Origin of the sequence: Photobacterium piscicola (assembly GCF_900166965.1) — a bacterium.
Taxonomy (GTDB): Bacteria; Pseudomonadota; Gammaproteobacteria; order Enterobacterales; family Vibrionaceae; genus Photobacterium; species Photobacterium piscicola.
In genome coordinates this window covers 1-57,671 of the sequence record NZ_FUZI01000005.1, presented here as the reverse complement: position 1 = coordinate 57,671, position 57,671 = coordinate 1, and the positions used below count along the sequence as shown (strand labels likewise).

General features: G+C 41.3%; 47 protein-coding genes, 10 tRNA genes and 1 rRNA gene (1 of these 58 running past the window's edge). 50 read left to right on the top strand and 8 right to left on the bottom strand.

Going from position 1 to position 57,671, the window contains the following annotated elements:
* The 4 genes in view from era to acpS are tightly spaced (at most 8 nt apart) and all read left to right on the top strand, a layout consistent with a single transcriptional unit that may run on beyond the window.
* Nucleotides 1-68 carry the 3' portion of a GTPase Era gene (gene era, locus CZ809_RS14000; protein ID WP_080158218.1) on the top strand. 838 nt of this gene lie to the left of the window's left edge, so the window shows 68 of its 906 coding nt (coding positions 839-906); the start codon falls outside the window, past its left edge; its stop codon occupies nt 66-68.
* An 8-nt stretch (nt 69-76) separates the two neighbouring features.
* Nucleotides 77-787 carry a DNA repair protein RecO gene (recO, locus tag CZ809_RS13995; RefSeq protein WP_080158217.1) on the top strand — a complete coding sequence of 237 codons (711 nt, stop codon included), beginning with the start codon at nt 77-79 and terminating at the stop codon, nt 785-787.
* Nucleotides 784-1,515, top strand: a complete 732-nt coding sequence (gene pdxJ, locus CZ809_RS13990; RefSeq protein WP_080158216.1) for a pyridoxine 5'-phosphate synthase — start codon at nt 784-786, stop codon at nt 1,513-1,515. The genes recO and pdxJ overlap by 4 nt, the downstream gene beginning before the upstream one ends.
* A complete protein-coding gene (gene acpS / locus CZ809_RS13985; RefSeq protein WP_080158215.1) occupies nt 1,515-1,895 on the top strand; it encodes a holo-ACP synthase in 381 nt (126 codons plus the stop codon). The genes pdxJ and acpS overlap by 1 nt, the downstream gene beginning before the upstream one ends.
* A gap of 105 nt (nt 1,896-2,000) precedes the next feature.
* On the opposite strand, the gene barA is transcribed toward acpS, so the two are convergent.
* The gene (gene barA, locus CZ809_RS13980) at nt 2,001-4,787 is read right to left on the bottom strand and encodes a two-component sensor histidine kinase BarA (RefSeq protein WP_080158214.1); all 2,787 of its coding nucleotides are present in this window, start codon (nt 4,785-4,787) and stop codon (nt 2,001-2,003) included.
* A gap of 120 nt (nt 4,788-4,907) precedes the next feature.
* Here barA and rlmD point away from each other — a divergent pair, with 120 nt between their 5' ends.
* From rlmD to rpoS, 14 genes are all read left to right on the top strand, one after another.
* Nucleotides 4,908-6,248 (top strand): 23S rRNA (uracil(1939)-C(5))-methyltransferase RlmD, encoded by a 1,341-nt coding sequence (gene rlmD, locus CZ809_RS13975; RefSeq protein WP_080158213.1) that lies wholly within the window; start codon nt 4,908-4,910, stop codon nt 6,246-6,248.
* 48 nt (nt 6,249-6,296) lie between these two features.
* Nucleotides 6,297-8,534, top strand: a complete 2,238-nt coding sequence (gene relA / locus CZ809_RS13970; protein WP_080158212.1) for a GTP diphosphokinase — start codon at nt 6,297-6,299, stop codon at nt 8,532-8,534.
* A gap of 1,020 nt (nt 8,535-9,554) precedes the next feature.
* Nucleotides 9,555-9,938: a hypothetical protein gene (locus CZ809_RS13960; RefSeq protein ID WP_080158210.1), complete on the top strand. Its 384-nt coding sequence runs from the start codon at nt 9,555-9,557 to the stop codon at nt 9,936-9,938.
* Nucleotides 9,939-10,038: 100 nt separating this feature from the next.
* Nucleotides 10,039-10,848 carry a nucleoside triphosphate pyrophosphohydrolase gene (gene mazG, locus CZ809_RS13955; protein WP_080158209.1) on the top strand — a complete coding sequence of 270 codons (810 nt, stop codon included), beginning with the start codon at nt 10,039-10,041 and terminating at the stop codon, nt 10,846-10,848.
* Nucleotides 10,849-11,071: 223 nt separating this feature from the next.
* On the top strand, nt 11,072-12,712 hold the full coding sequence (gene pyrG / locus CZ809_RS13950) for a CTP synthase (RefSeq protein ID WP_080158208.1): 1,641 nt from the start codon (nt 11,072-11,074) through the stop codon (nt 12,710-12,712).
* A gap of 80 nt (nt 12,713-12,792) precedes the next feature.
* Complete coding sequence (gene eno, locus CZ809_RS13945) at nt 12,793-14,097, top strand: phosphopyruvate hydratase (RefSeq protein ID WP_080158207.1); 1,305 nt, start codon at nt 12,793-12,795, stop codon at nt 14,095-14,097.
* A gap of 308 nt (nt 14,098-14,405) precedes the next feature.
* Nucleotides 14,406-14,684 (top strand): cell division protein FtsB, encoded by a 279-nt coding sequence (ftsB, locus tag CZ809_RS13940; RefSeq protein ID WP_080158206.1) that lies wholly within the window; start codon nt 14,406-14,408, stop codon nt 14,682-14,684.
* Nucleotides 14,685-14,718: 34 nt separating this feature from the next.
* Nucleotides 14,719-15,426 (top strand): 2-C-methyl-D-erythritol 4-phosphate cytidylyltransferase, encoded by a 708-nt coding sequence (gene ispD / locus CZ809_RS13935; protein ID WP_080158390.1) that lies wholly within the window; start codon nt 14,719-14,721, stop codon nt 15,424-15,426.
* Nucleotides 15,426-15,899, top strand: a complete 474-nt coding sequence (ispF, locus tag CZ809_RS13930) for a 2-C-methyl-D-erythritol 2,4-cyclodiphosphate synthase (RefSeq protein WP_080158205.1) — start codon at nt 15,426-15,428, stop codon at nt 15,897-15,899. The genes ispD and ispF overlap by 1 nt, the downstream gene beginning before the upstream one ends.
* 37 nt (nt 15,900-15,936) lie before the next feature.
* Nucleotides 15,937-16,992, top strand: a complete 1,056-nt coding sequence (gene truD, locus CZ809_RS13925) for a tRNA pseudouridine(13) synthase TruD (RefSeq protein WP_080158389.1) — start codon at nt 15,937-15,939, stop codon at nt 16,990-16,992.
* Entirely contained in the window at nt 16,970-17,722 is a 753-nt protein-coding gene (gene surE, locus CZ809_RS13920; protein ID WP_080158204.1) for a 5'/3'-nucleotidase SurE, read from the top strand. The genes truD and surE overlap by 23 nt, the downstream gene beginning before the upstream one ends.
* Nucleotides 17,723-17,724: 2 nt before the next feature.
* Entirely contained in the window at nt 17,725-18,354 is a 630-nt protein-coding gene (locus CZ809_RS13915) for a protein-L-isoaspartate(D-aspartate) O-methyltransferase (RefSeq protein WP_080158203.1), read from the top strand.
* 21 nt (nt 18,355-18,375) lie between these two features.
* Entirely contained in the window at nt 18,376-19,299 is a 924-nt protein-coding gene (locus CZ809_RS13910) for a peptidoglycan DD-metalloendopeptidase family protein (protein WP_080158388.1), read from the top strand.
* Nucleotides 19,300-19,388: 89 nt separating this feature from the next.
* Complete coding sequence (gene rpoS, locus CZ809_RS13905; protein ID WP_080158202.1) at nt 19,389-20,381, top strand: RNA polymerase sigma factor RpoS; 993 nt, start codon at nt 19,389-19,391, stop codon at nt 20,379-20,381.
* 199 nt (nt 20,382-20,580) lie between these two features.
* Here the strand turns inward: rpoS and mutS are convergent, their stop codons facing one another.
* Nucleotides 20,581-23,163 carry a DNA mismatch repair protein MutS gene (gene mutS, locus CZ809_RS13900; protein ID WP_080158387.1) on the bottom strand — a complete coding sequence of 861 codons (2,583 nt, stop codon included), beginning with the start codon at nt 23,161-23,163 and terminating at the stop codon, nt 20,581-20,583.
* 213 nt (nt 23,164-23,376) lie between these two features.
* Between mutS and pncC the strand changes: the two genes are divergently transcribed.
* From pncC to luxS, 21 genes are all read left to right on the top strand, one after another.
* Nucleotides 23,377-23,874, top strand: coding sequence for a nicotinamide-nucleotide amidase (gene pncC, locus CZ809_RS13895; RefSeq protein ID WP_080158201.1), 498 nt, complete (start codon nt 23,377-23,379; stop codon nt 23,872-23,874).
* A 127-nt stretch (nt 23,875-24,001) separates the two neighbouring features.
* A complete protein-coding gene (gene recA / locus CZ809_RS13890) occupies nt 24,002-25,054 on the top strand; it encodes a recombinase RecA (RefSeq protein ID WP_080158200.1) in 1,053 nt (350 codons plus the stop codon).
* A gap of 225 nt (nt 25,055-25,279) precedes the next feature.
* On the top strand, nt 25,280-26,509 hold the full coding sequence (gene kch, locus CZ809_RS13885; protein ID WP_080158199.1) for a voltage-gated potassium channel protein: 1,230 nt from the start codon (nt 25,280-25,282) through the stop codon (nt 26,507-26,509).
* 354 nt (nt 26,510-26,863) lie between these two features.
* Nucleotides 26,864-29,485 (top strand): alanine--tRNA ligase, encoded by a 2,622-nt coding sequence (alaS, locus tag CZ809_RS13880; protein ID WP_080158198.1) that lies wholly within the window; start codon nt 26,864-26,866, stop codon nt 29,483-29,485.
* Nucleotides 29,486-29,501: 16 nt separating this feature from the next.
* Nucleotides 29,502-30,686 (top strand): aspartate kinase, encoded by a 1,185-nt coding sequence (locus CZ809_RS13875; RefSeq protein WP_080158197.1) that lies wholly within the window; start codon nt 29,502-29,504, stop codon nt 30,684-30,686.
* Nucleotides 30,687-30,770: 84 nt separating this feature from the next.
* Entirely contained in the window at nt 30,771-30,968 is a 198-nt protein-coding gene (csrA, locus tag CZ809_RS13870) for a carbon storage regulator CsrA (RefSeq protein WP_036793345.1), read from the top strand.
* A 271-nt stretch (nt 30,969-31,239) separates the two neighbouring features.
* Nucleotides 31,240-31,331 (top strand) — tRNA-Ser (locus CZ809_RS13865).
* 84 nt (nt 31,332-31,415) lie between these two features.
* Nucleotides 31,416-31,492: transfer RNA gene (locus tag CZ809_RS13860), tRNA-Arg, on the top strand.
* Between the two features lie 67 nt (nt 31,493-31,559).
* Nucleotides 31,560-31,651, top strand: a tRNA-Ser gene (locus CZ809_RS13855).
* 64 nt (nt 31,652-31,715) lie between these two features.
* Nucleotides 31,716-31,792, top strand: a tRNA-Arg gene (locus CZ809_RS13850).
* Nucleotides 31,793-31,849: 57 nt separating this feature from the next.
* Nucleotides 31,850-31,941 (top strand) — tRNA-Ser (locus tag CZ809_RS13845).
* Between the two features lie 112 nt (nt 31,942-32,053).
* Nucleotides 32,054-32,130 (top strand) — tRNA-Arg (locus CZ809_RS13840).
* A gap of 49 nt (nt 32,131-32,179) precedes the next feature.
* Nucleotides 32,180-32,256 (top strand) — tRNA-Arg (locus CZ809_RS13835).
* Nucleotides 32,257-32,305: 49 nt separating this feature from the next.
* Nucleotides 32,306-32,382 (top strand) — tRNA-Arg (locus CZ809_RS13830).
* Between the two features lie 49 nt (nt 32,383-32,431).
* Nucleotides 32,432-32,508: transfer RNA gene (locus CZ809_RS13825), tRNA-Arg, on the top strand.
* A gap of 49 nt (nt 32,509-32,557) precedes the next feature.
* Nucleotides 32,558-32,634 (top strand) — tRNA-Arg (locus CZ809_RS13820).
* A 271-nt stretch (nt 32,635-32,905) separates the two neighbouring features.
* Nucleotides 32,906-33,352 (top strand): YqaA family protein, encoded by a 447-nt coding sequence (locus CZ809_RS13815; RefSeq protein WP_080158196.1) that lies wholly within the window; start codon nt 32,906-32,908, stop codon nt 33,350-33,352.
* A 13-nt stretch (nt 33,353-33,365) separates the two neighbouring features.
* Nucleotides 33,366-36,218: a M16 family metallopeptidase gene (locus CZ809_RS13810; protein ID WP_080158195.1), complete on the top strand. Its 2,853-nt coding sequence runs from the start codon at nt 33,366-33,368 to the stop codon at nt 36,216-36,218.
* 151 nt (nt 36,219-36,369) lie between these two features.
* Nucleotides 36,370-37,959, top strand: a complete 1,590-nt coding sequence (gene gshA, locus CZ809_RS13805; RefSeq protein WP_080158194.1) for a glutamate--cysteine ligase — start codon at nt 36,370-36,372, stop codon at nt 37,957-37,959.
* 79 nt (nt 37,960-38,038) lie between these two features.
* Nucleotides 38,039-38,644 carry a transglycosylase SLT domain-containing protein gene (locus CZ809_RS13800; protein WP_080158193.1) on the top strand — a complete coding sequence of 202 codons (606 nt, stop codon included), beginning with the start codon at nt 38,039-38,041 and terminating at the stop codon, nt 38,642-38,644.
* 68 nt (nt 38,645-38,712) lie between these two features.
* On the top strand, nt 38,713-39,231 hold the full coding sequence (gene luxS, locus CZ809_RS13795) for an S-ribosylhomocysteine lyase (protein ID WP_080158192.1): 519 nt from the start codon (nt 38,713-38,715) through the stop codon (nt 39,229-39,231).
* A gap of 104 nt (nt 39,232-39,335) precedes the next feature.
* Here luxS and CZ809_RS13790 read toward each other — a convergent pair whose 3' ends face one another.
* Nucleotides 39,336-40,646, bottom strand: a complete 1,311-nt coding sequence (locus CZ809_RS13790; protein WP_080158191.1) for an HlyC/CorC family transporter — start codon at nt 40,644-40,646, stop codon at nt 39,336-39,338.
* A 123-nt stretch (nt 40,647-40,769) separates the two neighbouring features.
* The gene (locus CZ809_RS13785) at nt 40,770-41,567 is read right to left on the bottom strand and encodes a cytochrome C assembly family protein (RefSeq protein WP_080158190.1); all 798 of its coding nucleotides are present in this window, start codon (nt 41,565-41,567) and stop codon (nt 40,770-40,772) included.
* Nucleotides 41,568-41,774: 207 nt separating this feature from the next.
* Between CZ809_RS13785 and ffh the strand changes: the two genes are divergently transcribed.
* The 5 genes from ffh (at nt 41,775) to rplS (ending at nt 45,289) form a co-directional block, all read left to right on the top strand.
* Entirely contained in the window at nt 41,775-43,142 is a 1,368-nt protein-coding gene (ffh, locus tag CZ809_RS13780) for a signal recognition particle protein (RefSeq protein WP_080158189.1), read from the top strand.
* A gap of 170 nt (nt 43,143-43,312) precedes the next feature.
* Complete coding sequence (gene rpsP, locus CZ809_RS13775) at nt 43,313-43,564, top strand: 30S ribosomal protein S16 (protein WP_080158188.1); 252 nt, start codon at nt 43,313-43,315, stop codon at nt 43,562-43,564.
* 27 nt (nt 43,565-43,591) lie between these two features.
* A complete protein-coding gene (gene rimM / locus CZ809_RS13770; protein WP_080158187.1) occupies nt 43,592-44,125 on the top strand; it encodes a ribosome maturation factor RimM in 534 nt (177 codons plus the stop codon).
* Between the two features lie 26 nt (nt 44,126-44,151).
* On the top strand, nt 44,152-44,898 hold the full coding sequence (gene trmD / locus CZ809_RS13765; RefSeq protein WP_080158186.1) for a tRNA (guanosine(37)-N1)-methyltransferase TrmD: 747 nt from the start codon (nt 44,152-44,154) through the stop codon (nt 44,896-44,898).
* Nucleotides 44,899-44,935: 37 nt separating this feature from the next.
* Nucleotides 44,936-45,289, top strand: coding sequence for a 50S ribosomal protein L19 (rplS, locus tag CZ809_RS13760; RefSeq protein WP_080158185.1), 354 nt, complete (start codon nt 44,936-44,938; stop codon nt 45,287-45,289).
* 126 nt (nt 45,290-45,415) lie between these two features.
* Here the strand turns inward: rplS and CZ809_RS13755 are convergent, their stop codons facing one another.
* Entirely contained in the window at nt 45,416-46,903 is a 1,488-nt protein-coding gene (locus CZ809_RS13755; RefSeq protein WP_080158184.1) for a carbon starvation CstA family protein, read from the bottom strand.
* Between the two features lie 371 nt (nt 46,904-47,274).
* On the opposite strand from CZ809_RS13755, the gene CZ809_RS13750 reads away from it, so the two are divergent.
* Both CZ809_RS13750 and tyrA read left to right on the top strand, forming a co-directional pair.
* On the top strand, nt 47,275-48,345 hold the full coding sequence (locus CZ809_RS13750; protein ID WP_080158183.1) for a 3-deoxy-7-phosphoheptulonate synthase: 1,071 nt from the start codon (nt 47,275-47,277) through the stop codon (nt 48,343-48,345).
* A gap of 47 nt (nt 48,346-48,392) precedes the next feature.
* On the top strand, nt 48,393-49,520 hold the full coding sequence (gene tyrA / locus CZ809_RS13745) for a bifunctional chorismate mutase/prephenate dehydrogenase (RefSeq protein WP_080158386.1): 1,128 nt from the start codon (nt 48,393-48,395) through the stop codon (nt 49,518-49,520).
* Nucleotides 49,521-49,618: 98 nt separating this feature from the next.
* On the opposite strand, the gene pheA is transcribed toward tyrA, so the two are convergent.
* From pheA to bamD, 3 genes are all read right to left on the bottom strand, one after another.
* Nucleotides 49,619-50,797 carry a prephenate dehydratase gene (gene pheA, locus CZ809_RS13740; RefSeq protein WP_080158182.1) on the bottom strand — a complete coding sequence of 393 codons (1,179 nt, stop codon included), beginning with the start codon at nt 50,795-50,797 and terminating at the stop codon, nt 49,619-49,621.
* Nucleotides 50,798-50,955: 158 nt separating this feature from the next.
* Nucleotides 50,956-51,324 carry a ribosome hibernation-promoting factor, HPF/YfiA family gene (gene hpf / locus CZ809_RS13735; RefSeq protein WP_080158181.1) on the bottom strand — a complete coding sequence of 123 codons (369 nt, stop codon included), beginning with the start codon at nt 51,322-51,324 and terminating at the stop codon, nt 50,956-50,958.
* A gap of 390 nt (nt 51,325-51,714) precedes the next feature.
* Entirely contained in the window at nt 51,715-52,443 is a 729-nt protein-coding gene (gene bamD / locus CZ809_RS13730) for an outer membrane protein assembly factor BamD (RefSeq protein ID WP_080158180.1), read from the bottom strand.
* A 172-nt stretch (nt 52,444-52,615) separates the two neighbouring features.
* On the opposite strand from bamD, the gene rluD reads away from it, so the two are divergent.
* From rluD to CZ809_RS13710, 4 genes are all read left to right on the top strand, one after another.
* Entirely contained in the window at nt 52,616-53,590 is a 975-nt protein-coding gene (gene rluD, locus CZ809_RS13725; RefSeq protein ID WP_080158179.1) for a 23S rRNA pseudouridine(1911/1915/1917) synthase RluD, read from the top strand.
* Nucleotides 53,590-54,318 carry a peptidoglycan editing factor PgeF gene (pgeF, locus tag CZ809_RS13720; RefSeq protein WP_080158178.1) on the top strand — a complete coding sequence of 243 codons (729 nt, stop codon included), beginning with the start codon at nt 53,590-53,592 and terminating at the stop codon, nt 54,316-54,318. Before rluD ends, pgeF begins: the two co-directional genes overlap by 1 nt.
* A 156-nt stretch (nt 54,319-54,474) precedes the next feature.
* Nucleotides 54,475-57,054: an ATP-dependent chaperone ClpB gene (clpB, locus tag CZ809_RS13715; RefSeq protein ID WP_080158177.1), complete on the top strand. Its 2,580-nt coding sequence runs from the start codon at nt 54,475-54,477 to the stop codon at nt 57,052-57,054.
* A 502-nt stretch (nt 57,055-57,556) separates the two neighbouring features.
* Nucleotides 57,557-57,671, top strand: a 16S ribosomal RNA gene (locus CZ809_RS13710); the annotation flags it as partial.

The window sequence follows — 57,671 nt, the reverse complement described above, 5'->3', positions numbered from 1 at the left end:
AAGTGAAATCAGGTTGGGCAGATGACGAACGTGCATTGCGCAGCTTAGGTTACATTGACGATCTATAAGGATAGTAATGGAGGGCTTACAGCGTTGTTTTGTCCTTCATTATCGTCATTATAGTGAGACGAGCCTGATCCTCGATGTATTTAGCGAGGATTATGGCCGTCTTACCCTACTTGCTAAAGGCGCGCGTCGTAAGCGTTCTAATCTTAAAGGTACATTACAACCTTTCACGCCATTGTTTATGAAATGGAGTGGTAAAGGAAGTATGCCTGTCCTTACCCATGCTGAGCCTATCAGTATCGGCTTGCCACTGCGCAGCTATATTTTATATTCCGCGATGTACGTTAATGAAGTTCTTGCGCGAGTATTAGAAAATCACACCCCTTATCCGGTGTTGTTTCTTGATTATTTGAATGTGTTACGTGAGCTTGCACAAGCGGATAATCCAGAACCAGCATTGCGGCGTTTTGAACTCGCTTTATTGCATCACCTTGGCTACGGTATCGATTTTCTACATTGTGCAGGAAGTGGATTAGCCGTTGATGATCTGATGACATACAACTACCGCGAACAACGTGGTTTTATTGCCTCAATGAAAATAACCCAATTGACTTTTCGAGGTAATGAATTAAAAGCACTTGCTGCGAGATGTTTTGAAACCCCTGAACAACTTCGTGCGGCGAAGCGCTTTACACGCATAGCACTAAAGCCGTATCTTGGTTCAAAGCCATTAAAAAGTCGGGAATTGTTTCTCCCTCGAACAAGGAGTATCGGAAAATGAACAACATTCTACTGGGTGTTAATATCGATCATATTGCAACGTTACGTAATGCTCGTGGTACACGTTACCCTGATCCTGTTCATGCTGCCGAAGTGGCAGAGCGCGCGGGTGCTGATGGTATTACGGTGCATCTGCGTGAAGATCGTCGCCATATTAATGATCGTGATGTTCGAATTTTACGAGAAACATTACAAACACGGATGAACTTAGAAATGGCGGTCACTGATGAAATGGTGGCGATTGCAATTGAAACTCAACCTGAATACGTGTGTTTAGTACCTGAAAAACGTGCGGAACTTACCACTGAAGGCGGTTTAGATGTTGCGGGGCAATGTGAGAAAATCACAGCAGCAACAGCCAAACTTGCGGCGGTTGGTATTAAAGTGTCGTTATTTATTGATGCTGATAAACGGCAGATTGATGCTGCGTTAGCGACAGGTGCGCCATTTATTGAATTACATACTGGTCATTATGCCGATGCGACCACTGAAGAAATTCAAGCCGCGGAGCTTGAAAAAATTGCAGTGGCAGCAACCTATGCTGCGAGTCTAGGAATTAAAGTCAATGCCGGGCACGGTTTAACTTATCATAACGTTAAAGCTATCGCCGCGTTACCTGAGCTGTATGAACTTAATATTGGTCATTCTATTATGGGACGTGCAATGTTTGATGGCCTTGAAAAAGCGGTCACAGATATGCGTTCATTAATGCAGGAAGCGCGTGGTTAATGGCTATTTTAGGTTTAGGGACTGATATCGTTGAAATTGAACGGATTGAAAAAGTGCTCACTCGCACTGGCGATGGGTTTGCTGAGCGGGTGTTATCAGCCTCTGAACTTGAACAATACTATCGATTAAAGCTACGCGCTCGGTTTGTAGCAAAGCGGTTTGCGGTTAAAGAAGCGGCCTCTAAAGCATTAGGAACTGGGATTGCGTGTGGCGTATCTTTTCAAGATTTTAGCGTGACTAACGATGAGCGTGGTAAGCCATTGGTTACTTTCTCAGGTCAGGCATTATTATTACTGACCGCAATGGGAGGACAACACGTGCATCTGACTATTGCCGATGAGCGTCGTTATGCAGTAGCAACCGTGATCATTGAAAGTTGATCTCATCGTAATGATAGCTGATAAAAAAGCGCTAGCCTTATCAGCTAGCGCTTTTTTGTTATCATCTTATTGATGATCATATAATGGTATCAGATAAGCGTAGTATTAATGCCGATATTGCTTAGAAGCTTTAACCACATTGTCCATTTCATCAATAAGCTCTAATAGTTCTGGCTCAATATCTACCATGGCTGCATTTGCTTTTAGCTCGGTCTCAATAGTATGGCAGAGGTATTTTAAGCGTGGTACGCCACTGTAAGCACAGCTACCGTGAAGTTTATGGATTGAAGGCCATAACTCGACTTGTTTACCATCCAGCGCTTCATTGACTAATAATTCCACCTCAGGCATATAATCCAATAGCATTTGCAGCATGTCACGAGCTAAATCTTCTTTGCCTGCCGCTTGTTTAAGTGCCAGTGACCAATCAAAACTAATACTATTATCAATGGTTAATGGTGTATCTTGCTGCGCTTGAATAATATCAATGGTGGTATTGGAGGAGGATATTGATGCCACACCTTGATGATCACTTGGTGAGATCCACTTCGCCAAAATTTGCTGCAAAATATGCTCTTCAATAGGCTTGGTAAGATAATCATCCATTCCCGCATTGATTAATCGCTCTCGTTCACCAGCCATTGCATGGGCTGTGACGGCAATAATCGGCGTATTGTGGTTGAGGTTAGTTTTATGTATTTCTTGGCAAGCGGTCACGCCGTCCATTTCTGGCATTTGAATATCCATAAAGATCAGATCAAATGTTTTTTGGTGAGCATATTCAACCGCTTTTTTACCGCCAGTGGCAGTGATCACGGTTTCGACACGTTCACCTAACAGGGCTGAAATTAACTTTAAGTTGGCAGGGTTATCATCAACCGCCATGACCGTTAATGCTTGAATTGGCGCCGGTGGCGTAGTTAATGCAGGGAGCTCTGGTTCATTATGTTCGTCGTTGTTATCGCATAATGCTTCAAACAGCTTACGTGAAGCAATTGGCTTACCAAGGCAAATCTCAACCCCGGTATTAGTTAGTTTTTCTGATAGTGCGAGCTCAGTTGTCGGTAAGCAAACCAGAACTTTGTCGGCAATCTGCTCGGCTTTAAAGACATGATTAAATAAGACTGCTGTCGGTGGTTGTTCACATGGCGATAAACACAATAATGCAAAATCATGGTGTTCAATATCTTCCGGCATGGTTGAGCGATAAGTCACATGAACCCCAGCATTAATTAGCCGCTGCTGGACCACCGAGGCGGCTTGCATATTGGGCTCGATAAGCAGTAATTTTTTACCCATTAATGATGTTGTATCAATAAGTTGTGATACGGGTAAATCTGTTTTGTGCATGCGAATGCTAAACCAGAATGTCGAACCTTGGTGAAGACGACTCGTCAAGCTGACTTGGCCCCCCATTTGGCTGACCAGTTTCTGGGTGATCACTAGCCCTAAACCGGTGCCGCCATAACGACGAGAGATACTCGCATCAGCTTGGCTAAAGGCTTGGAAGAGCTGGGCTTGTTGACGTTCTGAAATACCGATACCAGTATCACGCACCATAAATTGCAGTTCGATATTATTATCATGCTCAGATTTGAGCTCGACAGATACATCAATATTGCCTGTTTCAGTAAACTTAACCGCGTTACCGATTAAGTTAGTGACCACTTGCTGGATACGCAATGGATCACCAATTAAGCTTGGTGGTATACGAGTGTCAATTTTAAGGGTTAATTCTAAGCCTTTCTCATGGGCACTTGGTGCAAGTAGACGCATCACATCATCAAGTGCATCAGTGAAATCAAACGGTATATTTTCTAATAATAATTTACCTGCTTCTAGTTTTGAGAAGTCTAAAATATCATTGATGATGGTGAGCAGGTTGTTGGCCGAGTTTTCAATCGTCAGTAGATAATCTTGTTGGTTGGTGTTGAGCTTGGTTTTTAACATTTGACGAGTAAAACCAATCACACCATTAAGTGGGGTACGTAATTCGTGTGACATGTTGGCTAAGAATTCAGACTTAACCCGTGCCGCTTCTTGAGCCCGTTTTTTGGCAATATCTAACTCAACGTTTTGAATTTCAAGTTGTTCAAGAGTTTCACGTAAATCGGAAGTGGCCTGATCAATACTTTGTTGCATTTCAATATGATATTCAGACAGTGAAATTGCCATCGCATTGATACCGTTTTTAAGGGTATCAAGTTCACCAAGGAGCTGACCTTCGATTCGAACATCAAGGTGTCCACGTCGAATTCTATCAACGACACTGATCATATGAGAAATGGGACGGGTCACATCTTGCATTAACCGATAAGCAAACAAAGACGATAGGCTAAGTCCAAGCAGTAATACCATTAGAGCGGTAAACACTTCTTGATATTGTTGTAATCGTAATGAACTGAGATCAAGTTCAATGGCGATATAACCCAATGGTTTCCCTAGTGAGCTAGCACTCGTATTTGAACCAAATTGGCCTTCAGTTAAAATAGGGGTACGTAAAATAAGGGTATTATCGTTGAGCTGAGTATCAAGCAAACGTGGAATTGGCTTATCGTCTGGATACATAAAAGAAGCAAAATTACGGTGAAAGTTAGAGGTCGCAAAAATTTTATTGTGATCCGTAAAAACAGCAATGCTTCGAATAATGTCGGAATGTTTACGATGGGTGTAACCGATCAGGCGTCGAATAGCCTCCCGATTCTTTTCGGTCATGCCATATTCAGCCGAAATTGCTAACGGCTCAATAATACTGGTACCTGTTGAAATCAATTGATGTTCAAGATCTTGATAGCGGCTCATGGTAAAAAAAGCGCTCAATAACAGGCCGATTATCAGTGTTGGTGCTAATGTCAGGGTAAAGACCCTGGCACGAAGTCCATATTTGGTCATGGTTCTCTTAATTACAAGCAAGCGATTCTGTGGGAGAATTAGCACCCATCTATATTCCTAGTTTAAATAAACTAGGGCTATGCAACAAATACTCAATGTCTGAACAGTGAGCAAAACACTATGGCACGCTTTTTTAAGCCTCAAAAACGTACAACTGACACCAAACATAAAGAAATCACGATTAGCCGCTTAGATCACCTCGGTGCTGGTATTGGTCATCTACAGGGCAAATCTGTCTTTGTTGATGGCTTACTTCCCACTGAAACGGCGGTAGTACAGTTAACGGAAGATAAAAAAAATTATGCTCGTGCTAAAGTGATTAAGCGCCTTTCAGACAGTAATGCCCGTATTAAACCCCATTGTGCGATCTATGACCAGTGTGGCGGTTGTAATTTGCAGCATTTATCGCATCAAGGCCAAGTGACAGCTAAACAGCAAGCGCTGAGTGAACTGATGGAAAAGTTTGCTGTTATTGATCAAGCTGATTGTATTCAGCAGCCACCAATTATCAGTGAGCCGTTGCATTATCGTCGTTGTGCTCGTTTTGCCGTGCGTGTTGAAAATAACGGTCAGTTACAATTTGGTTTCCGCAAAAAGCAAAGTAATGACATTGTTAATGTTAATCTGTGTCCAGTATTAGCTCAGCCGTTGAATGATTTATTACCGTCATTACGCGAGTTATTACAAAATCTAAAAGGCCGCCGTTTTGTTGGTCATATTGAATTGACCCATGCTGATAATGGTTGTGTGGTGTTAATTCGCCATCTTGCGCCTTTTAATGCTGACGATAGTGCACTTATTGATGCATTTGCTATCCAACACAATGTGATGTTGTTTTTAGCGCCAGAAACCGATCAACTTATTCAATCTCATGGTGAACAACCTTACTATGAAATTGATGATCTTAAACTGACGTTTTCACCTAAAGATTTTATTCAAGTCAATCGTGATGTGAACATTAAAATGGTAGCACAAGCGATTAAATGGCTTGATGTTCAGCCACAAGATAGAGTGTTAGATTTATTCTGTGGTCTAGGTAACTTTAGCCTGCCATTAGCAAAATATGCTAAAGCGGTGGTTGGGGTTGAAGGCATTGATGATATGGTTTTACGCGCGACAGACAATGCTCAAGCTAATGCGCAATATAATGCCACTTTTTATCAAGCGAATTTAGAACAAGATGTGACTAAATTGGTGTGGGCACAAGAGCAATTTGATAAAATTTTACTCGATCCTGCGCGTGCAGGTGCTGCTGGAGTGATGGATCATGTGGTTAAGCTAGCACCGAATAAAGTGGTTTATGTATCATGTAATCCCGCAACATTGGCTCGTGATAGCCAAGTGTTATTGCAAAAAGGTTATCAATTAGAGCGCCTTGGTATGTTGGATATGTTCCCACACACTGGGCATTTAGAATCTATGGCATTGTTTGTAAAGGCTCAAAAAAAGCAGAAAAAATAGTTATAGCAATTACTGCTATTGCCATTAAATAGAAAACAGGACAGAGACATGGTCGCAGTACGTGGAGCACATCTAAAACAAAACACGATATTTGAGCTCGCCTCATGGGTCGAAAGTTTACGTTTAGATGCAAAAACGTTTGGACGTTTAGAAGGAACTTATCTACGTTGTCAGGAACTGGTTATCGATCACGATAATGGTCCGTTGCTGTTATGGCGCGGTCGTGAAATGGTTGAGATTCTGGTGACGTTAAGCATGGATGCCGATACGCTAATATCGGCAATGCTATATCCATTAGTTGAAGCGGGTTGTTATAGCCATGAGCAAGTAAAAGAAGATTACAACGGCACTATTCTGCATTTAGTAGAAGGTGTTGAACAAATGTGTGCTATTAGCCAACTTAAATCGACGGCAGAAGAAGCGGCCCAATCAGCACAAGTTGATAGTATTCGTCGAATGCTGTTATCGATGGTTGATGATTTCCGTTGTGTCGTTATTAAGCTAGCGGAGCGTATTTGTAATCTTCGTGAAGTGAAAAATGAACCTGATGCGGTGCGTCGTATCGCGGCACAAGAGTGTGCCAATATTTATGCACCGTTAGCAAATAGATTGGGTATCGGGCAATTAAAATGGGAAATTGAAGATTACGCTTTCCGTTATCAACATCCCGAAGTTTATAAGCAAATTGCCAAACAGCTTTCCGAACGTCGTATTGATCGTGAAGGCTACATCATGCATTTTGTTGATGATTTGTCGGACGCAATGCGTGCCTCAAATATTCGTGCAGAAGTGCAAGGTCGACCTAAACATATCTACAGCATTTGGCGCAAAATGCAGAAGAAAAGCTTAGAGTTTGATGAGCTGTTTGATGTGCGTGCCGTACGCATTGTCGCTGAAGAATTGCAAGATTGTTATGCCGCGTTAGGGGTTGTGCATACCAAATATCGTCATTTACCTAAAGAATTTGATGATTATGTCGCTAATCCTAAACCTAACGGCTACCAATCTATTCATACGGTTGTATTGGGCCCTGAAGGTAAAACAATTGAGATTCAGATTCGTACTAAGCAAATGCATGAAGAATCTGAGTTAGGGGTTGCTGCGCATTGGAAATACAAGGAAGGCCCTGCAGCTTCTGGTGGTGCTCAGTCTGCTTATGATGAAAAAATAAATTGGTTACGTAAGTTACTGGTATGGCAAGAAGAAATGTCAGATTCTGGCGAAATGCTGGATGAGCTTCGAAGCCAAGTGTTTGATGATCGTGTTTATGCCTTTACCCCAAAAGGGGACGTGGTTGATTTGCCATCAAATGCAACGCCGTTAGATTTTGCGTATCATATTCACTCTGAAGTGGGGCACCGTTGTATTGGTGCAAAAGTAGAAGGTCGAATTGTACCGTTTACTTACCATTTACAGATGGGGGATCAGGTTGAAATTATCACGCAAAAAGAACCTAACCCTTCTCGTGATTGGTTAAACCCTAATCAAGGCTTTGTGACCTCTAGTCGTGCGCGAGCCAAGGTTCATGCTTGGTTCCGTAAGCAAGATCGTGATAAAAATATTATTGCCGGTAAAGAAATTCTTGAAGCGGAGCTGAGTAAGATCCATGCAACGCTAAAAGATGCACACTCTTACGCCAGTAAACGCTTTAATGTTAATTCGCCAGAAGAGCTGTATGCTGGTATTGGTAGTGGTGATCTGCGGATCAATCAAATTATCAATCATATTAATGCGCTAATTAACAAACCTACAGCGGAAGAAGAAGATCAACAACTGCTTGATAAACTATCTGAAGCCAGTGAAAAAGCGTCACATACAACCAAAAAGCCACGCCGTGATTCAGTCGTTGTTGAAGGGGTTGATAATTTAATGACTCACTTAGCGCGTTGTTGTCAGCCAATTCCTGGTGATGATATTCAAGGCTTTGTGACGCAAGGACGAGGTATTTCTGTTCACCGTCATGACTGTGAGCAGTTAGAAGAACTACGTCACCATGCACCAGAGCGTATTATTGATACGGTGTGGGGCGGTGGTTTTATTGGTAATTATACTATTACTGTTCGCGTGACTGCTTCTGAGCGTAATGGTCTGCTTAAAGAGCTGACCAATACCTTGATGAATGAAAAAGTTAAAGTGGCGGGCATGAAGAGCCGGGTTGATTATAAAAAGCAAATGTCGATCATGGACTTTGAACTTGAATTAACAGATTTAGACGTTTTAGGACGGGTGTTAAATCGAATTGAACAAGTAAAAGATGTTGCCCAAGCTAAACGTTTATATGGTTAACTGTATAATATAGATATTAAAAATGGGTAGCATTAGCTGCCCATTTTTATATTTAAATAAAGCAAAACAAGAGCATGATAGTTTGTTTGAAATAGATATTGTTTTTATATAACTGTGTGTTGGTATTTTATAATTCGATAAATATAGATATTATTATAAAAAATGAAAATTATTAAAAATATTGACTCATATAAGGTGACAGGATAATATTTAATCATCTTACTTATGATGATGTGTTATGTATTTTTTGAAATTACATAAATTGGTGTTTATTTTATTTACCACTCTGCTTTTTTTAAGCAGTAGTGTGAATGCTGCATTTATAAATCAAACCCCACATATCATAACTGAATTATCATCTAGTGCCTCAATACAGAATAAAGATACATCTTCAACTTCTGCGGCGAATAATAACTGCTGTTTGAATTGTAAAGACTGTTCTCATTGCCAGTGCTGCCAAATAGTCACGCATACTAATATTAGTAGTGTGTTACATATTATACCTGCTTTGCCTTTGAAAATAGCGAGTGTGAGTCAATTAGCACCGATTGAAGCTATTCAAGATGAAATGATAATTACAATAGCACCATCAATATATCGACCTCCTATTGCCTAATAGTTTGTTACTTACTGTATGTTCGAATAAATATTATATTATTTTTCGATTCAGTAATGCTATTTACATTAATATCATCAATCTAACTTATAGATATAGGTGATATTGTTGAAGTGATATTTATAGTTCTATTTATATAGCGCTATTGGAGAGTTGTAATGAAAAAAACGATATTCAATGTAATAACACAGAAAAGTATATTAAATATAATCTTACTCTGTGCATTATTTATTATCCCTGATAATGATTTTATGAATGTTCCGACAGAAGCCATTAAACAATTGATGTTTTTTATTTTATGTATTCAGTGCATTAAAGGATTTGAAAATAAAATAGTGCTAGGTTGTTCTTAATTGAACAGTCTTTGAACATTACAAAATAATATACATTTATTAGGATAAATTATGAACTTATATACGTTTGATAATATTGTTAAAACTCATGCTGTAAAAATGGTATTCGTGGCTGTTAGTCTCTTATTTTCAACGTCGGTATTTGCTGAGTCAGTGGCTGATCACGATTGTAATGACGGCCGTTGTTCTCAATATGTTGTAAGCAATGATAATGCTCATCAGCATGATCGCAACTGTCAGCATCATGATAATAACGACTATAACCACCACCATAATGGTGATTGTAATCATCACAATAACGATGACTATAATCATCATAATGGCGATTGTAATCACTATGACAATGAAGACAGTAATTACCGTCATAACAGTGAGTGTCGTCATCATGACAGTGATGGCGGAAACCATCATGGAAACTGTCACCATAATCAATAATCGTGACTATGAATCATTGAATTAGTTTTCTACTATTAACTATCAATGTTATGGCGCTGTTAGTGTGATCTAATGGCGCCATTTATAAAGAGTAGATAATATGGATGATAAAATTCGCCCTCAGATAGAACAGCTATTAAGCATTATGAGTCAATTACGCGATCCTCAAACGGGGTGTCCGTGGGATTTAAAACAAGACTTTGATTCAATCGTGCCTCATACCATTGAAGAAGCATATGAAGTAGCTGATGCGATAGAGCAAAAAAATTGGACTGATGTAAAAGAAGAGTTGGGCGATTTATTGTTTCAAGTGGTTTTTTATAGTCAGCTTGCCAAGGAACAGGGTTTGTTTGACTTTAATGATGTGGTTACGGGGATCAGTGACAAGTTAATCCGTCGCCATCCGCATGTCTTTAGTGATAAGCAATTTGATAATGAAGCGGCGGTTAAACAAAATTGGGAAGCTGAAAAAGCCAAAGAACGAGCACAAAAATTACAAGATGAAAGTTTGCTCGCTAATATCCCTTTAGCATTACCGGCATTGACTCGTGCAGATAAAATTCAGCAACGCTGTGCAAGCCAAGGTTTTGATTGGGATAGCCTAGGGCCTGTGGTAGATAAAGTGACGGAAGAGTTGGATGAAGTGATGGCAGAGGTCATTCAAACGCCACAAGATCAACATAAGATAGCTGAAGAGATGGGAGATTTACTTTTTTCAGTGGTTAATTTAAGCCGCCATCTCGAGGTAAAACCTGAACATGCACTCCAACAAGCAAATAAAAAATTTGAGCGACGTTTTCGCCAAGTTGAAAAAAATGTGCTAGAACAAGGTAAGTCACTAGAGCAATGCTCATTAACTGAGCTAGATCTTGAGTGGGATAAAGTAAAACAACACGAATGCAATAAATAACTATTCCCATTTGGGATGTATATGCTATAACGGTATAGTGATTTAGTGGCTAAAAGTATCGAAATGGGGTGAAAATAACGCGCATATCACTTCCTTGATTTGAGACAAAAAAAATCTTAGGGGTGTGTGATAGTTTTTCACGTTGTGGCGATAAATGGTGTCTGGTATACTAATTTCCCGTCCAGATACACTTTATCCTCTACACCAATCTTCCAGGTTTAACATGACAACGAATTATATTTTTGTTACGGGCGGAGTAGTATCCTCTCTAGGTAAAGGCATTGCTGCAGCATCTTTGGCAGCTATTCTAGAAGCACGTGGTCTTAATGTGACCATGATGAAATTAGACCCTTACATTAACGTTGATCCAGGCACAATGAGCCCTACTCAGCATGGTGAAGTATTCGTTACGGAAGACGGTGCAGAGACTGATCTTGATTTAGGTCACTACGAGCGTTTCATTCGTACCAAAATGACTAAGCGTAATAACTTTACTGCTGGTCGTGTGTACGCTGATGTATTACGTAAAGAACGTCGTGGTGATTACCTAGGTGCAACGATTCAGGTTATTCCACATATCACAAACGAAATTAAAGAGCGTGTGATTGCTGGTGCTGCGGGTCATGATATAGCGATTGTTGAAGTCGGTGGCACAGTTGGTGATATTGAATCACTACCATTTATGGAAGCTATTCGTCAGCTTGCAGTACAACACGGCCGTGAAAACACCATGTTTATGCACTTGACATTAGTGCCTTACCTTGCTGCTGCTGGTGAAGTGAAAACTAAGCCAACTCAACACTCAGTAAAAGAATTACTTTCTATCGGTATTCAACCAGATATTTTGGTTTGCCGTAGTGATCGTATTATTCCTGCAAACGAGCGTGCAAAAATTGCTCTGTTCTGTAATGTGCAGGAAAAAGCGGTTATCTCAATGAAAGACGTAGATTCAATCTACAAAATCCCACAACTTATTAAAGCTCAAGGTCTTGATGACTTGGTATGTAAGCGTTTTGGTATTACTGCGCCAGAAGCTGATCTATCTGAGTGGGAACAAGTTATTTATGAAGAAGCTAACCCGACAGCAGAAGTAACTATTGGTCTGGTTGGTAAATATACTGAACTACCTGATGCATACAAATCAGTTAACGAAGCGCTTAAGCACGCGGGTCTGAAAAACCGTATCTCAGTGAAGATCAAATATATTGATTCTCAAGATGTTGAGTCTAAAGGCACCGAAGTGCTTGCTAACCTAGATGCAATCTTAGTACCGGGTGGCTTTGGTCATCGTGGTATCGAAGGTAAAATTCTGACGGCTCAATATGCACGTGAAAACAAAATTCCATACCTAGGTATTTGTTTAGGTATGCAAGTAGCGTTGATCGAGTTTGCTCGTAATGTAGCGAACATGGCTGATGCGCACTCAACTGAATTTAACACTGAAACTAAACACCCAGTTGTTGGTCTTATCACTGAGTGGGTTGATAGTGAAGGTAATGTAGAAGAGCGTACTGAAAAATCTGATCTAGGCGGCACAATGCGTCTTGGTTCTCAGTTATGTCATCTTCAAGACGGTTCAAAAGCACGTGAATTGTACGCTCAAGCGTCAATCCATGAGCGTCACCGTCACCGTTACGAAGTTAATAACAACTTGCTACCAAAGCTAGAGAAGGCTGGTCTGAAAGTATCAGGTCTATCTGCTGATAAGAAGCTCGTTGAGATTATTGAAATTCCGAACCACCCATGGTTCGTTGCTGCACAGTTCCACCCAGAATTCACATCAACACCTCGTGATGGTCACCCATTATTTGAAGGTTTTGTTAAAGCTGCTGGTGTATACCACCGCGGTGATTCTGATAAGTAAGGATTACTGATGGCTGCAACAACTACCGTTGCAGCTATTTTATTTAGCTTTTAATTTGAAGATAAAGCAGAGGAAACACAATGTCTAAGATCGTTAAAGTTCTAGCTCGTGAAATCATTGACTCACGTGGCAACCCAACAATTGAAGCTGAAGTTCACCTAGAAGGTGGTTTCGTTGGTATGGCTGCTGCGCCGTCTGGTGCTTCTACGGGTTCTCGTGAGGCTCTTGAGCTTCGTGATGGCGATAAATCTCGTTTCCTTGGTAAAGGTGTTCTTAAGGCAGTTGCTGCTGCTAACGGTCCAATCGCTGAAGTACTAATGGGTAAAGACGCGACTGATCAAGCTGCAATCGACCAACTTATGATCGACCTTGATGGTACTGAAAACAAGTCTAACTTTGGTGCTAACGCAATCCTAGCTGTTTCTCTTGCTAACGCAAAAGCAGCTGCTGCATCTAAAGGCATGCCTTTATACGAGCACATTGCTGAGCTAAACGGTACTGCTGGTCAGTTCTCTATGCCTCTACCAATGATGAACATCATCAATGGTGGTGAGCACGCAGATAACACTGTTGATATTCAAGAGTTCATGATTCAGCCAGTAGGTGCTAAGACACTTCGTGAAGCTGTACGTATGGGTTCTGAAGTATTCCACAGCCTAGCTAAAGTTCTTAAGTCTAAGGGTATGAGCACAGCTGTAGGTGACGAAGGTGGTTTCGCTCCAAACCTTGAGTCAAACGAAGCTGCTCTTAAAGCAATTCAAGAAGCTGTTGAAGCTGCAGGTTACGAGCTAGGTACAGATATTACTCTAGCTATGGACTGTGCTGCTTCTGAGTTCTACAACAAAGAACAAGGCATCTACGACCTTAAAGGTGAAGGTAAGCAATTCACTTCAGAAGAGTTTAACTACTTCCTGAAAGATCTTACTGAGAAGTTCCCAGCTATCGTTTCTATCGAAGATGGTCTAGACGAATCAGATTGGGCTGGCTTCAAGCACCAAACTGAACTACTAGGTGACAAGATTCAACTAGTAGGTGACGATCTATTCGTTACAAACACTAAGATCTTCGCTGAAGGTATTGAGAAAGGCATCACTAACTCAATCCTAATCAAGCTTAACCAAATCGGTTCTCTAACTGAAACTTTAGCTGCAATTAAGATGGCTAAAGATGCTGGTTACACTGCTGTTATCTCTCACCGTTCAGGCGAGACAGAAGACGCAACTATCGCTGATCTAGCGGTAGGTACAGCTGCAGGTCAAATCAAAACTGGTTCTATGAGCCGTTCTGACCGTGTTGCTAAGTACAACCAACTTATCCGTATCGAAGAAGCACTAGGCGAGCGCGCTGCTTTCAACGGTCTGAAAGAAGTTAAAGGCCAAGCTTAATTCTTTTAAGCCTATAATTGAGCTTGCTCAATTAGCCTAAATCGAACCGTCTCTTAGGAGGCGGTTTTTTTTTACTAAAAAGTGATGCTGCTATAAATATCGCTTAAAAAATGTTTTTTGTTTGATTTAACAGCAAATTTGACACTCAACTAGCACTACATCAACTCTATAACCATAATAGTGGTCACCATAAGCCGATTATGGGATTATTACGTTTTCGCAGTCTGCATTCCAATAACTCGTCACGAGCGGTTTATTGGAATGTATTTCGGTGGCATTGACATCTACGCTAATTTTGAAGGGGAACCATGCGTCTGTTTATCATTATCCTGCTAGTGCTTTTAGCTTGGCTGCAGTACGACTTTTGGGATGGTAAAAACGGTATGAATGAATATACCGCAGTAAAAGAAAGCGTTGCTTTACAGCAAGCAGCGAATACTGAATTACAACAACGAAATCAACAAATGTACGCAGAAATTAAAGATCTTCACGGTGGCAAAGAAGCAGTGGAAGAACGTGCGCGTAATGATTTAGGCTTAATTAAGCCCGGCGAAACCTTTATTCGCGTGCTTGGCGATAATAACTAAAGACTGCATTTTTTTGTTGTGAGTGAAGTTGATGATGACTGAAGAATTTATTGCCGTAGTACCTGCGGCTGGGGTCGGTAGTCGAATGGCGGCCGATCGCCCAAAGCAATATCTTCATATTGAAGGTAAAACGATTTTAGAACATACCGTTGATCGATTATTGGATTTACCTGAAATTACGCGAGTAGTGATTGCTATAAGCGCTGATGATCCTTATTTTCCACAGCTAGCATTAGCTACAGATCCTCGCATTACAGTGGTGAATGGTGGTGCTGAACGGGCTGATTCAGTGTTTGCTGGTTTAGCTGCCATTAACAATGATAATGCATGGGTATTAGTGCATGATGCTGCGCGACCATGTGTTCGTCGAGCAGATTTACGCGCTTTAATAACCTCCGCTGTGAATAGTGACAGTGGCGCAATTTTAGCAGCACCTGTACGTGATACCATGAAACGCGGTCATCAACAGTCAGCTCAGGCTCATATTTCTCATACTGTTGAACGTGATAATTTATGGCATGCACTCACACCACAGATGTTTCGTGCTGGGCAATTACGCCAATCGTTAACAACGGCTTTAGCACAAGGCGCAACCATTACTGACGAAGCGTCAGCGCTTGAATTTTGTGGTTATACGCCACTGCTTGTTGCGGGTCGCAGTGATAATTTTAAAGTGACTCAGCCAGAGGATTTGGCGTTGGCTGCGTTCTATCTTCAACTTTTATTAAAGGAACAACATTAATGCGTATTGGTCATGGGTTTGATGTGCATAAATTTGGTGGCGCAGGTCCAGTTATTATTGGTGGCGTTGCCGTTCCTTATGAACAAGGTTTAATTGCACATTCTGATGGTGATGTAGCTTTGCATGCTGTTTGTGATGCGTTATTAGGAGCCATTGGTGCGGGTGATATTGGCCGTCACTTTCCTGATACCGATGCAGAATGGGCGGGTGCAGATAGTCGATTTTTACTGCGTGATGTCTACAACAAGGTTAAGGCAATGGGCTATTGTCTTGGTAACCTGGACGTCACAATTATTGCCCAAGCACCTAAAATGGCACCACACATCATTGCGATGTGCCAAGCTATTGCCGATGATCTGGAAACAGATATCACCAATATTAATGTTAAGGCAACCACTTCTGAACGTTTAGGTTTTACTGGACGTAAAGAAGGCATTGCTTGTGAAGCAGTTGTTTTAATTAAAAAGGTATAATCACATCATGTCGACAAATAACACCTCTGCAAACGTAATGGATTGTTTTAAGTGGCTGCATGAACAGCCAACTTGCCAAGGAAATATTAAGGCAAACCCACAAGATTTTATCGTTAACGAGCAGTTAGGTTTTACCTTCAGTGGTACTGGCGAGCACTTAATGGTTAAAATTCGCAAAACGGGCGAAAATACCAAATATGTAGTAAACGAATTAGCCAAAGCCTGTGGTGTGAAATCGCGTGATGTGAGCTGGGCCGGTCTTAAAGATCGCCATGCAGTGACTGAGCAATGGATTAGTGTTCATTTGCCAGGTAAAGCCGATCCTGATTTAACCCAGTTTGAAGCTGAGCATCCCGGTATTGAAGTGCTTGAAACCACTCGTCATGATAAAAAATTACGTCCAGGAGACCTTCAAGGTAACTGGTTCCAATTACGTCTAACTGATTTAGATCAGCCACAAGCATTGGCTGAGCGTTTAGAACTGGTTAAACAACAAGGCGTTGCTAACTATTTTGGTCAACAACGTTTTGGCTATGGTGGCAATAATGTCATTAAAGCACGCGCTTGGGGTAATAATGAATTCCGCGTTCGTGATAAGAGCAAACGCAGTTTTTACTTATCTGCTGCTCGTTCTTGGATGTTTAACCAAGTATTATCAGCGCGTATTGAGCAAAATCTTACTCGTGAAATCATGCTGGGTGATTGCTTGCAAGCCGCGGGTGATGATCGTACTTTTATTGCAGAAACCATTACTCCTGAATTACAGCAACAAGTAATTAACGGTGAGCTGGCAATTACAGGGCCATTATTGGGTGATAATGCATTACCTACAACAGCAGATGCACAAGCATTTGAATTAGCGATTGTTGAACAAGAGCCAGCTCTGGTAGCATTGGTTCGTGATAATCGCATGCGTCATGATCGTCGTCCATTGTTATTATTGCCTCAGGATATGCAATGGCAGTTTGATGATAATGGTGTGATTCTTTCTTTTGCTTTACCTGCTGGTAGTTTTGCGACGTCGGTCGTGCGTGAGTTAATCATGCCACTAGAATCAGAAGGTATGAATGATGAGAATACTGATCAGCAATGATGACGGTATTTTTGCTGAAGGTATAAATACGTTAGCCAAGGTCCTTAGTGATCTTGGTGAAGTAACGGTGGTAGCTCCTGATCGTAATCGATCAGGAGCCTCTAATTCGTTAACCATTGATTACCCATTACGTATTCGTCAGCAAAGTGATAATAAGGTTGCAGTGCAGGGGACGCCAGTTGACTGTGTCCATTTTGCACTTACTGAATGGTTAGATGTACGCCCTGACATTGTGGTCACAGGCATTAATCACGGTGCAAATTTAGGTGATGATGTGCTGTATTCGGGCACCGTTGCCGCGGCAACTGAGGGCTATTTTTTAGGTGTGCCTGCGATTGCGGTATCATTAGTGGGTGAGACCCATTTTGAAACTGCCGCTCAAGTTGTTAAAATCCTGATTGAAAAGATGGTTATGCACCCCTTAGTTGGAGCGCATAAAATTATTAATGTTAATGTGCCTGATGTACCTTTTGAACAACTAAAAGGGTGGAAGACAACCCGTTTAGGTGCGCGTCATCGTGCCGTAAGCATGATAAAGAAAACTGATCCTCGGGGTAATCCCTTATATTGGTTAGGTCCTCCTGGTGATACCCAAGATGCAGCAGAAGGTACTGATTTTTTTGCGATTGAACACGGGGAAGTTTCAATTACTCCGTTACAAGTCGACCTGACTGCGCATGATGCAATAGCCGGGCTAGAAAGCTGGATGCATACGGTGGAGATCCGATAACTATGCGTTATCAGAGGCAAGTTGATAACTTAATTGCATTATTAATGGCTCGCGGTATTACTGATCAACGAGTGTTGCGCGCAATTGCGGCAATACCGAGAGAGTTTTTTGTTGATGAGGCATTTTCTTATCAAGCGTATGAGAATAATGCGTTACCAATAGGCAGTGGTCAGACGATTTCACAGCCTTATATTGTTGCTAAAATGACGTCGTTATTAGCATTGACAGCGCAATCTTCAGTGCTAGAAATTGGTACAGGATCAGGTTATCAAGCTTCAGTATTAGCACAATTAGCCGATCATGTTTACTCTGTTGAGCGAATTAAAGGTTTGCAATGGCAAGCAAAACGACGTTTTAAGCAATTAGAATTGTATAATATTTCAACCAAACATGGTGATGGATGGCAGGGCTGGGAAAGTAAAGGCCCATTTGATGCTATTATTGTGACCGCTGCGCCAAGTGAGGTTCCCCAGAGCCTCTTAACCCAACTTGCTGATGGCGGCCGATTAATATTACCCGTAGGTTATTCAGAACAAGTGTTAAGATTGATTGTTCGCAACGGCGATCAGTTTATTGAAACGGATATCGAACCTGTTAAATTTGTGCCGTTAGTGGCTGGAGATTTGGCGTAAACCATGAGTATTGAGCGTATGATGAAAAAAATAATTCAACCTTCTTTGCTAGCAGCCACGTGTGTGATGCTGCTATCTGCATGTAGTAGTCATACGCCTGCGCCTGTTTCAAACCTTAGTAAAGATTATTCACAACTACAACGTGGTAGCTTTCATGGCCGCTATTACACCGTTCAGAGAGGAGATACACTGTATTTTATCTCTTATATGGCGGGGCGCGATGTTAAAGACATCGTAAAGCTAAACCGTTTACCTTATCCCTATACTATTTATCCGGGACAACGATTGGCCATTCCAACATCGGATAGTCATATCACTGTACCAACGCGCACAATCCCAACCCCGTCAAAGAGTGTTGTGGTAACGCCTCTGGTTATACCTTCAACGACGAAAACGGTAACCCAGACCTTACCGAAAACAGTAACACCAAAACCTGTCGTGCAAAAAACAACCAATAAACCAGTTGCTAAGCCGAAAGCAAAAGAGTACTCTGAAAAAACAAAAGTTAACAAACCTGTAACAACCAAGCCGGTAGTAACTAAACCCGTAGTAACAAAACCTACCGTACATGTTTCAAGTTCTGGTTGGGCTTGGCCGGTGAAAGGAAAAGTTATTGCTGGGTTCTCAAATGCAGATAATGGCAATAAAGGTATCGATATTACCGCTGCTCGTGGTACTCCAATTCGAGCAACCTCAGCAGGTAAAGTCGTTTATGCAGGTGATGCACTACGAGGATACGGTAACTTAGTCATCATTAAGCACAGTGAAGATTACCTCAGTGCTTATGCGCACAACGATAAAATCTTAGTCAAAGAACAACAATCAGTTAAAGCTGGCCAGGAAATCGCAACAATGGGTAGTTCTGGTGCATCAAGCGTTAGATTGCACTTTGAAATTCTCTATAAAGGCAAGTCTGTCGATCCAATGCGCTTTCTTCCTAAGTAGTACGCCATAATAAAAATAGAGAGAAACGTATAAATTAGAGATGACATCATGACGTTGTAATGTCTTTAACTCGCCATCTGGGAGGCGCTATGAGTAGAAGCAGCACAGCCAAAAAACTTGAATCATTGACATTAGATGACAGCATGGAACTTAATAGTTTAGTGGTGCCAACTGATAATAATTCTGATACGTCAGCATCGACAGAAGATGTTGATATCTCCAAATATGAGACAAGTGCGAAAGCACTTGATGCAACCCAACTTTATCTGGGTGAAATTGGATATTCTCCTTTGCTCACTGCTGAAGAAGAAGTGTTGTATGCTCGCCGTGCATTGCGAGGTGATGAAGTCGCACGTAAACGAATGATCGAAAGTAATCTTCGTTTAGTCGTGAAAATATCACGTCGTTACAGTAATCGTGGGTTAGCATTACTTGATCTGGTTGAAGAGGGAAATTTAGGGCTGATTCGTGCGGTTGAAAAATTTGACCCTGAACGTGGCTTTCGCTTTTCAACTTATGCGACATGGTGGATCCGTCAAACTATTGAACGGGCGATCATGAATCAAACCCGCACTATTCGCTTACCGATTCATGTTGTGAAAGAGCTTAATGTTTATTTACGTACCGCACGTGAATTAGCGCAAAAGCTTGATCATGAGCCAACCGCTGAAGATATTGCACAGCAACTTGAAAAATCTGTCGATGATGTGAACCGTATGCTACGTCTTAATGAGCGTGTAAGTTCGGTCGATAACCCTATCGGTGGTGACTCTGAAAAAGCTTTGCTGGATATTATTCCTGATGAAAAAGGCGGTAGTCCTGAAACATCAACTCAAGATGACGATATTAAAAATTCAATCGTCCATTGGCTACAAGATCTTAACCCGAAACAGCGTGAAGTATTAGCGCGTCGATTTGGTTTATTAGGTTATGAAGCATCGACATTAGAAGATGTTGGTCGTGAAATTGGCTTAACGCGTGAGCGAGTACGTCAGATTCAGGTTGAAGGATTACGTCGTTTACGTGATATGTTAACCCATCAAGGGTTAAGTATTGAGTCACTTTTTAATCAAGAAATTTAATCAAGATGCTTTATTAAGACATCTTATGGTTAGTCGTAATCTGTAATCATGAAATAGTAGTACAACACCGTTGTGAGTATTAATATTAGCGGTCTTTTTATTTACATTTTTACGCGAATAAATGCTCATTGTAATCATAAAAAAGGACGCTTTTGCGTCCTTTTTTGATGTTATGTTTTCAATAGATTACGGTTTAATATTAGCGTAATAGTGCTTTTAAACGATACAGTTCATCTAATGCTTGGCGCGGCGTTAGCTCGTCAGGATTAACATTTGTTAATGCTTCTTCGACTTCGCTTGGCTCTGGAATCAAACTCAGTTGATGTTCTTCTCGTGGTGGTTGTCCTGCAATTGCTGCTGATGGTTGGGCTTTTTGATGTCCCAGTGCCTCTAATTGCTTTAATTTTATTTTGGCTCGTTTGATTACCGCTTTGGGTACACCGGCAAGGCTTGCTACCGCTAAACCATAAGATTTACTGGCTGCACCGTCTTGAACACTATGCATAAAGGCAATATTGTCACCATGCTCTATCGCATCAAGATGAACATTGGCGAGGCCTGAAAGTAAAGACGGTAATTCAGTGAGCTCAAAATAGTGAGTGGCAAACAATGTCATTGCTGCAATTTTATCTGCTAGCCATTCTGCACTTGCCCACGCGAGAGATAAGCCATCATAGGTACTGGTGCCTCGGCCAATTTCATCCATTAACACTAAACTGTGTTTGGTTGCATTATGGAGAATATTCGCGGTTTCTGTCATTTCGACCATAAAGGTTGAACGACCAGACGCAAGATCATCTGATGCGCCAATACGGGTAAAGATACGATCCAGTGGACCGATAGTAACCGCTTCTGCTGGCACAAAAGATCCGACATGTGCCAGTAAGGCAATCAGTGCAGTTTGGCGCATGTAAGTTGATTTACCGCCCATGTTTGGACCGGTAATGATCAACATGCGACGATCTTGGTGTAACGCGATTGGATTAGCAATAAACGGTTCACTTAATACTTGCTCAACCACCGGGTGACGACCCGCAGTAATATTAATGCCTGTGGTGGTGGTCAATTGTGGGCGGCAGTAATTTAAACTATCAGCACGTTCAGCTAAGTTTGCTAGTACATCTAATTCAGATAAGGCACTTGCTGCTAACTGTAACCGTTCTAAATGCGGTAACAATTGATCAAATAATTCTTCCCACAGCTTTTTCTCAAGTGCTAATGCTTTTGATTTTGAATTTAGCACCTTATCTTCGTGCTCTTTTAATTCAGGAATAATATAGCGTTCAGCATTTTTTAAGGTTTGGCGACGAATATAGTGATCTGGAACTAAGTGGCTTTGACCACGGCTGACCTGAATAAAGAAACCGTGAACCTGATTAAAGCCCACTTTTAAACTATCAATATCGTGGCGATCACGTTCACGGGTTTCAAGATCGGTTAAATATTGTTTAGCACCATCAGCTAAGTCACGCCATTCATCTAATTCCGCATTATAGCCCGGAGCTAACACCCCGCCATCACGAATAATAACGGGTGGGTTTTCGATGATTGCATGCTCGAGTAGTTGGCATAGATCATCCATTGGCGCACTGTGTTGTGCTAATTCACCAATGCGAGGCTGTGGAATGTCAGCTAATAATTGTGCTAATTCAGGTAAATATTGCATTGCAGTGCGCATACGCGCTAAATCACGAGGACGCGCTGAGCGTAAAGCTAATCGAGCGACAATACGTTCTAAATCACCCATATGACGTAAGACACTTGCCGTATCGACAAACATGCCACTGTCTTTGAATGCTTCAATGGCATTTAAACGGCCATTTAATTGGTGTTGATCGCGAATCGGTTGGTGTAACCAGCGCTTGAGTAAGCGGCTACCCATTGGGGTTGCGGTATGATCTAACACTTCAGCCAGAGTATTATCAAAACCGCCCGCTAAGTTTTGAGTTAATTCTAAATTACGGCGGGTTGCGGCATCTAAAATAACGGCATGATCTTGAGTATCAAGGATGATTGCACGAATATGCGGCAGAGCGGTACGTTGGGTATCTTTGACATATTGCATCAAACAACCCGCAGCACATAAGCCTAAGTTGGCATTCTCAACCCCAAACCCCACTAAATCACGCGTTCCAAACTGTAATGTTAGTTGTTGGCGTGCGGTTTCTAATTCAAATTCCCAAATTGGACGACGACGTTTACCTTTGAACGGTTCGACCAAATGTAAATAGGTAAAATCTTCAGGATAAAGCAGTTCAGCGGGGCTCGTGCGTTGTAGCTCGGCTTGCATTTCTTCTTCAGTTGCAGGCTCGGTTAACATAAAGCGGCCAGAGGTAATATCAAGCGTTGCGTAGCCGAATTTATTATTGGCAGTATAAATAGCGGCAATAAGGTTATCACGACGTTCGTTCAGTAAAGCTTCATCACTGACGGTACCTGGCGTAACGATACGGACAACTTTACGCTCTACAGGACCTTTGCTGGTGGCGGGATCCCCAATCTGCTCACAGATCGCAACCGATACCCCTTGTTGAACCAATTTAGCCAAATAACCTTCCACTGCATGGTAAGGTACACCTGCCATTGGAATCGGCTCGCCATTGGTTGCGCCACGTTTGGTCAGCGAGATATCAAGTAATTGTGAAGCTCGTTTGGCATCATCAAAAAACATCTCATAGAAGTCGCCCATGCGGTAGAACAATAAAATATCAGGGTTTTCAGCTTTGATCCGAAGGAACTGCTGCATCATAGGAGTATGTTTTTCTAAGCCTTTTATCGTCACGATATTGCCTACTCTTGCTGGTTCAACGTCGACTACTTGGCGTAGCTCGACCAATAAAATAATGAAGCCTAAGGATACGTGAATCAGTGGATCGGGCAAAGTAGCCATTGGACTTTTTTTCTCATCTTTGCAATGGTGAGTAACAGGCGTAAAGTTAGCTGATATACATCAATGTATTAAAGACAATAAATAGAGACCAGCTTGGAGGCACTCATGGTAAATATTGAACAATTGGCTTATGAACTTGGTGAAGCACTAACCGCTAAACAGTGGGTGGCAACCACCGCCGAGTCTTGTACTGGTGGTGGAGTATCTTTTGCTATTACTGATATTCCGGGAAGCTCTGCATGGTTTAATCGCGCATTTATTACTTATAGCAATGAAGCCAAGAAGCAAATGTTAAGCGTTACTGAGCAAGCACTAATTGAGTTTGGGGCAGTCAGTGAAGCGGTTGTATTTGAGATGGCTTGCGGCGCTTTAGCTGCTTCACGTGCGGATATTAGTGTGGCGATCAGTGGAATTGCTGGCCCTGATGGTGGCAGTGAAGATAAGCCTGTGGGTACAGTATGGTTTGCTTGGGCTGATGCGACGGGTTGGCAACAAACGCGATGCTGCTTATTCAGTGGATCACGCCAGCAAGTTAGACAACAAGCGATAGCAGAAGCATTATCAGGTTTGATTTGTCGTATTAATAAGGTGATGGATTCGTGATCCTATTCTTAAAAAATCGTATTTAACAAAAAAAAACAAACCAGAACTAGACACTGTATGAATAGACAGTATACTAAGTCTCATACCCAGTTTAGTTACTTTATTTTAGCATCCGTTGGAGAGTCGAATGGACGATAACAAGCAAAAGGCTCTTGCCGCAGCGTTAGGCCAGATTGAGAAGCAGTTCGGTAAAGGTTCAATTATGAAATTGGGCGATAACCGTACTATGGATATCGAAACTGTTTCAACGGGTTCATTATCACTTGATATTGCACTCGGTGCTGGTGGTCTACCAATGGGACGTATCGTAGAAATCTACGGCCCAGAATCTTCAGGTAAAACAACCTTAACCTTAGAAACGATTGCCGCGGCTCAAAAAGCAGGTAAGACGTGTGCATTTATTGATGCTGAACACGCACTCGATCCAATTTATGCGGAAAAACTGGGTGTTGATATTAACCAACTTCTTGTTTCTCAACCCGATACCGGTGAGCAAGCATTAGAAATCGTTGATGCACTAGCTCGTTCAGGTGCGGTTGACTTAATCGTTGTTGACTCCGTAGCAGCCCTTACACCAAAAGCTGAAATTGAAGGTGAAATGGGTGATTCACATATGGGCTTACAAGCACGTATGTTGTCACAGGCAATGCGTAAATTAACCGGTAACCTTAAACAGTCTAACTGTATGTGTATCTTCATTAACCAAATTCGTATGAAAATTGGTGTAATGTTTGGTAATCCAGAAACGACAACGGGTGGCAACGCATTGAAGTTTTATGCTTCTGTTCGTCTTGATATTCGTCGTACTGGCGCAATTAAAGATGGTGATGAAGTTGTAGGTAACGAAACCCGCATAAAAGTTGTTAAGAACAAAATAGCGGCACCGTTTAAGCAAGCGGAAACACAGATTTTGTATGGCCAAGGTTTTAACCGTAATGGTGAATTAATTGACCTGGGTGTTAAGCATAAATTAGTTGAAAAAGCAGGTGCTTGGTATAGCTACCAAGGCAATAAAATCGGTCAAGGTAAAGCAAACTCTTGCAAATACCTTGTTGAAAACCCTGAAATTGCTGCTGAGATTGAGAAAAAATTGCGTGATTTACTGCTAACGCCTGCCGTTGCTGAAACAGAAACACCAGATGTTGCAGCTCTTGATGCTGAAGACGGTGATGCTTTTTAATCAAACGACTATTTAGCGTATCTATATATAATACGTCGATAGAAACCCAGCCATTGTGCTGGGTTTTTTTATGGGCTCAATTTAAGTAATAATGATATTTATAGACGCTAATTTAATTGACAAATTTAGCGTGTTTTCTGCTTTAATATGCCAAGTTGATAGTTAGCGTTATTTTTATTGGTCATTGAATTGAGTCCTCAGGTTTAGTAGGTAGGCGTATTTGTAATGAAAGAACACGTGTCGTTAATACGTTGGATCGGGAATATTATTCGACGGTTTACTAAATGGCTTTACACGCTGCGCCATATTTTTGTGGCTTTATTTGTTCTCGGTAATAGTGGTCTTATTTTTCATACGATTTACGGATTACCGATTGATTTGTTAACGCTGTTTAACGTTCGAGATTATGAGCAGATAAATGCGAGCTTTTTGATTAATGCGCCTTACTTTATGTTAGGTGTTTTTATTGTTATGAGTTCGGTAGGTCTGTTTTTTAGAGCACGAATATCGTGGATGATCAGTTTTATCTTAATGTTGATCAATATTTTTTATACTGATCATATTCATCCTCAGCAAACGCATAATATTCATTATGGAATTGCCTCGTTAATTCTCTTATTTATGGTGCGTAAATACTTTTCTAAAAGCAGTGTTGCCGCCGGTAGTATCTTTGCGTTAATCAGTGTGATCACTCTATTATTAACATCAACCTATGGTGCATTGTATTTTGGCGATGGATTTAATCCCAAGATCACCAGTTTATTGACCGCGTTTTATTATGCGATAGAAACTATGTCTACGGTGGGATATGGCGATATAGTTCCTGTTTCTGAGCCAGCACGATTATTTACTATTTCAGTTGTTGTGTCTGGTATTACCGTCTTTGCCACATCGGCAACGTCAGTGTTAGGCCCTGTTGTTCATAGTGGTTTTGAACGACTAGTTAAAGGTAATAGTAAAAAAATGGATCGTACTAATCACTTTATAATTTGTGGTTTATCCAGCCTCGCTGTGAATACCATTAAGCAATTAACCGAACGTAAGCAACCTATTACGGTGATCGTATCGCCTCGTATTCAGCAAGTCGCTAAAGATCAGTTGGAGGGGTTAGATGTGGTCGTTGGTGATTACAGTGATGGCGCTATTTTAACTCAGGCTGGGGTGATGAATGCCAAGGCCGTACTGGCACTGAGTGATGATGATGCTGACAATGCATTTATTGTGTTATCAGCGATTGAATTAGCCAGTTCAGCACGAACAGTTGCACTGGTAAACGAAAGTAAAAATATAAATAAAGTGAAAAGTGTTAATCCTGACATTGTGATTTCACCGCAGCAGTTTGCAAGTGATATTCTGGCACGGTTATTAAATGGTGAAAGTATCGATAGTGACTCTATCGTGGCATCGCTATTGCATTCAGTACAAGGGCTGTCAGAAAAAGAAATTAATAAATAATATTAATGCATTCACTTTTTAAAAACATCGATGCTACATGGAACGACAATGGCGATAATGCTTAATTTATCGCCATTATAGGTATTAGCTCATAGGGTAAATGAATAGTTTACATGCGGGAACAATATCGAGACGGTGTTCCAATGGGGATTATTTGATACATTTCGGCACATATCATTTCCCGTAATAGCTACCGTTGTTTTACAATAGCCCCCAAAAAATTTATCTTAGTTTTATTATTAGATGGTGATTGTTCATTGTTCCTGTGGTTTGAGGGCTGAACGGTTATCGAAGAAATTCGTCATGAGGCGTTTTTCTGTCTTTCTATTCCAAGCATTAATTCAGGATTTGCCAATGTACATGAGCACTGATGAGATTCGCCGCGCGTATCTTGCATTTTTCGAGAGCAAAGGCCACCAGATCGTGGAAAGCTCATCTCTTGTACCTGCGAATGACCCAACGTTGTTGTTCACTAACGCAGGTATGAACCAGTTTAAAGATACATTTCTAGGTCTTGAAAAGCGTAACTACACACGTGCGACAAGCGCTCAGCGTTGTGTGCGTGCGGGCGGTAAACACAACGACCTTGAAAATGTAGGCTTTACAGCCCGTCACCATACTTTCTTTGAGATGTTAGGTAACTTCAGCTTCGGTGATTACTTCAAGCATGATGCAATTGGTTATGCGTGGGAATTTTTAACCAAAGAGCTAAAGCTTCCTGAAGATCGTCTTGTTGTTACTATCTATGAAAGTGATGATGAAGCGTTTGAAATCTGGAATAAAGAAATTGGTATTCCAGCGGATCGCATCGTACGTATTGGTGACAACAAAGGTGCACCTTTTGCTTCAGATAACTTCTGGCAAATGGGCGATACTGGTCCTTGTGGTCCATGTACTGAAATCTTTTATGATCACGGTGATCACATCTGGGGTGGCCGTCCAGGTACACCAGAAGAAGATGGTGACCGTTTCATCGAGATCTGGAATAACGTATTTATGCAGTTCAACCGTCAAGCTGACGGTACAATGGAACCGCTACCTAAGCCTTCTGTTGATACAGGTATGGGTATTGAGCGTATTGCTGCAATCATGCAGGGTGTACACTCAAACTACGAAATCGATATCTTCCAAACACTAATTAAAGAAGCAGCTGCGGTTATTGGGTATGACGACTTGTCTAATCAATCACTACGCGTTGTTGCTGACCATATTCGTTCTTGTGCTTTCCTTATTGCTGACGGTGTAATGCCATCAAATGAAGGCCGTGGTTATGTATTACGCCGTATTATTCGTCGTGCAGTACGTCACGGTAACAAGCTAGGTGCAGAGGGCGTATTCTTCTACAAACTTGTTGGCCCATTGGCTGAGATCATGGGTTCGGCTGGCGTTGAGCTAAAAGCACAACAAGAGCTAGTAGAAAAAGTATTAAAGATTGAAGAAGATAACTTTAGTCGTACCCTTGATCGTGGTCTAACTATTCTTAATGAAGCATTAGATAACATCGACGGTAATGTACTTGACGGTGAAACGGTATTTAAACTTTATGATACCTATGGTTTCCCTGCGGATTTAACTAACGATGTTGCTCGTGAGCGTGGCTTCTCAATCGACGAAGACGGTTTTGAAACAGCAATGGCAGCTCAACGTCAACGTGCTCGTGATGCGGGTAACTTTGGTGTTGACTACAATGACGCTATCAAAGTGGATGCTGAAACGACGTTCTGTGGTTACAGCGCGACGGATGGCGAAGGTGTGATTGTTGCGCTATATCGCGATGGTAATGCTGTTGACACCATTAATGCTGGCGAAGATGCATTGGTTGTATTATCAAACACACCATTTTATGCAGAATCAGGCGGCCAGTGTGGTGATAGCGGTTTATTAACGGCTGAAGGTGTGGTGTTCAACGTTGCTGATACGCAAAAATTTGGTGCTGCAACGGGTCATAAAGGTCAATTAGTTGAAGGTTCATTAACAGTGGGTCAATCATTGACTGCTGCTGTTGACTCTGAGCGTCGCCAAGCGATTAGCCTTAACCACTCAGCAACGCACTTAATGCATGCAGCATTGCGTACTATTTTAGGTGATCATGTTGCTCAAAAAGGTTCATTAGTAAAAGCGGATAGCCTTCGTTTTGACTTCTCAAACCTAGAAGCAGTTAAACCTGAACAATTACGTGCTGTTGAGAATATGGTTAACGAACAAATTCGTGCTAACCATAGCATTGATACCAACATCATGGACATTGATGCTGCGAAAGCAAAAGGCGCGATGGCATTGTTTGGTGAGAAATACGATGACGAAGTACGTGTACTGAGCATGGGTGATTTCTCAACGGAGCTTTGTGGTGGTGTTCACGCTAACCGTACTGGTGATATTGGTCTGTTTAAGATCTTATCTGAAAGTGGTATCGCTGCGGGTATTCGCCGTATTGAAGCGGTAACTGGCGTAGGCGCAATTGCGGCAATGCACACTGAAGACATGATGCTTGCGAAAACTGCACGTTTAGTGAAGTCTGACGTGGCGTCTGTTGTTAGCAAAGTGGATGCCTTAGTATCACACAGCAAACAACTAGAAAAAGAAATTCAGCAACTAAAAGACAAGTTAGCTGCGCAAGAAGGCGCAAGCTTAATCAATAAAGCGCAAGAAATTAATGGCGTTAAAGTGTTAATTGCGAAACTTGACGGCGCTGATAACAAAGCATTACGTGGCATGGTTGATGAGTTAAAAAATCAACTAGGCAGTGGTGTGGTGTTATTAGGTAATGTTAGCGAAGGTAAAGTCGGTTTAATCGCTGGTGTGACTAAAGATTTAATTGGCAAAGTCAAAGCGGGTGAGCTAGTTAATTTGGTTGCATTGCAAGTTGGTGGTAAGGGCGGCGGTCGTCCTGATATGGCACAAGCTGGTGGTACTGACGCAGCAGCATTGCCTGCGGCATTAGAAACTGTTGCACCATGGCTAGCTGACAAACTGTAATCACTGGAGAGGTAATGTGGCACTATTAGTGCAGAAATTTGGTGGTACATCAGTTGGTAGTATTGAACGAATAGAAGCCGTTGCTGAGCGAGTGATAAAAGCTCGCCAGTGTGGCCACCAAGTGGTTGTTGTATTGTCTGCAATGGCTGGTGAAACTAATCGGCTATTGGGCTTAGCTAAGCAAATTGATGCGATTCCTACACCGCGAGAGTTAGATGTTTTACTTGCTGCGGGTGAACAAGTATCAATTGCCTTATTAGCTATGGCGTTGAATAAACGAGGCTATAGTGCGACCTCATTGACGGCAGATCAAGTTGTTATCCATACTGATAGCAACTTTAATAATGCCACAATCCATGAGGTTGAAACCCAGAATATGACCACATTACTTGGCCAAGACAACATTGTTGTCGTGGCCGGTTTCCAAGGGCGTGATATCGATGGCAATATCACAACCTTGGGGCGTGGCGGGTCAGATACCACTGCGGTTGCTATTGCAAGTGCGCTTAATGCCGACGAATGTCAAATCTTCACAGATGTTGACGGAGTGTATTCTACCGATCCAAGAATTGTACCAAGTGCGGCTCGTTTGGATGTTATTCACTTTGATTACATGACTTGCATGGCGCGCCTAGGGGCAAAAGTGCTACAATTACAGTCTGTAGAGTATGCATGCCAACATCGCGTTCCATTACGAGTTCTTTCTTCATTTGAGGAAGGGCAGGGAACGTTAGTGAATTTTGATGTAATGAGTAATCAAAACATCATTGGCGTTGCGCTCCAAAGGCAGCAGGTTTTAGTTAACATTACACTACCAGCAACTGTTCTTAATGAGCAGTTGGACTTATATGGTTTGACAGCTTGGAATTTATCAACTAATTCTAGTGATGACATATCACAAATCGTCATTTCTAATGATGATTTAGCGCGTTTAAGGCTAGTGTTTGATAGCAAAATGCGCCATATTGGTATGGTCTCTATACTTTCCTTGATTGGAAAGGATATTCAGCAACATTTGGAGTCAATTCAAAAGGTGCTGCAAGAGGCTGGCATTACAGTGCATACATATCAGGGTGATAAGAAATGTTTATCTTTATTGATTAATGAAGATGATCATCTTACAGCTGTTGATTTAATCCATGAAAAATTTGTGGTCGATAACCCGTGTTTCGGTAATCTATCGCATCTTGCTGTTTCTTGAGCCACGGCTATTTACGAAATTGTGAATTTTATTGGATAAAACGTTAAATTCTTATAAGACTGAGATTACTCAAGGAGCACTCGAATGCTAATTTTAACACGTCGTGTAGGTGAAACTCTAATGATCGGTGACGAAGTAACTGTTACTGTTCTTGGTGTTAAAGGAAATCAGGTACGTATTGGTGTTAACGCACCTAAAGAAGTATCTGTTCACCGTGAAGAAATATACATGCGAATTCAAGCAGAAAAAGAAGCTGGTACTCCGAGTACTGGTAACTACTGATTCGAAGAGGGCTAGGATAATTATCCTGGCCTTTTTTGTGCCTGTAGAAAAGTAACATCCTGTAAGTCGTGATTAAATAGAGTCAAAGGCGATGTTTTTGGGGCCCATTTTTGAATACCTGATCAATCCCATAAAGTGAATATTTTTCTGGTTACGTTGCATTAATTATCGCATTGCTTACTAAGTGTTCATTCGTGCAGCGAGTATTGGTTTTTATCAATAAAGTGTTTGACTTATTTTGGGCTAACAGTAATATGTGCCTCCACAACGTGGTGAGGTGGCCGAGAGGCTGAAGGCGCTCCCCTGCTAAGGGAGTATACGGTTTATCCCGTATCGAGGGTTCGAATCCCTCCTTCACCGCCATTATTTTTTAATGGATATTGTGAACGCTTTCTTATTGATTTAATTATCTTAATTTGGGATAATGCAACGGTAACGAAGCACAGTGCGCGCGTAGCTCAGCTGGATAGAGTACTTGGCTACGAACCAGGCGGTCGGAGGTTCGAATCCTCCCGCGCGCACCATTATTTAAGCAATGAGTCATGTTAGTTTTAGCGACTAGTATCACTTGTTACTTGCACCGAATTGTGTGGTGAGGTGGCCGAGAGGCTGAAGGCGCTCCCCTGCTAAGGGAGTATACGGTTTATCCCGTATCGAGGGTTCGAATCCCTCCTTCACCGCCATTCTTTATTGATGGCAACGATGTTGATATCAATATGGTGTTTTCTTTAGCAAGAAACACCCAGTGCGCGCGTAGCTCAGCTGGATAGAGTACTTGGCTACGAACCAGGCGGTCGGAGGTTCGAATCCTCCCGCGCGCACCATTATTTAAGCAATAGGTTAATAATATAAATTAACGTGTTACTTATACCAATTTGTGTGGTGAGGTGGCCGAGAGGCTGAAGGCGCTCCCCTGCTAAGGGAGTATACGGTTTATCCCGTATCGAGGGTTCGAATCCCTCCTTCACCGCCATTCTTTGCTTTTGTTAAAAATTACCGCAAGGTAAGATTTGGCGATTGCATAATTCCTTTTATAGCTAAAAGGAATGGTTTCTGGGAATGAATTCCCAAAAAAGAAACCCAGTGCGCGCGTAGCTCAGCTGGATAGAGTACTTGGCTACGAACCAGGCGGTCGGAGGTTCGAATCCTCCCGCGCGCACCATCATTTAAAAGCAATAGACCTCAATGTTTGTTGTTGTAACAGAATTAGTGCGCGCGTAGCTCAGCTGGATAGAGTACTTGGCTACGAACCAGGCGGTCGGAGGTTCGAATCCTCCCGCGCGCACCATCATTTAAAAGCAATAGACCTCAATGTCTGTTGTTGTAACAGAATTAGTGCGCGCGTAGCTCAGCTGGATAGAGTACTTGGCTACGAACCAGGCGGTCGGAGGTTCGAATCCTCCCGCGCGCACCATCATTTAAAAGCAATAGACCTCAATGTTTGTTGTTGTAACAGAATTAGTGCGCGCGTAGCTCAGCTGGATAGAGTACTTGGCTACGAACCAGGCGGTCGGAGGTTCGAATCCTCCCGCGCGCACCATCATTTAAAAGCAATAGACCTCAATGTTTGTTGTTGTAACAGAATTAGTGCGCGCGTAGCTCAGCTGGATAGAGTACTTGGCTACGAACCAGGCGGTCGGAGGTTCGAATCCTCCCGCGCGCACCATCATTTAAAAGCTCAGCTTAGGCTGGGCTTTTTTTATGCCTCCATTTTGATCGTTTTATTACCTTTTCTTTTAAAAAAATACCCTTCTGAGTGACTGGCTGGCTTATGGCTAAAATCCATTTTTCATCGCCATTGCACTATGAAATAAAAGACTAAATAACAACCGATTAATCGACTTGGTATTATCAACGTTAAATAGTTTGTATGATTGAAACGTAATAGATTAAGTGATGGTGGAATGTGTATTGTTAATTAATGAGATAACAACTTAATGACAGAATTAATGAACGGTGATCTTGGATTATGGGTACTGTTTGCGACGGGGTTTTTAAGTGCGACGTTACTACCTGGCGGCTCTGAGGCTAATCTTATTGCGGCGTTAAAGGTAGGAGATAATCCTGTTTGGCAAATTGTGGCCGTGGTGACCATTGGTAATACCCTTGGTGGTTTAACTAATTATTGGTTAGGTTTATTACTGCCAGATAAGACAGCAGACAATAAACACAGCAATAATGCATTATTATGGTTAAAGAAATACGGTTATTGGAGCTTACTGTTAAGCTGGATGCCATTGATTGGTGATCCATTATGTTTAGCCGCCGGATGGTTGCGAATGCGTTTTTGGTGGTGTGCTGTCGCTATTTTTATTGGGAAAATGATCCGCTATGTTGCCTTGGCCGTGATTGTGCTAGGGTTATTTCCCGGATTATCTGTGTAAGGAAGATATTAACGTGCAAAAGTGGGTTTTAAGTGCAGCATTACTGTCATTAGCTGGCTGTAGTCAATGGAGCGAAGAGACTTCATTAAATAATAATTTACCGCAAGGCGTTAAATTTATTGAGCAAGTGAAGGCGGTATCAGGTAAAGCTGTCATTCCTTACAGTAAATATCAATTGGCAAATGGACTTATCGTTATTTTGTCGCCTGATGATTCAGATCCACTGGTGAATGTCGATGTTACTTATCATGTCGGCTCTGCACGTGAACAGCAAGGAAAGTCAGGTTTTGCCCATTTCTTTGAACATATGATGTTCCAAGGCTCAAAACATGTTGGCGATCAACAGCATTTTCGTTTAATAACTGAAGCCGGTGGTACCCTTAATGGTAGCACTAACCGTGATCGTACTAATTATTACGAAACGGTACCCGCCAATCAACTCCAAAAAATGCTGTGGTTAGAGTCTGATCGTATGGGCTTTTTATTAGATGCGGTGTCGCAGCGTAAATTTGAAATTCAACGCTCAACGGTTAAAAATGAGCGTGCTCAGAACTTTGAAAATCGTCCTTATGGGTTGATTTATGAGAAAATGGGCGAGGCACTATATCCACGTAGTCATCCATATTCATGGCAAACCATTGGTTATGTAGAAGATCTTGATCGGGTTGATGTTAATGATCTTAAAGCCTTTTTCTTGCGTTGGTATGGGCCTAATAATGCAACGCTCACCATTGGTGGTGATATTAATAAAGCCCAAACATTAGCATGGGTTAATCAATATTTTGGCTCGATTCCACGTGGTCCTGAAGTTGAAGATGCACCGAAAAAACCCGCAAAATTAGCGCATAATCGTTTTATTACCCTTGAAGATAATATTCAGCAGCCGATGCTAATGATGGGTTGGCCGACCGCCTATCTAGGGGCTAAAGATCAGTCGTCATTGGATATGCTTGGACAAATTATTGGTAGTGGTACTAATAGCTTACTGTATCAAAAATTAGTTAAGACTGGTGATGCTGTTGATGCCGGCGCTTTTCAAGATTGTGCTGAGCTAGCATGTACTATGTATGTTTATGCTATGGCTCCAAGTGGTAATCAGGGTAATTTAAAGCAACTGCGTACTAAGGTGATGGCTGTTGTTAATAGTATTGAAACTCAAGGTATTAACTCTCAACAACTGAATGAAATTAAAGGCTCCGTTGCTGCAAGTGCCATTTATGGTTTGCAAAGTGTGGCAGGAAAAGTATCACAATTAGCGGCTTATCAAACCTTTTTTGGTAACCCTAACTATTTACCGACAGAGCTCGCAAATGTTAATCGAGTCACGACTGATAGTGTGATGGCTGCTTACAATAAATACCTATACCAGCAGCCAAGCGTGAGTTTAAGCGTGGTACCTAAGGGGCAATTACAACTACAGGCTGCGCAGCCTAACTTTACGCCTGCTCCTCGCCATTTATCTCAACACCATAAGATCAAAGAACAAGATCTGGCTTATCGAACGGTAACAGATAACTTTGATCGTAGTGTGATGCCACAAGCATCGACCCCAGTTAAGGCAGTGATGCCAAGTTTATATGAATTTAAATTAGCCAATGGCATTAATGTTATTGGGACTGAATATAAAGAAACCCCAACTATTACTTTACAGTTAGAGGTGCCAGCAGGACGCCGAGTTGAGCCTGAAGGTAAAGCGGGATTAGCACAATTGACCGCCGCGATGATGAATGAAGGCACCGAGAAGTTAACTGCGGAAGCGATGGCATCACAACTGGATACCTTAGGCAGTAGTATTACTGTTAATGCTGGACTTTATGGCTCTACAATTTCATTAACTACGCTGACGAAGAATCTACCTCAAACACTGGCTTTGTTTGAACAACGACTATTGATGCCTAATTTTACAGCGTCTGATTTTAAACGCTTAAAGAAACAGATGCTTGAAAGCATTGTTTATGAACATCAAAGTGCTGACTGGTTAGCAAGCCAAGCTACGCGTGATGTGTTGTTTAAAGGCACGGTATTTAGCCGTTCGACAGAAGGGACTCAAGCATCGATTAATAATATTACATTACAAGATGTTAAGGACTTCTATCAGCGTTATTACACTCCTAATGGTGCTGATGTTGTTGTTGTTGGTGATATTAGCTCAACAACGTTAAATACCGATTTAGCACCTTTAGCTGCATGGAAAGGACAACCTAAACCTGTATTCTCGACGCCAATATTGCCTCAGCTATCACAACAAGCTGTATGGTTAGTGAATAAACCCCATGCGCCACAAACGGTGATTCGATTTGTGCGTCAAGGCTTAGCTTATGATGCTACGGGTGAGTTATTTAAGACCCAGTTGGCTAATTTCAATTTAGCGGGTAATTTTAATAGCCGTTTAAATATGAACTTGCGTGAAGATAAAGGCTATACCTATGGTGCTGGCGGGTATTTAACCGGTGGACGTGAAATTGGTATGGCAAGTTTTTATGCGCAAGTACGTGCGAATGCAACCTTGCCCGCGATCAAAGAGTTTATGGCGGAATTAAAACGCATGAGCATGACGGGTTTAACGGATAAAGAAGTGAAATTTATGCGGTTAGCTGTTGGTCAACAAGATGCATTAAGCTATGAAACGCCAGCTAAAAAAGCGGCGTTATTAGGTACCATACTTAATTATGATCTACCCAAAGATTTTGTGGCTCAACGAAACCAGATTGTGGCGACAATTACGAAATCTGAAATGGATAAATTAGCGAAAAAGTGGTTTAACCCTAAAGATTATCAAATAGTTATTGTTGGGGATGCAAAAGCATTATTACCACAATTAAAGACCTTAGATTTACCTATTCATCAATTAGCACTTAATCAGTAATATAGACTCACAGTATCAGTCTTTATTAAGTTAAAGACTGTTACTGTGTAGTGCATATGTTTCACAATGATTAATACTATAAAGCATGGTAATCCTGTTAAATAATGATTACCCTGTTTTCTTCAATTAGATAACAACGAGAATAGCCTTCATGACTTTTTCCGAAAGGTTGCAACAGGTTGCCAAAAATCCTGAAGCATTAACACAGTTAGGGCGTGGTCTTGAGCGTGAGTCTTTGCGTATCACAGAAGATCTACAAGTCTCTTCATTGCCACATCCTACAGCTTTAGGTTCGGCATTAACGAATAAGTGGATCACCACTGATTTTGCTGAATCCTTATTAGAATTCATTACGCCAGTTTCTCGTGATGTTGACGATCTACTTGCACAATTAGACGATATTCATAAGTTTTCATTAAGCCATATGGCTGGCGAGCGCTTATGGCCGATGTCTATGCCATGTTTTGTTGGTGACCAGGATGAGATTGAATTAGCACAGTACGGCAGTTCAAATACTGGTCAAATGAAAACGCTTTACCGTGAAGGTTTAAAACGCCGTTACGGTAGTGTGATGCAAATTATCTCTGGGGTGCATTTTAATTTTTCTTTCCCTGATACTTTTTGGGATAGTCTATTTGGCGATCAAACAGAGCAGCAACGCCAAGACTCAGTTTCTGATGCGTACTTTGGTTTGATTCGTAACTACTATCGTTTTGGATGGTTAATCCCGTATTTATTTGGGTCATCACCTGCGCTATGTGGTTCATTTATTCAAAATGAAGCATTAAAAGCATCATTTGAAAAAGTAGGTAAAGGTACTTACTTTTTAGAGAATGCAACTGCATTACGGTTAAGTGATTTAGGCTATACCAACCACGCCCAAAGCTCGTTGAAAATTGGATTCAATAGTATTGACCAATATTTAACCGGACTTAACAGTGCTATTCACACCCCATCGGAAGAATTTTCTGAGTTAGGAGTGATGGTTGATGGTAAACGTCAGCAACTCAACAGCAATGTATTACAAATAGAAAATGAGTTGTATGCCCCTATTCGTCCTAAGCGTGTAGCTAAAAGTGGTGAAAAACCATCAGAAGCATTAAAGCGTGCCGGTGTCGAGTATATTGAAGTGCGTTCACTTGATGTGAACCCATTTAGTCCGATTGGTATTGATGAAGATCAGGTGCGTTTTCTTGATCTATTTTTAATCTGGGCAACACTAACACCCTCGCCTGATATGACTGATTGTGAATTAGCATGTTGGCGTGAGAATTGGAATAAAGTGGTTGTTGATGGCCGTAATCCAGAATTACTGCTTAAAATTGGTTGTCATGGTGAAGAACTACTGCTTAAAGCATGGGGACGTCGTGTTTTTGCTGAATTAGAGCAAGTTGCGATTACACTCGATGGTTTATACGGTAACGATAAATACCAGCAAACTCACCAACGCTTATTAACTTGGATCGAAGATCCACAGTTAACGTTTTCAGCTAAGCTACTTGATCAGATCAAAACTTATCAAGGTATTGGTCCTCTTGGTGATTATTATGCAACGGCGCATGCGAAGCAATTAGCACAACAAGCATTCCGTTTTTATGATCAAGCGACGTTTGAGCAAGAGGTGGCGGCATCGGTGATTAAACAACATCAGATTGAACAAAGTGACACACTTTCATTTGATGAGTTCTTAGCAGATTATTTTGCAGATGTTGATGTAGAAATACCGATGTTAACCAAATAAGACATCATATCAAGCTGACATTTTCTAAGTGTCAGCTTTTTTTTGATCAAAATTCGTGATTAATAATATAAGGTAAAAAATGCGCTTACGTGTACGATTATTATTACTGACAGTGGTGGCTTTGATTGTGAGTGGTTGTGCGACACCACCGCCAAGTAACCAATCAAATTTATGCAGCATCTTTCGTCAATACCCTGATTGGTATGAAGATGCTGTCGATATGCAGCAAAAATGGGGTACGCCGATTAATGTTGTGATGGCAATCATGAAGCAAGAAAGTAGTTACCGTCATGATGCATTACCGCCTAAAGACTATGTGCTTGGATTTATTCCATGGGGACGGGTGAGTAGTGCGTATGGGTATGCGCAAGCGCAAGATCCTGCATGGGCTGATTTTCAAAAACACACTGGGCATGGTGGTTCACGCAGTAGTTTTGATGATGCAATACAATTTATTGGTTGGTATACCCATGAAACACAACGTCAATTAGGTGTTTCTAAATGGGATGCGTATGGACAATATTTAGCTTATCACGATGGCCGTGGTGGTTATAAACGCGGTACTTATCGAAGTAAACCGTGGTTAATGAAAGTCGCTCGTAAGGTTGAACAGCAATCAAAAAACTACGGCTGGCAACTAAAACAATGCCGCAAAGAGCTCGATAACAATAAAAGTTGGTGGTAGGTTAATTGGAATATGCACTGCAGTAATTAGGTGCTAGGATTTATTTTTAAGACAAGGAGAAGTAAGCAATGCCGTTACTTGATAGCTTTACTGTCGATCACACTAAAATGCATGCGCCAGCAGTTCGGATCGCCAAGACCATGCAAACCCCTAAAGGCGATACGATTACCGTGTTTGATTTGCGTTTTTGTCGTCCTAATGCCGATATTCTCAGTGAGCGTGGTATTCACACGTTAGAGCATTTGTATGCAGGCTTTATGCGTCAACACCTAAATTCAGCCACCGTGGAAATTATTGATATTTCACCGATGGGATGTCGTACCGGTTTTTACATGAGCTTGATTGGCACACCAACCGAACAAACTGTTGCTCAAGCTTGGTTGGCGGCAATGAACGATGTGCTAGCCGTCGCGACTCAAGAGCAGATACCTGAGCTCAATGAATACCAATGCGGTACTTATAGTATGCATTCGTTAACAGAAGCAAAAGCGATTGCAACTGCGATTATCAATGCGGGTATTGAGGTCAATAAAAATGATGCTCTTGCTTTACCTGAAGCAATGTTGCAGCAGTTACACGTAAAATAATCACAAATATTGAATACTAAAAAAAGCCGCATTGTGTATAAAATCATAATGCGGCTTTCTTCTTTAAGTACTATTTCTTTGATTATTAATTAAAACTAGTGCGATCAGTGGTTGTTAAGCTTTTGTTCTGTTTTAGATTGCTTCTCTGGATTATTGTTTGTCGGCAATACTTTCACTAATTTAATCATATTACCAGCAACCTCAATGATTTCCATTTTATGACCGTTAATATCAACTTTGATCTTTTCATCTGGAATATATTCTAAATGTTCAAGAATAAAGCCATTTAATGTACGAGGCCCATCTGTTGGTAATTGCCAGTTTAAGCTCTTATTAAGGTCGCGAATATTGGCACTGCCTTCAATTAATAAGCTACCATCTTTTTGTAAGGTAATCTCTTCGGCCAGCGTAGGTGCAATTGAGGTGGTAAACTCGCCGACGATCTCTTCTAGAATATCTTCAACAGTGATTAAACCTTGAATATCACCGTATTCATCAACAATTAAACCGATACGCTCTTTATTGCGTTGAAACTTTAATAGCTGAATATTGAGCGGTGTACCTTCTGGAATGAAATACACTTCATCAGCGGCACGCAGTAGGTTTTCTTTGCTGAAATCATTCTTATCCATCATTAAGCGGTAGGCTTCACGGACACGTAACATACCAACCACCTCATCAATACTGTCGCGATATAAGACAATACGGCCATGTGCCGAATGGCTTAACTGGCGCACAATGGATTTCCAATCATCATTGACATTGATCGCCGCGATTTCATTGCGGGGAATCATTAACTCTTCTACGGTGACATTTTCTAAATCAAGAATAGAAATCAACATATCTTGGTGACGACGAGGGATCAGTGAACCCGCTTCATTAACAATAGTACGCAGCTCTTCAGAGTTAATATTTGATGCGGTATCGTTATCTTTTTTGACACCTAGAATAAACAAGAAGCCATTCGTAATGCCATTAACAAACCATACTAATGGGTAGAGTAATTTCATTAATATGTTAAGTAAGATGCTGCTAGTATAAGAGACTTTTTCTGGATACAGTGCTGCTACTGTTTTTGGTGTTACTTCAGCAAAAACAAGGATCACAATAGTCAATACTGCCGTTGCAATAGCGACGCCAGCATCACCGTAAAGGCGCATGCCAATAATGGTCGCAATGGCTGATGCAATAATATTAACCAGGTTATTACCGATCAGAATTAAGCCTAATAAACGGTCGGTACGTGAAAGGAGTTTCTCTACTCGCTGAGCCCCTTTATGTCCTTGACTGGCAAGGTGGCGTAACTTATAACGGTTGAGGGTCATCATTCCCGTTTCAGAACTTGAAAAGTAAGCTGAAATGATGATCATAAGAGCAAGTAAAGCAAATAATAAGCCTGTGGAAATTTGGTCCAAAAGGGGCAGTCCTTAACAGATTAAGCAAATATTGTTAGTCATTGAATAACTGAACAATATATAGATAAAGCAGCAGCTATTATAAAAATAAGTGTAGCAATAATTTAGGTGTCTGTAGCGTAACTAGCTACCAATGATAATTTCTTTGACAAAACGGCTTCCGAAATAGGCTAATGTCAGTAAAAAAGCACCGGCGAGGCTAAACCAAACGACTTTACGCCCGCGCCAGCCTTGGCGGTAATGTCCCCATAACAGTACGCTGTAAATTATCCAAGCCAGTAAAGATAGAATGGCTTTATGGGTTTTACCTTGGGCAATAATGTCGCCAATAAAGAAGTAGCCGCTGATCAGTGTGACGGTTAATAAACTATAACCGACGATAATGATCTTGAAAAGTTGGCGCTCTACCATCATTAATGGTGGAATGTTAGGATTAATCTGTAAGCTTTTTTTATGCTTTAATTTATGATCAAGCCAAGCCAGTTGTAACGCATATAAAGTTGCGATCATTAGCGTTGAATATGAGAACAATGCGATAGAAATATGCACTAAAGCTTGCGGTTGGGCTTCTAAATGGGTAATAAAGGCACCAGGTAACATAGTGGCGGCAAACAAGTTAATCGCAGCAAAGCTGTATACAACAGGTAATAGGAACCAAATCCGCATTTTTAACATTGCAAGCGTGGTTAAACTGGCAACAATAACGCTAATCAGTGATGCAACGTTAAGGATACTGAGGTTTTGACCCGTTGTGGCAAAAATAAGATCTTTAAGTAATAGCAAATGTAAGGCAATAGCAATAATGGCGGTAATAAAAACCGGTTGAGTTTTAATACCATTATTGTTAGCAAGTCCTGGGACAACAAGCAGCAGTGCAATGATATAAAAGCATACTGCAGGGATGGCAATTAGCATGTCCATAGTCAACCAGAGAGCTCCTTAGTAACGAATAGCTATTTTTAATATTTAGAGGCAGCAATTATACCCTGCTCAAACCTTCGTCGCCAATGTAATCCCAAAAAGAGCTGTGGGTTTACATGAAAGACCGAGCTTTTTTGCGGTATACTTGCAGTAATTTTGATAATTTTGCAATTTTGATTGAGTTGCGTAACGAGCGAGTAGCACCACATGTTCGAAAATTTAACCGAGCGTTTATCGCGAACGCTTAAAAATGTCAGCGGCCGTGGTCGTCTTACGGATGACAATATAAAGGATACCTTGCGTGAAGTGCGGATGGCATTACTCGAAGCCGACGTTGCGCTACCTGTTGTTCGCGAATTCGTTAAGCGTGTAAAAGAGCGTGCAGTAGGTACTGAAGTATCAAAAAGCCTCACGCCTGGCCAAGAGTTCATTAAGATTGTTCAATCTGAACTAGAATCTGTAATGGGCGAAGGCAATGAAGCACTTGATTTAAGCTGCCAACCGCCTGCTGTTATCTTAATGGCTGGTTTACAAGGTGCGGGTAAAACCACCAGTGTAGGTAAATTAGGTAAGCTTTTAAAAGAGCGTGACAAAAAGAAAGTTTTGGTTGTTTCTGCCGATGTTTACCGCCCAGCGGCAATCAAACAGCTTGAAACATTGGCAACCGATGTTGGTGTGGATTTCTTCCCATCAAGCGTTGAGCAAAAACCATTAACGATTGTAAAAGCAGCGCTAGAACACGGAAAAACCAAGTTCTATGATGTGGTAATTGTCGATACCGCAGGCCGTTTGCACGTTGATGAAGAAATGATGGGTGAGATCAAAGACATCCATCAAGCGCTAAATCCGGTTGAAACCTTGTTCGTGGTTGATGCCATGACGGGTCAAGATGCGGCCAATACAGCGAAAGCATTTAATGATGCATTGCCACTAACCGGTGTTATTTTAACCAAGGTTGATGGTGATGCACGTGGTGGTGCGGCATTATCTGTACGTCATATTACAGGTAAACCAATTAAGTTTTTAGGTGTCGGTGAAAAAACAGATGCTTTAGAACCGTTCCATCCTGACCGTGTTGCTTCCCGTATTTTAGGTATGGGTGACGTTTTATCGTTGATCGAAGATCTAGAACGTAACGTTGATAAAAAAGAAGCAGAAAAATTAGCTAAGAAATTTAAAGATAAAAAAGGGTTTGATCTTGAAGATTTCCGTAGCCAGCTTCAGCAAATGAAAAACATGGGCGGCATGATGGGCATGCTCGACAAACTTCCTGGTATGTCGCAATTACCCGGTGATATGAAAGATAAAGTTGACGATAAAATCTTCATGCAAATGGAAGCTATCATCAATTCAATGACGAAAGGCGAACGTGCTCGACCTGAGTTAATTAAAGGCTCACGTAAGAAGCGTATTGCTGCTGGTTCTGGTACTCAAGTACAAGATGTGAACCGTTTATTGAAGCAATTTACCCAGATGCAAAAGATGATGAAAAAGATGCAAAAGGGTGGAATGAAGAATATGATGCGTCAAATGAAAGGCATGATGCCTGGTGGCGGTATGTTCCCAGGCCGTTAATAGTCTGATTTTTAATGGTTTTAAAGCTTTTATTCTACTTAAACGGTGAAAAAGTAACTAAAGCAGTTGCATTCGTCGCCCCAAAGGGTAAAATTCCGAGGCTTTATTTTGGCACGGACCTCGTTATTATAGCGGGGTCATTTAATTTACAGTAATGCAAAGAGGACGATATGGTAACCATTCGTTTGGCACGTCACGGCGCTAAGAAGCGTCCATTCTATCAAATCGTTGTTGCTGACGCACGTGCTCCACGTGACGGCGCAAACATCGAGCAAATCGGTTTCTTCAACCCACTAGCTAAGGGTCAAGAAGAGCGTTTACGTTTAGATCTAGATCGCGTAAACCACTGGTTAGGTCAAGGCGCATCTGCGACTGATCGTGTAGCTAAACTAATCAAAGATGCAGCTAAAGCTGTAGCTTAATTAGTACTTAGGTACAAGAGAAAAACGATGAGTATTAAAAACCAAGACCACATTATTGTCGGTAAACTGGGTGCCACCTACGGTATCAAGGGTTGGCTCAAAGTTTTTTCCTACACCGAACAATCTGAAAGTATTTTTTCCTACACCCCTTGGATGATTAAAATCAAAGGCGAGTGGACGGAAATCCATGTTGAATCATGGAAACGCCACGGTCAAGGTCTTGTTGCTAAACTAGAAGGCATGGATATCCGCGAGGATGCACAAGTTTTCACTAATGTTGAAGTAGCAGTTTTGGCTGATCAACTACCCGCATTGTCAGATGAAGAATTCTACTGGCGTGAGTTGTTTGGTATGTCAGTTGTCACTACTGAAGGTTACGACCTAGGTAAAGTCACTGATATCCTGGAAACAGGTTCAAACGACGTGTTAGTTGTTAAGGCAAATCTTAAGGATGCTTTCGGACAGAAGGAACGTTTAATCCCGTTCCTCGATGAGCAGGTCATCAAGTTGATTGATCGCACTGCTCAGCGGATCGAAGTTGACTGGGATCCTGAGTTTTAACCTCCGGTAATTAAGCGAGTGAGCATATGTGGGTTGGAGTAATCAGTCTTTTTCCTGAAATGTTCTCTACCATTACCAATTATGGGGTAACAGGCCAGGCGGTAAAAAAAGGCCTTTTGAGTGTTGATACGTGGAATCCTCGTGATTTTACGCACGACAAACATCGTACGGTGGATGATCGACCGTATGGTGGTGGACCAGGTATGTTAATGATGGTACAGCCTTTGCGCGATGCCATTCACACTGCCAAAAAGTCTGCAAAAGGTCAGGCTAAAGTAATCTACCTTTCCCCTCAAGGCCGTAAGCTGGATCAAGCTGGTGTTGAGGAGTTAGCGCAGACAGAGAATTTAATTCTTATCTGTGGTCGCTATGAAGGGGTTGATGAGCGCATTATCCAGCAAGAGGTAGACGAAGAATGGTCTATCGGTGATTTTGTGTTAACGGGTGGCGAATTACCTGCCATGACGTTGATTGATGCAGTGGTTCGGTTTGTTCCGGGTGTACTGGGTGATTTTGCGTCAGCAGAAGAAGATTCTTTTGCAAATGGTTGGTTAGATTGTCCTCATTATACAAGACCTGAATTGTTGGACGGGCATGAAGTACCTGCGGTATTAATGTCTGGCAATCATAAAGAAATTAGTCGCTGGCGATTAAAGCAATCGTTAGGCCGTACATGGCTGAGAAGACCAGAGCTCCTGGAAAACCTAGCTCTGACTGACGATCAGGAATTCTTGCTCGCGGAATTTATCCGCGAATATAAAGCAAGCATTTAATTAATTTAGTATCAGTTTATTCTAGGGTATATACCAAATGAGTAACATCATTAAAGCTCTTGAGCAAGAGCAACTAAAAACAGACCTACCGACTTTCGCACCAGGTGACACTGTTGTTGTACAAGTTAAGGTAAAAGAAGGTGACCGTGAGCGTCTACAGGCTTTTGAAGGCGTTGTAATCGCAATCCGTAACCGTGGTCTACATTCAGCATTTACTGTTCGTAAAATGTCGAACGGTGAAGGCGTTGAGCGTGCGTTCCAAACTCACTCTCCAGTAGTTGACAGCATTACTGTTAAACGTCGTGGTGCAGTACGTCGTGCCAAGTTGTACTACCTACGTGAGCGTTCTGGTAAATCAGCACGTATCCGCGAGAAGCTTACTAAGAAATAATAAGCGTCTGACGTTTATCGAAAAGCCCACCTATATGGTGGGCTTTTTTTTACTTTAAATTTGAGTAAAGAAAAACCAGCGCTAAGCACTGGTTTATTTGTATTGCTATCTGTTAGTTACCAGAGGTTAGCTTTTTGACGATAAAGGAGACGTTGTTGGCTGCTCTTCATCACAATCAATCACGCCTTTACCTTGTGATTTTTTAATGATCATCAATGTAATACCGATTGTCGCTATCATGGCGATAATGGTAGATACCGCCATTGGCAAGCCAAAGCCCAGTTGATCGTTATTGAGAATAAAACAGATACATACCGTGGTCATGAACATTGCAGGAATGGTTGCTACCCAATGTAATTTATCAAGTCGTAATAGATAAGCCGATGCTGTCCATAACATCATTACAGCTGTGGTTTGGTTTGCAAAGCCAAAGTAACGCCAAATAATCGCAAAATCGACTTGGGTTAAAATGGCGCCTAATACAAACAGTGGCATGGCCATTAATAAACGATTACGTAATGGCTTTTGATCCATATTGAAATATTCAGCCAAAATTAAACGGCTAGAACGGAATGCAGTATCACCCGAAGTGATCGGCAAAATTACCACTCCAAGAAAGGCAATGATGCCACCAAAAACGCCTAACAAGCCAAACGATGAGCTATAGACTACATTACCGGGACCACCGTTAGCGACGGCGTCAGAGAGTGCTTCAATTGAACCAAAGAATGATAGCGCTAGTGCACACCAAATTAGCGCAATAATACCTTCCCCAATCATGGCACCATAAAAAATAAATCGACCATTTTGTTCGTTTTCAATGCAGCGTGCCATTAATGGAGATTGGGTGGCATGAAAACCTGAAATTGCACCACAAGCAATGGTGATAAACAGCGCTGGCCATAATGGTAAGTCATTAGGGTTCATGTTGGTGAACATATGACTAATTTCAAAACCGCCTAATAATTCGTGTTCATCTGAAATGCCAATAGCGGTGATTAAACCTACGGACATAAAAATCAGTAATGCGCCAAAGAAAGGATAAAAACGGCCAATGATTTTATCTACCGGTACAATTGTTGCCAAAATATAGTAACTAAAAATAATCACAACCATGGTGGTCATCGAGACATTTAAGTTAGTTTGATCGTTAATTAAATTAGTGATCATTCCTGCTGGTGCTGAAACAAATACAACCCCCACAAGCAGTAACAGTACGATAGCAAAGATATTCATAAAATGTTTTGCACCGTTACCCAAGTAGCGTCCTGTTAATGTGGGGACTGATGCGCCACCGTTACGAACTGAAAGCATGCCTGAGAAATAATCGTGGACGGCGCCCGCAAAAATACAGCCTAGAACAATCCATAACATTGCCGCCGGGCCGTAAAGTGCGCCCATAATCGGACCAAATATAGGACCGACCCCCGCAATGTTTAATAGCTGCACCAAGTAGACTTTATTATTAGACATCGGGACATAATCGACTCCATCTTGCTTGGTATAAGCGGGAGTTTGGCGGTTAACATTTACACCAAAGACTTTTTCAATAAAGCTACCATAAATAAAATAGCCGCCAATTAGGGCAGCAACACAGAGTAAAAACCACGCCATATATATCCTCGTTATCTAATGTGTGACTCAACTAAAAGGGATTGCATTATTTCTGCTGCCAACCAGTGTAATGGTTTCAATTTTTAGCTTCTTAAGATAATGTTATGAATGTGATATGCATTAGTGTTCAATAATAACTTCTCTCGATATTTGCTAATATAAGCACGTTTTTAATGTGGTATAGCTGTTGATGTATTTTTAATTCAATAGCGTTTGAGATAGCTGTCATAATAAAAAGTTGTGAAACCAATTAGAATGCCATTTGTAAATAAAAGTTTACAAATGGCATTTTATGTTTACAAGTTGTTGCAAAGGTGATGATGCAGTTGTTATGTTGGTGATAGAATATTTATAACTGGCAGAGATCACTGATGGAAAAAGATGGCTTAAACAACATTCATATTGCAGAAGAATCCGTATTAATTACGCCTGCACAATTGAAACGTAAGATGGCAGTATCTAGTACGGCGTTGGCATTTATTGAGCAGTCACGTCAAACGATTGCCGATATTATTCATCATCGCGATCATCGCTTATTGGTGGTATGTGGGCCGTGCTCGATTCATGATATTGAACAAGCGAAAGCATATGCTCAAAAGTTAAAACGCTTGGCGGCTGAATTAGATGACCAGCTTTATATTGTGATGCGGGTGTACTTTGAAAAACCGCGTACAACAGTGGGTTGGAAAGGATTAATTAACGATCCTTATCTTGACGGTTCGTTTGAAATTGAAGAAGGGCTACATATTGGGCGTCAATTACTGATTGATTTAGTTGAAGAGGGAATACCTGTTGCGACTGAAGCTCTTGATCCGATCAGCCCCCAATATTTAGGTGACTTGTTTAGCTGGTCTGCTATTGGTGCTCGCACTACTGAGTCACAAACACACCGTGAGATGGCGAGCGGATTATCGATGCCAGTCGGATTCAAAAATGGCACTGATGGCAGCTTAGCGACGGCTATTAATGCAATGCAAGCGGCAGCATCTGGACATAAGTTCATGGGGATTAATCCTAATGGACAAGTTGCTCTACTTGCAACGCAAGGTAATCCTGATGGTCATGTTATTTTACGTGGTGGTAAACAAACCAATTATGATTCTGTATCAGTGGCTGAGTGCGAAACAGAAATGACAGTCTCAGGTCTGACGCCATCGCTGATGATAGACTGTAGCCACGCAAACTCTCTTAAAGATTATCAGCGTCAGCCTTTAGTCGCGACAGATGTGATTCATCAAATTCGAGAAGGCAATCGTTCAATTATTGGTTTAATGATTGAAAGTCACCTTAATGAAGGGAGTCAAAGCGCAGATTTACCATTACAAGATATGGCTTACGGGGTCTCAATTACCGATGCGTGTATTAGTTGGGAAACAACAGAACAAGTATTACGAAAAGCCCATCAAGAGTTAGTGCCGTTTCTACAAAATAGAATTAAATAACCCTTTGCATTATAGTTGCAGTTGGATAAATACGGATGTCAAAAGTCATGGTTGCTGAGTTAAGCATATTAAGAGATCAAATAGACGATGTTGATCGTCAAATGGTGGAGCTATTAGCGCGCCGTTTAGCGTTAGTCGAACAAGTTGGTGTTGTTAAGAGCCAACATGGATTGCCTATTTATGCCCCTGATCGTGAAGCGGCAATGTTGGCATCTCGCCGTCAAGAAGCAGAGTCAAAAGGTGTACCTGCTGATCTGATTGAAGATGTGTTACGGCGCACGATGCGAGAATCATATTCCAGTGAAAATGACTCTGGGTTTAAATGTTTAAATCCGCAATTACGTCCAATTGTGATTATTGGTGGTTATGGTCAACTTGGGCAATTGTTCCAACGTCTATTTACCTTGTCTGGTTACCAAGTACGTTTACTCGGTAGCCAAGACTGGGATCGAGCAGATGAGATATTGCATGATGCGGGAATGGTGGTTGTTTCTGTCCCAATTCATATGACAGAAGCAATCATTACCAAATTAGGTAATTTGCCTGATGATTGTATTCTCACTGATCTTACGTCGGTTAAAAGTGGCCCACTGCAAGCGATGTTAGAAGTGCACTCAGGGCCTGTGGTTGGTTTACATCCAATGTTTGGCCCTGATATTCCAAGTTTAGCCAAGCAAGTGGTTGTTTACTGTGATGGCCGTAACCCTGAAAGTTACCAATGGTTGTTGGAGCAGATTCAGATTTGGGGAGCATCATTAAACCGTATTAGTGCGATTGAACATGATCAGGGGATGACGTTGATTCAAGCTTTACGTCACTTTACCTCGTTCGTTTATGGGGTTCATTTAGCCGAAGAAGACCCAAAAATAGAACAATTGATGTCACTAAGCTCGCCGATTTACCGCTTAGAACTTGCCATGGTTGGACGGTTATTTGCTCAAGATGCGCAGTTATATGCTGATATTATTATGTCAGCACCTCAGAACTTAGCGATGATCAAACGTTTCCATCAGCGTTTTGGTGAAGCAATTGATATGTTAGAGCGCCAAGATAAAGTGGCCTTTAAACAAGCTTTTGGGCAGGTTGAGCATTGGTTTGGTGACTATGCACAGCATTTTTTAGTCGAGAGCCAAGGACTACTTAGACAGGCGAATGATTCAACTCGACATAAATAAATAGCGTTCAATTTCAGAACTTACTTACTAAAAAGCCCACGTTTAATCATGAAGGTGGGCTTTTTTAATGACGCTAATATGCACTTTCCTCAGTATTATTATTCGCTGAATTCAACTTCAGTCGGGGTCACATTTTCACTCGGGTAACAGCCTAAGACTTTAATAAAGCGGGTTAAGCGGGTGAGCTCTTCTAAGACTTGTTGCATTAGTGGATCTTTTAAATTGATCTCGACATCAACATAGAACATTTCTTCCCATGGATTACCAATGACTGGGCGAGATTCCAGTTTAGTCATATTTATTTTGGCATTACGAAGCACCACTAAACATTCAACTAATGAGCCCGCAGCTTGTGCGGTTGACATAATCAATGTTGTTTTAGCTGGAATTAATGAATTGACGCTAACGGGCTTACGGGCAACAACAATAAAACGGGTAAAATTTTCTTGTTGGTTAGCAATGTTGGTTTTAATTGGGGTTAAACCGTAAATTTCACCACTAGACGCATTACCAATAGCCGCAATATTAGGTTGTTTTAGCTCAGCAACCGTCAACATAGCATCGGCAGTACTTGGGCAATATTGTTGATTAATTTTTCCCATTCCATGAAGGAATTCGCTGCATTGCTGATGGGGTTGAGGATGAGAATATAGGGTGTCTATTTGTTCTATTTGTGTATCAACAGCAGTCAATAAGCAATGTTCTATTGGCTGGGTTATTTCCCCGACGATTGATAAACTGGTGTGTTGTAATAAGTCATACACTTCATTGATTGAGCCCGAGCTGGTGTTTTCTATTGGTAGTACACCATAATCGGCATGACCTGTTTCTACTTCATTGACGATATCTCGAAAACATGAACAGCTAATTTCCACTAATTGGGTTTGTTTGCGGCTAAAATAATTGCGGCTTGCAAGGTGTGAATATGATCCCTTGGCACCTAAAAAAGAGACTCGTGCTGTTGGGGAAGCATTTTCTGGATTAAGTAAGCGCTGTAAGTAAGCTTGTTGATAGAGAACCGAATCTTCAATGATGGTGTGAAAAATTTGAGTAACGTATAGCGGATCAAGTTGATGTTCTTTTCCCGTGTCGATTAAGCGTAATAGCAATGCTTGCTCACGTGCTTGATCACGAACGGGTTTAGCGGTATCAATTTTACTTTTAGCGACTTCAAGACTTAGTGTGCGTCGTTCAGCCAAAAGTGCTAATAATGCATTATCGATACGAGTGACATTATTGCGAATCTCATCCAATGAAGAGCGTGTGTTATCGGTCATAGCGATCCCTATTATGATCGGCTTTCTTAAACCTGAAAGCGGCATATTATCGTTTTATCATTGCAATCCACATTAGGCAGGGTGGCTTTTTTTGTCAAGCCCAAAGCAAACAGCCCTGCATTGGCAGGGCTGTTTTAAATCCTCTTAATCATTAACGATTATGCTTCATCAAATTCTACTTCGTCATCATATTCAGTTGTATCTTCAGCTTCTGCTGGTTTTTCGCTATGACTTGCACGACGTGCATTTGGTTTGTGAGCTTGTTTCTTCAATTGGCGATCAAGTTTTTGGTAAAGATCTGTAATCGCACCAAACAAGTCTTCATGCTCTGCAGAAGCGACTAATTGTCCTCCAGCAATGCTAACAGAGGCCTCAATTTTAAATAGCTTGCTTGGCTCTTTGCTAATCATGATATGTTTTTTAATTAGCGGTACTTGAAGTTTTTCTAACTTATCGAATTTAAATTCAAAACGCTCACGGATAGCCGGGGTGATATCGATGTTTTTGCCAGTGATTTCTAATGTCATATTTATCTTCCTCGTTTGCTACCCTTCGTTGGGTTAACTTCAGATTACTAAAATTACTAACTAATAACGTGATCTGTGTCACACTGTTGTCGTTAGTGATTTTTTAGCGAAAAAAATGTGACCAAAGTAGGTTTGTTGCAAAAAAGTATCTAAAAAACACTTGAGCTTTATTGATAAACTAAGGCAGTATGGAGGAAGATTTATTGCTGGTGGCTAGTGCTAACTAGGGAGTAAATACGTTTTATTTCAATCTGTTGAGTGTTTTTTGTGCACTAGTTATGCGGTTGGAGTTTTAACGTTATTGAATGACGTAAATATTTATTATTAACATATTCATAAAAATGGCAGCTCATTGAGCTGCCATTTTTTATTGCTGCATTGTGATGGTCTTTATTTTACTGGGTTAAGTTTGATCATCGCTTCTGTGCGAGAGACTTCTTTATCCAGTTTTAATTTCTCATACGCTGTTTTTTCAAGTAATAGTGACTTACGTGCAGCACTTGTGTCTGGGTATAAGCGTTGTACTTGTTGGCAACGGTTGATCGCTGCAATCCATGCTTCACGGCGCACATAAAAATCAGCAACAGCTAGATCATATTCAGCAAGTTGGTTTTTTAAAAAAACCATGCGAGCTTTCGCATCTGCGTCATACTGACTATCTGGGAAGCGTTCTAAGAGGTATTTAAAATCGCGAAATGCTTGGCGTGAAGGGGTTGGATCACGATCAAAACGATCAATATTGAACATGTCATGCATAAAGCTACGATCTTGCGCCATGTGCGTTAGACCACGCATATAATAAACCCAATCCGCTTGTGGATGGGTTGGATTTAAGCGTAAAAAACGCGCAATTGTGGCTTGAGATAATGGCAAATCATCATTTTTGTAGTAGGCATAGATTAAATCTAATTGTACTTGATCTGAGTAAGCACCAAATGGATAACGAGAGTCCATTGCCTCTAGGCGCTCGATAGCATTATTCCAATTACCGCTCTGCAAAGCTTGCTGGGCAGTAGAATATAAGTCTGATGGTGGAACATCAGGAATGACTTTCTCAGTACTGGAACAGCCTGAAAGCAAGGCTACAGCAAGAAAAGTTGATATTGTCAGGCGTTTCATTACGGCGTCAGTTTCCTTGATAAAAATTTTATTTTGCTCGATCCATTACGGACTGAGCCGTTAACAGATACAATGACATTATATTAGTTTACATCAAGCATCGTTTTATTAAGCTTGGTACATTTTACGCAGCGTATGGCAATTAGTCTCACGCTTTTTAAAAAAGTTCGTTATGGCACAGCAAATAGAATTAACAAATACAGTTAGCGAAAGCCAACTAGGCAAGCGCCTTGATCAGGTTATTGCTGAATTATATCCCGATTATTCCCGCTCTCGTATCAAAGAGTGGATTCTAAAGGACATGGTTTCAGTAAACGGTAAAATTGACAACAAACCACGTTCAAAAATGATGGGTGGTGAAGAATTATTTATTCAAGCCGAAATCGAAGATGAAATGCGCTGGATTGCGCAAGACCTTCCACTTGATGTTGTTTATGAAGATGACGACATTTTAGTGATCAATAAGCCACGTGATTTTGTGGTTCACCCAGGTGCGGGTACACCCGATGGCACAGTGCTAAATGCGCTGTTATATCATTACCCAGCATTGGCTGAAGTACCACGTGTGGGTATTGTGCACCGTTTGGATAAAGACACGACTGGCTTAATGGTCGTAGCTAAAACTATTCAGGCACAAACACGTTTAGTGCGCGCACTACAAAAACGTAAAATTACCCGTGAATATGAAGCAATTGCTATTGGTCAAATGACGGGCGGCGGTACGATTGAAAAACCAATTGGGCGTCATGCTACTAAACGTATTTGTATGGCAGTACATGAGCTAGGTAAAGATGCAATTACTCATTACCGTGTTGCTGAGCGTTTCCGTGAGCATACACGTATTGTGTTACGTCTAGAAACCGGTCGTACTCACCAAATTCGTGTGCATATGTCATACATGAGTCATCCGCTGATTGGTGATGTGATCTACGGTGGTCGTCCTCGTCCGCCACGTCATGCATCTGATGAATTTATTCATGCGTTACGTTCATTTGATCGTCAAGCATTGCACGCACGTATGTTGCGTCTATCACACCCAATGACGGGTGAGTTAATGGAATGGCATGCACCATTACCAAACGACATGGTTGCGATGATTGATATTTTACGTAAAGACAACGCTGAAAATAACGAAGATATTTATTAATGCAAACCATTATTCCTAACTGGCCAGCTCCAGAGAATGTGTTAACGGTAAGTACAACCCGTTTTGGCGGTGTCAGTTCTGCACCCTACAATGCACTCAATTTGGGATTGCATGTTGGGGATGATGTCAGTTCTGTACTAACAAATCGTCAATTACTGAAACAGCATTGTTGGTTAACGGCAGAGCCAGCATGGTTAAATCAAATTCACAGTCCGATTGTGATTGATATTACTACGCCGTTAACAGAAGTGATCGATGCTGATGGTAGTTTTACCCGTGTGCCTGGCTTAGCCTGTGCCATCATGACGGCTGACTGTTTGCCTGTTCTATTGTGTAATAAGCAAGGAACTGAAGTGGCAGCTGTTCATGCTGGGTGGCGGGGACTTGCTGCCGGAGTGATTGATAATGCCATTGCTAAATTTTCCTGTCCTAGTGCTGATATTATGGCTTGGATGGGACCGGCAATCGGCCCGACAGCGTTTGAAGTTGGCAGTGAAGTACGTGAGCAGTTTATTGATGTTGACGCTAATGCTGCTGATGCTTTTATTGCTCATGGTGATAAGTGGCTAGCTAATTTATATTTATTAGCACGACAGCGCTTACAACAGCACGGAATTAGCGCTATTTATGGCGGTGAATACTGTACGTTTAATAACGATGAGTTGTTTTATTCTTATCGTCGTCAAGCCGTCACTGGACGTCAAGCTTCATTGATTTGGCTGCGTTAATTTTTCAGTATTAATAACAAATAAGAAGCGGGTATATTGGCTAACAATATACCCGCTTTTTTTGCAGCATTATTTTGCGCTTTAAGAGCCTTGAAAAACCCCTACGAACTACCATATAACTAGTAACAGGTTATTAAATTTATTATTGGGGGACCTATGCGTCTTGACCGATTTACCAGTAAGTTCCAAGCCGCTATTTCTGATGCACAGTCATTAGCTTTAGGGCGTGATCATCAGTACATTGAACCTGCTCATCTTATGGTTGCATTATTAAACCAAGAAGGCAGTACAGTACGTCCCTTACTTACCCTTTTGAATGTAGATTCTACTCAGCTTCGTTCGCGTTTGGGTGAGATACTAGAGCGTATTCCAAAAGTGACAGGTATTGGTGGTGAAGTACAACTATCCAATAGCATGGGCACGTTATTAAACATGTGTGACAAGCTTGCACAAAAACGTAATGATAAATTTATTTCGTCAGAACTCTTTATTTTAGCTGCGGTTGATAATGATAAAGGCCCTGTAGGGGATTTATTACGTGAACTTGGTTTAAAAGCAGATCAGATAAGTAAAGCGATTGATCAAATTCGTGGTGGACAAAAAGTGGATGATCAAAACGCAGAAGAAAACCGTCAAGCATTAGCTAAATATACGATTGATTTAACAGAACGTGCAGAGCAAGGTCGATTAGATCCTGTGATTGGTCGTGATGATGAAATTCGTCGTACTATTCAAGTTCTGCAACGTCGTACTAAAAATAACCCCGTGATCATTGGTGAACCGGGTGTGGGTAAAACGGCGATTGTTGAAGGTTTAGCGCAACGGATTGTTAATGGTGAAGTGCCAGAAGGCTTACGTGACAAACGCGTATTATCATTAGATATGGGGTCTTTGATTGCAGGTGCTAAATTTCGTGGTGAATTTGAAGAACGTTTAAAAGCAGTATTAAACGAACTGTCTCAAGAAGACGGTCGCGTAATTTTGTTTATTGATGAAATCCATACTATGGTTGGCGCTGGTAAAGGCGAAGGCTCAATGGATGCCGGTAATATGCTAAAACCTGCGCTTGCTCGTGGTGAGCTTCACTGCGTTGGTGCGACAACCTTAAATGAATACCGCCAGTATTTAGAAAAAGATGCAGCGTTGGAACGTCGTTTCCAAAAAGTGCTGGTGGATGAGCCAAGTGTTGAAGATACCATTGCTATTTTACGTGGTCTAAAAGAACGTTATGAGCTTCACCACCATGTAGAGATCACCGATCCTGCGATTGTAGCGGCGGCGACATTATCTCACCGTTATATTTCAGATCGACAATTGCCCGATAAGGCGATTGATCTTATCGATGAAGCAGCGTCAAGTATTCGTATGCAAATTGACTCTAAACCAGAATCGATGGATCGTTTAGAGCGCCGTATTATTCAATTAAAGATTGAACAGCAAGCATTAGAAAAAGAAAGTGATGATGCTAGCCAAAAACGGTTAAGTGATTTGCTTGAAGAATTGGATATTAAAGAGCGTGAATATTCTGAACTTGAAGAAGTATGGAATGCTGAAAAAGCCTCTTTATCTGGTACTCAACATATTAAAGCTGAGCTTGAACAAGCCCGTACTGATGTTGAAATTGCTCGTCGAGCGGGTGATCTAAATCGCATGTCAGAGTTACAGTACGGTCGTATTCCTGAACTTGAAAAGCAACTAGATTTAGCGGCGCAAGCAGAAATGCAAGATATGACGTTACTTAAAAATAAAGTAACCGATGTTGAAATTGCCGATGTACTTTCTAAAGCGACAGGTATTCCGGTTGCTAAGATGCTAGAAGGTGAGCGTGATAAGTTATTGCGCATGGAAGATGAGCTACATAATCGTGTTATTGGCCAAGAAGAAGCCGTTGAAGCTGTAGCTAACGCGATTCGTCGCAGTCGTGCAGGTTTGTCTGATCCTCAACGTCCAATCGGTTCATTCTTATTTTTAGGCCCAACGGGTGTAGGTAAAACTGAATTGTGTAAGTCACTAGCTAACTTTATGTTTGATAGTGAAGATGCGATGGTGCGTATAGACATGTCTGAGTTTATGGAAAAACACTCAGTGGCACGTTTAGTTGGTGCGCCTCCAGGTTATGTTGGTTATGAAGAAGGTGGTTATTTAACTGAAGCGGTTCGTCGTCGTCCATATTCCGTTATTTTGCTTGATGAAGTTGAAAAAGCCCATCCAGATGTATTTAATATTCTATTACAGGTATTAGATGATGGACGTTTAACTGATGGCCAAGGTCGTACGGTTGATTTCCGCAATACGGTGATCATTATGACGTCTAACTTGGGTTCTGATCGTATTCAAGAACATTTTGGTAGTTTGGACTACGAGGGTATCAAAGCATTAGTGATGGAAGTGGTGGGTCAACATTTCCGCCCTGAATTCATTAACCGAGTTGATGAAACAGTTGTGTTCCACCCATTGGGTAAAGAGAACATTAAGCATATTGCATCAATTCAAATTGCGCGCTTGGAAAAACGTTTAGCAGAGAAAGATTTCCAGTTAGAGGTTGAAGAGAGTGCGTTAGAGTTAATTTCTGATGCTGGTTTTGATCCTGTATTTGGCGCGCGTCCATTAAAACGTGCAATACAGCAATATATTGAAAATCCATTAGCACAAGATTTGTTATCAGGTAAATTTATGCCGGGTAAACCAATCGTACTGTCAGTAGCAGACGATAAGATTGTTGCTAAACAAGCGTAATTAAAAAATGATGGCTTAAAATAATCAATTATTGTTAATAAACGCCTTAGCATGCATGTGCTAAGGCGTTTTTTTAGTATTGGAATTTGTCAAAAATAAACACTATTTATAATGAAAGCTGTTTTATTTGTCGTAATTTGTCGTTATGGGTTAATGATTGAGCGAACGAAAGAAAAAGATAAAAATAAGGTTGTCAGCAACAAGAATCTCCCTATAATACGACCTCACTGACACGGACGACGGCGCAAGCGGTTACCGAAAGTCAGTATGTTCTTTAACAATTTGACCATGCAATCTGTGTGGGCACTCGTTGAATAGTTAAGTCGAAAGATTTATCAATGAACTGAGTGACCAATACAAATAACTACGGTTATTTGGCACAGTCAATTCATTACCATTCTGTTCCTCTTTGTAGAAACAGAAGCGGTAATAGCTTTAAAATTACTAAGGTAGTTTTGAAGTCAGTATTCATTGAGCCGTCTCGAAAGAGACAACAAAACTTTAATTGAAGAGTTTGATCATGGCTCAGATTGAACGCTGGCGGCAGGCCTAACACATGCAAGTCGAGCGGTAACAGAAAGAAAGCTTGCTTTCTTTGCTGACGAGCGGCGGACGGG

Bases quoted from the DNA above. Each gene is read 5' to 3' on its own strand.
- rluD (WP_080158179.1), top strand. From the start codon at position 52,616: ATGGCACAGCAAATAGAATTAACAAATACAGTTAGCGAAAGCCAACTA.
- CZ809_RS13960 (WP_080158210.1), top strand. From the start codon at position 9,555: ATGAACTTATATACGTTTGATAATATTGTTAAAACTCATGCTGTAAAA.
- clpB (WP_080158177.1), top strand. From the start codon at position 54,475: ATGCGTCTTGACCGATTTACCAGTAAGTTCCAAGCCGCTATTTCTGAT.
- trmD (WP_080158186.1), top strand. From the start codon at position 44,152: ATGTGGGTTGGAGTAATCAGTCTTTTTCCTGAAATGTTCTCTACCATT.
- barA (WP_080158214.1), bottom strand. From the start codon at position 4,787: ATGACCAAATATGGACTTCGTGCCAGGGTCTTTACCCTGACATTAGCA.
- hpf (WP_080158181.1), bottom strand. From the start codon at position 51,324: ATGACATTAGAAATCACTGGCAAAAACATCGATATCACCCCGGCTATC.
- recA (WP_080158200.1), top strand. From the start codon at position 24,002: ATGGACGATAACAAGCAAAAGGCTCTTGCCGCAGCGTTAGGCCAGATT.
- pheA (WP_080158182.1), bottom strand. From the start codon at position 50,797: ATGACCGATAACACACGCTCTTCATTGGATGAGATTCGCAATAATGTC.
- CZ809_RS13755 (WP_080158184.1), bottom strand. From the start codon at position 46,903: ATGGCGTGGTTTTTACTCTGTGTTGCTGCCCTAATTGGCGGCTATTTT.
- mazG (WP_080158209.1), top strand. From the start codon at position 10,039: ATGGATGATAAAATTCGCCCTCAGATAGAACAGCTATTAAGCATTATG.
- recO (WP_080158217.1), top strand. From the start codon at position 77: ATGGAGGGCTTACAGCGTTGTTTTGTCCTTCATTATCGTCATTATAGT.
- eno (WP_080158207.1), top strand. From the start codon at position 12,793: ATGTCTAAGATCGTTAAAGTTCTAGCTCGTGAAATCATTGACTCACGT.
- bamD (WP_080158180.1), bottom strand. From the start codon at position 52,443: ATGAAACGCCTGACAATATCAACTTTTCTTGCTGTAGCCTTGCTTTCA.
- CZ809_RS13915 (WP_080158203.1), top strand. From the start codon at position 17,725: ATGCGTTATCAGAGGCAAGTTGATAACTTAATTGCATTATTAATGGCT.
- acpS (WP_080158215.1), top strand. From the start codon at position 1,515: ATGGCTATTTTAGGTTTAGGGACTGATATCGTTGAAATTGAACGGATT.
- kch (WP_080158199.1), top strand. From the start codon at position 25,280: ATGAAAGAACACGTGTCGTTAATACGTTGGATCGGGAATATTATTCGA.
- surE (WP_080158204.1), top strand. From the start codon at position 16,970: ATGAGAATACTGATCAGCAATGATGACGGTATTTTTGCTGAAGGTATA.
- relA (WP_080158212.1), top strand. From the start codon at position 6,297: ATGGTCGCAGTACGTGGAGCACATCTAAAACAAAACACGATATTTGAG.
- pdxJ (WP_080158216.1), top strand. From the start codon at position 784: ATGAACAACATTCTACTGGGTGTTAATATCGATCATATTGCAACGTTA.
- luxS (WP_080158192.1), top strand. From the start codon at position 38,713: ATGCCGTTACTTGATAGCTTTACTGTCGATCACACTAAAATGCATGCG.
- CZ809_RS13910 (WP_080158388.1), top strand. From the start codon at position 18,376: ATGAAAAAAATAATTCAACCTTCTTTGCTAGCAGCCACGTGTGTGATG.
- rpoS (WP_080158202.1), top strand. From the start codon at position 19,389: ATGAGTAGAAGCAGCACAGCCAAAAAACTTGAATCATTGACATTAGAT.
- csrA (WP_036793345.1), top strand. From the start codon at position 30,771: ATGCTAATTTTAACACGTCGTGTAGGTGAAACTCTAATGATCGGTGAC.
- ispD (WP_080158390.1), top strand. From the start codon at position 14,719: ATGACTGAAGAATTTATTGCCGTAGTACCTGCGGCTGGGGTCGGTAGT.
- truD (WP_080158389.1), top strand. From the start codon at position 15,937: ATGGATTGTTTTAAGTGGCTGCATGAACAGCCAACTTGCCAAGGAAAT.
- CZ809_RS13785 (WP_080158190.1), bottom strand. From the start codon at position 41,567: ATGGACATGCTAATTGCCATCCCTGCAGTATGCTTTTATATCATTGCA.
- CZ809_RS13800 (WP_080158193.1), top strand. From the start codon at position 38,039: ATGCGCTTACGTGTACGATTATTATTACTGACAGTGGTGGCTTTGATT.
- rimM (WP_080158187.1), top strand. From the start codon at position 43,592: ATGAGTATTAAAAACCAAGACCACATTATTGTCGGTAAACTGGGTGCC.
- ftsB (WP_080158206.1), top strand. From the start codon at position 14,406: ATGCGTCTGTTTATCATTATCCTGCTAGTGCTTTTAGCTTGGCTGCAG.
- pgeF (WP_080158178.1), top strand. From the start codon at position 53,590: ATGCAAACCATTATTCCTAACTGGCCAGCTCCAGAGAATGTGTTAACG.
- gshA (WP_080158194.1), top strand. From the start codon at position 36,370: ATGACTTTTTCCGAAAGGTTGCAACAGGTTGCCAAAAATCCTGAAGCA.
- CZ809_RS13815 (WP_080158196.1), top strand. From the start codon at position 32,906: ATGACAGAATTAATGAACGGTGATCTTGGATTATGGGTACTGTTTGCG.
- CZ809_RS13750 (WP_080158183.1), top strand. From the start codon at position 47,275: ATGGAAAAAGATGGCTTAAACAACATTCATATTGCAGAAGAATCCGTA.
- rlmD (WP_080158213.1), top strand. From the start codon at position 4,908: ATGGCACGCTTTTTTAAGCCTCAAAAACGTACAACTGACACCAAACAT.
- rplS (WP_080158185.1), top strand. From the start codon at position 44,936: ATGAGTAACATCATTAAAGCTCTTGAGCAAGAGCAACTAAAAACAGAC.
- alaS (WP_080158198.1), top strand. From the start codon at position 26,864: ATGTACATGAGCACTGATGAGATTCGCCGCGCGTATCTTGCATTTTTC.
- pncC (WP_080158201.1), top strand. From the start codon at position 23,377: ATGGTAAATATTGAACAATTGGCTTATGAACTTGGTGAAGCACTAACC.
- ispF (WP_080158205.1), top strand. From the start codon at position 15,426: ATGCGTATTGGTCATGGGTTTGATGTGCATAAATTTGGTGGCGCAGGT.
- tyrA (WP_080158386.1), top strand. From the start codon at position 48,393: ATGGTTGCTGAGTTAAGCATATTAAGAGATCAAATAGACGATGTTGAT.
- pyrG (WP_080158208.1), top strand. From the start codon at position 11,072: ATGACAACGAATTATATTTTTGTTACGGGCGGAGTAGTATCCTCTCTA.
- ffh (WP_080158189.1), top strand. From the start codon at position 41,775: ATGTTCGAAAATTTAACCGAGCGTTTATCGCGAACGCTTAAAAATGTC.
- rpsP (WP_080158188.1), top strand. From the start codon at position 43,313: ATGGTAACCATTCGTTTGGCACGTCACGGCGCTAAGAAGCGTCCATTC.